Consider the following 56,382-nt stretch of genomic DNA (forward strand, 5'->3'; position numbering starts at 1 on the left):
ATATTTGTTGGGTGTTAAGTCCATATTAGTCCTCACCTGGGCAGTTCTCAAACGATTGCCGAACAAAATACCCTTTGCATCAGAATAGCGAACTGATGAATAATAAGTGGCTTTATCGGAACCACCTGATAATGCCAATGAATTATCAGAAGTAAAACCTGTATTGAATATTTCTTTCATCCAGTTAGTACGGTCAGGTTGTCCGTCACCATTAATATCGCTATTTACTGCTACAACAGGAACATCATTAGGACTAGCATACCCAAAACGTGCCGAAGCATTTCTAACCTTTTCGTTATTAATAGTGTTAAATTCATCGCCGGTTAACAGGTTAGGCACTTTACTCGGACTTGACCAGCTTTCTTTCGACTCGAAAGTTATTTTTGCTGAACCTTTTTTACCTTTTTTGGTAGTTATAATAACTACACCATTTGCTGCACGCGAACCATATATCGCACCTGCACCTGCATCTTTCAACACATCTATAGACTCAATATCATTGGGGTTGATTAATGCTAATGGATTAAAGCGAGTTCCGTTACCACCATTAAACTGGCTTAGATTGTCTGACGAGTTCATTGGAATACCATCAATAACAAATAAAGGCTGAGAACTTAATGAAATAGAGTTAACACCACGAATGCGGATGCTATTTCCATCAGCCAAAGTGCCACCAGCCTGAGATACTTGGACGCCCGCGGTTTTACCACTCAGTGCCCTATCTAAACTTTCAACAGGCTGACTTGCTATTGCATTCCCAGTAACGTGGCCAATCGCACCATTTTGCTCACGAACCTGCTTTGCTCCATAACCAACGACCACAACTTCGGTCAATTGGCTTTGAGCCGAGCTTAAAGAAACCTTAAGTGTTGTTGCTGTTCCAATAGTTATCTTTTTGGTTGTGTAACCAATGAAGGAAAAAGATAACGTATTAACGCCATTTGGAATGGAAATTGTAAATTTTCCTTGGGCGTCTGTTTGTGTGCCAGTTGTCGTTCCCGGTACCCCAACTGTAACTCCTGGAATCGGAAGTCCCTCTTCCTGTGAAGTTACCGTACCCCTAATAGTTCTATTTTGTGCAAATGCCATTGAGACTGTGCAAAAAAAACAAACTATAAACATTTTAAGTAATTTATGTTTCATACTTTTTATTAATTATTAGATTATACTTTTTTTAATTTCCCTACGTTTCAACTTAAATAAAAAGCCGATAAACCAGTACAAGTCATGTTCCCAGCGAAATTTGCCGTACTTTTGTAAGTATGAATTTAGTTTACAGGAACTTGTGTAAATGATAGGTTTGAATAAGGATTAGTTTTCTTCATAATACAACCTCAACTAATATTTAATTAAGGTTAATAAATAAAGTCCGGTCATGTATCCGGCGGGATTTGTCTTATTTTCATAAAATATGGATTTGATTTGTAGAAATTTGAGCAGATAATAAGGATTAGTTTTTTTATAATATTATAACCTCCAATTAAAATCTAATTAAGGTTAACAAACAGCATCTGGTTATGTATACTGTAGGGTTTGCTTTATTTTCATAAGTATGAGTTTTGCAGAAATTTGAGCAGATAATAAGGTTTAAATAAGGATTAGTTTTTTTATAATATTATAACCTCCAATTAAAATCTAATTAAGGTTAACAAACAGCATATGGTTATGTATACTGTAGGGTTTGCTTTGTTTTCATAAGTATGAATTTTGCAGAAGTTTGAATTAATGATAAAGTTTAAATAATCGATAAGGTTTTTGTATTAAGACCTTTAATTATTAGAGGTCGATTAAAAAATTATAACCGGAGCAAAATACGCATCCGATAATCTATTTTTCTATAAAAAATAAATATAAAAAAAATAGAAATATTAACAATTAATAAGTTAAAATAAAATCCCGGGAACTGTAAAAGCGCCCCGGGATTTTATTTAATAGCATATAATTATTTGGTAGCCCACCAAACCGGTGTGGTTGATGGAACCGTACCTGGAAAGTTAAGGTTAGAAACTAACTCTGTATTTGGATATAAGAACCTTACAGGTCGTAAACCAGGACCTAAAATTGATACTTTTGAAACAGTAAAGAATGTTGGGTAACCTGTTCTGCGAAATTCAGTCCAGGCTTCAAAACCCTGCGTACCATTCATGGCATAATACTTTTGGGTAATGATCCGTTTAACTATAGTATCCTGAGGTCCAGTTAATTTTGCATCCGGAGCTCCTGTAATATAGGTAGCAGCATCGCCTGAGGTAAGCCCTGTTGCAATAAAACTGGCGTTAATACCATTTGTAAATAAAGAATTTACGTCGCCAGCAGCGAAACCACGAGCCACTGCCTCAGCTTGTAAAAAGTAGCTTTCTGATATCGAAATAAACTTAACCGGCGCTAATGCTGATGCATTTAGTTGAGGATTACCCGCAACCAATGCCGTAGGAAGGGATACTTCTTTGTTAGGATTAGAAAGATAACCGCCCTGTGGAATAGTTGCGATAGTATCCTCTCCAGCAAGCGGATCGTAAAATTTAAATAACCGTGGGTCATTGTTACGCACCATGGCATTAACAGCCGTAGCACTCGCTACCAGATTCTGAGTTTTTCCAAGTATAGGCGACGCCATTTCGTTATAAAGCGGGTTTTCATTACCACCTATACTGTTATAGCTCATTTGGGCATCGTTAGTTAAAAATACAGGTTTTGATTGATACAGTGCCGCAATACCAGCGGTAGCTTTTGCTGCATCTTTACCTGATATACGTAAATAGGCTTTTAACTTTAGTGTATTGGCAAATGCGATCCATTTAGCAACATCACCTTGGAAAACCATATCCTGGGTACCAATAGGTGTAAGCGTGTTGGGTATCTTCAATAGCGCTACACCTTTGTCGATATAGTTAAAAACGCTATCATAAACCGCTTGTTGCGTATCATATTTAGGGCTGCCGTTGGTTACCCCTTTTAAAGCCTGGGTAAGCGGAATATCACCAAAAGCGTCGGTAGTAATCTGGAAACCGTATGCCTTTAACAGGTATGCAATACCCTTAACATCAGAACCAGCAGATTTATTATCAATGATCAACTGCGTATTTATCAATGCACTTTGATAAAGAATTCTCCATGGTGTATCAAAATCAGAATTCCTTAATGCGTATCGGTCTGTTGTTTTGTATTGGCTGGAAAAGGTGCTTTGTGTCCAATATTGGGCGTAAAAACTACCTGTTATTTGCAAACTGTTACCTATGGCCTGTCCCAAAGCTGCTTCAACTGTAGGTAATAACAAAGTTGGATCCGCGCTCGAAGGGTTGTTGGGATTTTGATTTACATCCAGAAACTTTTTACAACCCGTAAATCCAACCGCTCCAATAAGAAACAGATATAACCATTTCTTAGTGCTAAAAATATTATTTGTTCTCATTATTAATAGAGTTATTTTTTAAAATGAAACTTTTACTTCAAAACCGTAATTGCGTACAGACGGCTGAGCAGAAAAATCAAAACCTTGTGCGTTTCCAGCACCTGCCGAATTCACCTCGGGGTCAACAAATTTATTTTCTTTTGCTGTCCACAGGAACAAGTTGTTACCATATAAACCTAAAGAGAGCGCGCCAAAAGGAGTCCCTCTTAACTGACTTTTGTTAAATGTATAAGAAAGACTTGCTGAGCGTAATTTAACGTATGAAGCATCGATGATATTAACACCAGGATTTGTACCGCTGGTATATAAATCCTGCTTATTATAAGTTACATTGGTATTTGGAACATATGCACCATTTTGCAGGTAAGAAGAATTCGGGAATATAGCCCCCATCCTTATACCACCAGTTTCTGCAGATGTACCGTTAAAGCCGGTAATATCTTTTGTTCTGGAGAACAATTTACCACCTTGTTTGGTATCAAACAATACGTTTAAAGACAATTGCTTATAACGGAAGTTGGTACCCCATGATGCTTGGTAGTTAGGGTTATAGCTACCCAGGTACTGTGCTTTTGCCGAAGGTAACGGAAGGCCGCTCGATGCACTTACAACGGTTCTGCCTTGAGCATCTGTTTGGTTGGTAACACCATAAAATTCGCCGTAAGGCTTACCAACAGCCGCTACAATGGCCATGCCGCCAACACCACCCAGTGTAACCTGATCAATTCCTGGCAGTAAAGAAACTACTTTGTTGTTATTTTTGGTATATGTTCCGTACAGATCCCAGGTTATATCATCTGTTTTAACTACAGTTCCTTTTAAACTTATCTCAATACCTTTATTTTGAATTTCGCCGGCATTTATAACTGAAAAACTATAGCCGGTTGAATTAGGAATTGGAATGGCCAGGATCTGATTTTTAGAATTGTTTTTGTAATAGCTAAAGTCGGCTGATATTCTTCCATCCAGGAATCCAAGCTCAGTACCAACCTCAAAAGAAGAGGTTTTTTCGGGCTTAAGATTGGCATTTCCAATTGTATTGGTAGCCGCTAAACCACCCACATTAGGGAAAGGGAAAGTGGTGTTACCAAAACTATTCAAAATAACTGTTGTAGCATAGTAATTTAACAACTGGTAAGGGTTTGTATCATTACCAACCTGAGCCCAGCTCGACCTTAATTTACCATAGCTCAAAACATTACCTATTGAAGAGCCTTTTAATAATTCCGAGAAAACAAATGAACCAGCTACGCTTGGATAAAAGAATGAATTGTTTTGTGTTGGTAAGGTAGATGACCAGTCATTCCTTGCAGTTGCTTCCAAAAATAACAATGATTTGTAGGAAAGGTTTAAATCGGCATATAAACCTACTAATCTTCTTTTATTGATATTATCATTAAGTACAGTAAGCGGCCCGTTACTGTTAGTTAAATTGTAAAAACCGGGTACAACTAAACCGCCAGAAGTATTTGTTGAAATTTGAGTGGTATTTTCCTGACGCTGACGGATATTGTTACCCAACATAAATGATCCGGTAAAATCATCATTAAATTTATGGGTAGCAGTTGCCATTAAATCATGAACAAATTCCGTTACGTTAAACTGATCGATCTCATAGCTGCCATTGCTTGATTGCAAGTTACCGGTTGGGCTATAATTGCCGCTTTGGGTATCTGCAGGTGCATTAGTATATTTAGGCGCTATAAATTGGCGTCTTTCGGAATATGAATCTATACCAAACCGCTCCTGAATGTTAAGCCAGGTTAATGGTTTGTACCCTAAGTTGATATTGCCTGTAATACGGCTTACATCATCCAGGTTTTTATAGTTTTGCAATATCCAATAAGGGTTAACGGTATACGCACCGTAATAACCGTAGGTGTTTGGATGTGATACACCATTGGCATCAACATAACTGCCAAAGCTATTGTATTTATTGTTTAAATCTTTTAATGCTGTAACAGGTATATCTCTTGGTGTTTGTAAAAGGTTATTGTAAACAGAAGAGTTATTTTGACCACCTGCCACTTCGTTAGCATTAATTTTGTTATAGTTTACAGATATACCAGCAGAGAATTTATTGCTAAAATCTGTATGACCGTTAAATCTCACACCATATTTATTATAGGTGTCACTATTGCCCGGCAGTATACCATTACTGTTTAAGGCATTCAATCCTAAATAAAAGGTTGATTTCTCTGTACCGCCAGAAAAGGTTAAGTTGTTATCAGCAGCATAACCAGTGGTAAAAAAGTCGCGGATATTATTCGGAAGATTAGAGTAGGCTTTTGTTTGTTGAACGCCGTCAATTTTCTGCCCCCATGGCTGAACTTTTCCTGTAAAAGGAGCACCCCAGCTACCATTTTCTCTTGGGTCATTAAAGTAAGTTGTATTCGCGTCGTTAGTACCAGCCTCTGTATAGTAACCCTGTCCGTATTGATTTTGAAAATCAGGTAATTTAAGGATAGAAGATAAAGTATTTTTTGAGCTGAAGGTTATAGATGTCTTTTCAGCATTTTTATTTCCAGACTTGGTAGTGATGATCAAGGCACCATTGGATGCACGTGAACCATAAAGAGCCGCTGCTGCAGGGCCTTTCAATACCGTAACCGAAGCAATATCATCAGGATTGATGTCATTGCCCCTGTTACCAAAGTCAACCGCTGATCGTGAATCTCCGCCACCTATGATAGTAGAGTTATCAATAGGTAAACCGTCAACAACAATCAAGGCCTGGTTATTACCAGAAATGGATGATCCACCGCGTAAAACAACACGAGAGGAACTTCCTGGGGTTGAAGATGTTGAGGTAATATTTACACCTGCTACTTTACCAGACAAAGAGTTAATGGCGCTTGGGCTTCCGCCTTGCGTTAACTCATCAGCCTTAACTGTTGGTGCAGAGTAACCTAATGATCTTTTCTCTCTTGTAATAGCGTTAGCGGTTACCACCACCTCACTTAATGCTTTAGAATCTGATATTAAAACTACATCAATTGTTGTTTTGTTTCCTACTACAAATGATTGTGATGCGTAACCTATAAAGCTAAAGATAAGCGTTGATCCTTCCGGAGCGCTTATAGTATATTTACCATTTAAATTGGTTTGGCCACCAGTGCTGGTTCCTTTTATTTTTACCGACGCTCCAGGTATAGGCAAACCGTCTTCTTTTGAAGTAACCGTACCGGAAATCGTTTTATTTTGTGCAAAGGCCATAGAAGCCGTGCAAAAAAAGCAAACCATGAAAAGTTTGAGTAATTTGTGTTTCATGCTTTTTGAATTTATTAGTATTATTAAGATCTTAATAGGTACTGATTGAGAAAGGGAAACAGTCAATAGTACCAGGGGGCCGGATGCTGATATTTTGAGAATTTCCGGTAAATAAAAAAATAGAAAATATTTAAGTAGGCGCTATTATCATAGATGTGTGTTTAATAGTTAATTAATATTATATAAGTCTGGTTCACAGCTCATACGAGTAATACAAACACAATAATAACATATACGCAAATAGGGTAATGTGCGATAATCACCATTTTGATCATTCTCACACATTACCCTATTAAAGAGAAACTTATTATTATAAATATTATTAACCTAAGAGAAACATTATCAAGCTGTTTGCCGGTATTTTAAAGGAGTAATTTTATAATGGGTTTTAAACAATCTGATAAAGGAGCTCGGGCATTCAAAACCAATAAGGTTTACTACCTCATTGATGGGATAAGCTGTGCTTTTTAATAGCAATTGCGCTCTTTTTAAACGCAGCTGTATTAAAAACTGATGCGGTGTTAGGTTAAAGGCTTGTTTAAATGTGCGCAGCAGGTGATTAACAGAAAGACACGAATGCTCGGCCAGATCTTCCAGGCTTATATTTTGATTATAGTTGCTGTATAAATATTCTTTTGCCAGGTTAAGCCGGCGCAAGATCTCTATCTTGGTGCTCGGATTTAAAAAATGAAGCTTTTCTGCCTTTTTAAATATCTCTTCGTTATAGATACTAAAGTAATTAATAAGACAATGGTGTAAATACTCATTAATCAGTAATTCATCATGCATACCGTTATCCAGGTAATGCTTAAGATGATATACATTGTGCCTGATATCACCCGTAAACGGGTAAATAGTTTCGTCAAATTCCTGGAGCTGTTTTACTTTATAACCTCCCCTGCCTACCAGGCGACTATCGGCAGTTGTCCAACAATCCTTAAAATCTTTCAAAAATTGCTGGTCAAAACTAATACTGAAGGATTGTACTGGGATGTCTGAATCGGTATCGGTTGAATATTGTGTACCCCTGTTCAATATTAAAAAAGAATCGGGATATATGGATAAATGCCGTTTACCTATATCGTAACGTTCATTTCCTGCAAAAACAAACCTCAGGCTAAAATCTGAGCTGTACTGCTGATTTTGCTTCTGGCTGCTGCTACGGCTATAAATTTTATTATTATTCCGTAATGTTTTTGAATAATCCATCATATAAAAATTTATATTTCTGTATAATTTCTTTCTTCCAGTAAAATAAACCGGTTACCTGAGGGGTCCAGAAACTCAGCCGCAAGGCCGGTGGGCAGGTAACGTGGAACTGTGGAAAAAAACACGCCCGCGGTTTTATATAAATGATAATCTTTCAAACAATCATCAGTATTTAAAATAACACAGCTCTTAAAGGCGTTGCCGCCAACAACAAGCGCAACATCCAGATTATCGGCCTTTAAAACAGTATATTCCTCACCTTCCGCAAAAAACATATTACTGATCGGGTTAAAGCCTAACTTTTGCGTATAAAAACTTATCTGCGCATCGGCGTCCTCTGCAAAAACAGGGATATATTTCAATTTCATATTGCAATAGCTCTATAAAAGATTTTATGGAAATCAACCCGATATCAATAACATTAACTAGGGGTGATAATTCTTGGTGTGGGTTGCAGCCGATCAGTTAAAACTACTGCACATACCAAAGATAAGTTGGTTGCAAAGGCAACGTATCCCCCAAATAGGGGGATTTATTTATTATTAAACTTTAACAGACATATTAAGTAAAACGCGGGAAGTTGCTCTTTTACAGCGTAAAGGCCTTTTTGGGCTAAATAAGTTTGTTTTGTTTGGCCATCTTTATGGCATCGGCACGGGAGTTAACATCCAGTTTTACGTATATATTTTTGATGTGACTGCGTACGGTTTCGAGGTCGATAAATAGTTCTTTGGCTATTTGGCTCCGGCTTTTCCCATCCCCTATCAGTTCCAGTATCTGGGTTTCGCGTCTGGATAAAGGAGACTCCTGGTTTTTTTGAAACGAACGTATAACCAATTTAGCAATATTAATGCTCATGGGGCCACCGCCGTCCTTAACTTCTTTAATAGATTCAATTATTTTAGCCGATGGCGTATTTTTAGTAAGGTATCCTGATGCTCCGTTAGCTAACGCGTTAAATATTAATTTTTCCGATTCATAAACCGTTAATATGAGCACATAACATTGTGGTAATAACTTTTTTAATTTAGGGATAGCATCAACCCCATTGGTACCGGGTAATTCAATATCCAATAGTACAACATCCGGACGGTCGGTGGTTATTTTTTTAGCGGCTTCATCATAAGAGCAGTAGGTACTTACCACCTCATACCCTTCTGTAGCGCCAATGAGATAAGCATAACCATTCCTAATAGTTTCATCATCCTCAATAATGGTTATTTTTATACTCCGATCCATCTCTTTTAAAAATTAAGCTACAATATTTTTTTAAACTTTAACTCCACCGAAGTCCCTTTGCCTTCTTCCGAAATAATGATCAGCTCGGCATTAATACGTTTTGCCCTTGCTTTTATGTTATGCATACCATGCCCCTTTGACAGGGTACTATCGTTAAAACCCTTACCATTATCTGTAAGGCGCAAACTAATCTCATCTTTATCGGCATATGCCCAGTGCAACATCACCTGCCCGGCGTCGGCGTGTTTAAGCGTGTTATTGAGCAACTCTTTGTATATCATGGTAATATTGCGGCTATACTCCATGGGCAGCTTAACCTGTTTCAGGTTATCGTCTATCTTATTAAATTCAAAATCAACCGGAACATCCTGAAAAAGTTCTATACCGATTTCTTTTATATGCAACAAAGTTTCATATAAATTATCGCTTTTAGGGTCAAGGGCCCATAAAATATCTTTGGTGCCGTTATAAAGAGCGGCTGCATTTTGTTTGATCTGGTCAACAAGACCATGCTGATCGGCCTTAGTTTGATCAATTTTAGCATTTAAAATTTCTGTAAGTATAGAAATTCGGGTGAGTTTATTACCCAGGTCATCGTGAAAATCTTCGGCTGTTTGCTGCCTGATCTTTATTTTTTCTTCCTGCTTAATAGCTTCAATGGCCTGCTGTCGCTGTATTTTGCTATGATGCCAGATATTTTGCAAACCAAAACCTATTAACACAAAAAACAATACGGCCGATATTTGAAAAGTAAGCGTTTTATAAAATGGCGGAACAATTTCAAAACTAAAGTTAGCCGTATCTGGCGAAACCTTACCATCCGGACTGATGGCTTTTACCCTAAATGTATATTTACCCGGAGGCAGCATGGGGTATTCAACAACATTATTTTTTACGGGAGCACAAAAAGTACTGTCTAAACCAACCAGCTTATAACGATATGATACACTCGAAGGATTTTTCAAATAGATACCTAAGAAAGAAATAGCCAGGTGATTTTGATTGTATGTTAACGTAACCCCATCGGTTAAATAAGAAAAGGCGGTGTCCTGACTTTTGCTTATTTGCGGCATTAACTTCACATTTTCAATAATGATATGTGGTGGTGACGGTGATTTTGTTTGTACCCGGGTGTTATAAACCATCACAGATTTTGTAGTTGCTACCCAAACCTGATGGTCTTTATAAAGTATAGCGTTTTGATTGGTTTCAAAAACGGGCTCTTTTGAACCGGAATTATCAATAATCATGAATTTATCTGCGACACTATCAAACTTCATTTGATTAACTCCTTTACCCGTACCTATCCAAACATGATCTGCCTCATCAGTTACCAGGCTGTATATAGTATTTGCTTTGAGCCCATCCTTAACAGTATACCTTTTTAAATGATTATTTTCCAGGTTCCAGACAAATAAGCCGCGGTCATCCGTACCTATTAAAATCTGGTTACGATATTTGATCATGGTAAGGATAGCTGAATTTTTAAGAAAGCTCTGATTGTACGTCTGAACCACCTTTTTATTAACCAATAACACGATGCCATTTTGCGTGCCGATAAATACAGAATCTTTACCTGTTGATACTAATGATGATGAGTATTCGGGCACACCATCCAACTGTTTAAGTAAACCTTTTTCATAATAATAGCACCCTAATGATGTGGCCAACCAGATAACCCCATTACCATCGGCCGTAATAGCATGGTAAGCTATTTCATCACTTCCCTTTATCGACCTGAAGCCTTTTTGATCATATTGCCATAATCCGGCCTGGCTGGTGCCAATCCAAACAGTTTTATTTTTGTCAGTGTACAAACATTGTATGCCCGCCAGATATTTGGAATTGGGTGGGGTTGGTATATTGCTGAGCTTTTTCCCGTCATATCTTATTAACCCTCCCCCATCGGCACCTAACACAATATGGTCGTTCCAATCCTTAGTGATGGCCATAATTATTTTCGATTCCGGCAGGCCTTGCGTACCATCAAAAGTTACATACCTGCTGCCTTCGCAACGATATAAACCATTGCCCAGGCTCCCAAGCCATATATTATTATCCCCATCCACATATATATCCGCGATAGAAATATCCGTAAGGCCGTTGGATGAGTCGTAATGAATAACGTCATCATCCATTAAACAGTAGGCGCCATTATCGGTACCTATCCAGATATTTTTGTACTCATCCTGTTCAATACATAACAGTTGTCCTTTCACGTTTGCCATTTGTTTAGGCGCATAAGGCATTACCTGATTATTATTGGTGTAGAAAAGGCCTTTCCAGGTTAGCAGATAGGCTTTTTGAGCATCAAATTTGTCAAACAACATTTTTCTTACGGCCAGTTGTTCATATTTGCCGTTAAAGGGCGTAGAATATTCCCAGCGTCCATGGTTTAAGGAATAGATGCCTTTCCCGTAAACGGCAGCGTAAAGTTTTCCTGTTTTATCAACAGCTATGGTGGTTACCTTGCTACTGTCATCAAAGGTTACCGGTTCCATTTGGTTACCGGTAATTTTAAATAAGCCATAGCTCATCACTACCCAGATAGTGCCATTTGTGTCCTGGATTATATCGGTTACAATATTGTGTTTTTGAGAAGCTATGGGTTTGTAGCTAATAATCTTGCCGGCAGAAAGCATGGCCAGTCCGTCAAGTGTACCAAACCATACGTGCCCTGCACGATCAGAAAAAATGGTGCTTACATAGTTGTTGGGTAATCCGTTTTGCCTGGAATATCCCGAAAATTCTTTTCCGTCAAAGCGGCAGGCTCCGCCAAAGGTGGCTATCCATAAACGATGATCTTTATCCATCGTAAATTTATTCACCTGCGATTGGATCAGGCCATCGTCAATATCATAATGCGCAAACGTATATTTTTGCCCTAATGCCGGAAATACCTGCACCAAACAAATGAGTACAACACACCAAAACACCCTCACCTGATATAAAAAACACTTGTTCACTTACGCGCAAATTAATAGGTTGCAGTATCACCGCAATTAAATTTCAAAATAAAGCTAAATAAAATAAAAAAAATCACCCTTTTGGGGTGATTCATTTAATATAGGGTATATTGGTCAAAATCCCCTATAAAACTTTATTATAAGATCAGTTATTAAAACTCAATTCTTAGCGGTAACATCACCGGTGGTTCCTGTTGGGGTGGTGGTTTGCAGATCCTCAAACATTTTACAAACCTGGGTAATCTTCCAGTTATTATCATCATCTCTTTCAAGTGTAAGATAATTATGCTGTATACTATCGTGATAGCTAAAATCCACCCTGGCTATCACCAGCGCATCGCTTTTAGCCAGCACTTCGTAATTTGACTGGCAGTTTTGCTGGGTGCCTGCTTCTTTTTTCATGGCTTCAACCAAACTTGATTTATTTTGCAGGATCACTTTATTGCCGCGCGGAATTTTTAATGTATAATTTTCGTCCAGGATCTTGTTAAGCTCTTTATAATTGCCGTTCATATGGCTATCAATAAAATCGCGGATCACGGCTGCGTAGCCTGCACCTTCGGTTTTTGGACCTGTATAAGCGTAGATTGATGTGACTGATAATAAACTTACTAAACAAGCCACCAAAAATTTATTTTTCATTGTGATATTTTTTTATCAAATTTCACTACGGCTGCAAAATAAAAATGTGTGTATAGCACCTTAAAAATATGCGTATAACACCCTAAAAATATGCGTATAACACCACTGGCATTAATTTAAGAAGAAACCATATTGAATAATAAATTTTGAATGTCCCAACGTCAATTTCGTCCTTCATTATTCGATACCGGGTGCTCTGTATCGAATAATGTTATGGTACTATTCAATTATAATTGAATAGTACCATTTAAAATAAAAATAGTACCATTATAAATGGCAAGCTGGTGCGTAATTTTGTTTCATGTTACAAAACATACCACTATATGACATCTGCTCGTTATCTGATATCAATCAGGATGACATACTGATAAGCCGTTTTGCGCCATACCTGGATACCCATAAAAACCTGTTTACCACCCACCGTCATTCGTTTTATCACCTGGTATTATTTACAGAAGGGGCGGGTAGTCACACTATAGATTTTGAAAGCTTTGATGTTAAACCCGGGCAAATTTATTTCATGATACCGGGCCAGGTACATTCCTGGAGCTTTGAGGGTTTTACCGACGGCTACATCATCAATTTTTCGGCATCATTTATACAATCATTTTTGTTGCAGCACGGCTACCTGGATAATTTTTCATTTTTTAGCGGTAACCTTTCTGATGCGGTGATCAATTTACCTGCCGAAACCTATGCGGCCATAAAACCACTTTTTGAAACAATATTAACAGAAGCAGTCAGTCTGGGCACCTCGGCCGCCGATATGATCAGATTATTGATGCTTCAGATATTTATCAGGGTTAACCGGGTAACCTCGGTACCTGTGGTAAATAATAATTCATCCTACAATCAAACCCTGCTCAAAAACTTTAAAAATTTAATTGAACATCATTATATCGACATCAGGTTGCCGAAGGATTATGCCGCTATGTTATATATAACGCCTAACCATCTTAATGCGGTTTGTAAAGATATGATGGGGATACCTGCCGGTGAAATGATCCGTAACAGGATTATGCTGGAAGCTAAGCGTATGCTGACTAATCCTCAACTCAGTATCAGCGAAATATCACTAAAATTAAACTTCAGTGACAACTCCTACTTTACCAAATTTTTTAAAAAGCTGGAAGATGTTACACCCGAAGAATTCAGAAAAAAATTATTATACGATCATGGAAAATAACAACTATAAATTAGCGGCATGGCCAGCTTTTGTACATGCCAAATGCCCGCGCTGCAGGCGTGGTGATATGTTTGCCAATGGCATGTATGGCTTTCGCGGACAGGAAATGCATAAAACATGTTCGCACTGTGGCTTGGTTTATGAGCGGGAGCCGGGCTATTTTTATGTGGCTATGTTTGCCAGCTATGCGCTAAATGTTGCCGAAATGGTAACGATCGCGGTTGCCATCAGCGTTTTAACAGGAAGCCAAAATCCATGGTTGTATGTTTCTGTTATACTTACTGCAGCGGTAATACTTTCGCCATTTAACTTCAGGTACTCCAGGGTTATGCTATTGTATTGGCTTACCCCGGGTCTGCACTATCACCCCGAAATGAGCCGCGACAAAACAAACTGATTTTTTGATGACGATGATGATAAGCGTCGGTGGGTTTTACCTTCCGGCGCTTTTTTTATGATCTAATAATCTTGCCATGATTAAACTATGACGCACACTTGTGGTCATAACTATGTATAACATCTATATTTTTTGAACCATGAAAGCACGATTTAACATCATAAAGAAAGACCTCTATAATGTATTTGTAATGGGTAATGCTGATGAGCAGCAATTAGCAAGGGTTTATTTTTTACTAGCCATTCCTTGTTTTGCTTTACTCTTTACATTCGGTCAATTTCCTAAGTTTTAAGTACTATTTATTAATCCCGGTTTGCAGCAACATGATCTGCAAACCGGGTAAAAACAAGACAGCCATTATATTGCTATAATGACCGCTTGCCAACTGTTTCCCTAATTAAACTAACTAAACTAAAAACGACTATTAATATTTATTGTGCATACCGGCTTAAATGATTCATAACCATTTGCACATTTTTAATATAAAAAACACTATTAAAACCACATTGATTATCCGTCCACCTTTTTGTTTTTAAAAGACTTCGGTAGTCAAAATTGGTGATCGTAGGAAAATCTCCTTTAAGATCAACCTGTGCTACACTATCTGCCTGATGATCCTGTTGCTGCTTAATTTCAGATGGTTGGCTATTGAATGTTTTTATTTCACTATCTGAAGTAAATATTCTGGCACATGCCACGAGTATAAGAGAAACGAAAACTAAAATTAAAAAGTGGTAAAAAAGTTTCATAGTAAATAGCTTTGTAAATGTTAAAGGGGCCCTCTTAAACATGAATCCAAAATTAATCTTACTACAACTCAAATAACAGGGTGATAATACGGTATCGCCTACGTATTTCTACGCATTTTTACATTCCATGAAATAAACTATTGATTTATTGATAATAATTAATGATTAAAACCATTAATTTATCAAAATTAAAAAAGCCTACGAAGGTAAGTAACCACAGTGTTTTTCTTAGAGTGGTTTATTGATTACTAATAAACTTTTGGTCAAATTTTACCGGTAACCTGCAGCCTGCAGGTCAAATAATTCGGCATAACGGCCTCCTTTAAGCAATAGCTCCTGATGGCTGCCTATTTCTATCAGCTCTCCTTTTTCCAGCACCAGTATCCTGTCGGCCATGCGAACGGTGCTAAAACGGTGCGAGATCAGCACTGCTGATTTACCTTTGGTTAATTCGGCAAAGCGCTCAAAAACATTGTATTCGGCCCGGGCATCAAGGGCTGAGGTAGGCTCATCCAAAATCAGCAACTGGGCATCGCGCATGTAGGCCCGTGCCAGGGCAACCTTTTGCCACTCGCCCCCAGATAACTCAACCCCATCGGCAAAGCGTTTGCCTAATTGCTGATCATAGCCACCAGGAAGCTTTGCTGCCAATATATCTGCCAGGCTTTGACGGGCCGAGTTTTCGATAAGCGGGCGGTTTTCCTTTTCGCCTATTTTACCAACTGCGATATTCTGCGCAAAAGACATCTGGTAACGCAGGTAATCCTGGAAAATAACGCCCACATTAAGCCGCAGATCAGCCAGGTCATATTGTTTCAGGTCGATGCCATCCAGTAATATGCGCCCTTCTGTTGGATCGTACAAACGGGCCAGCAGTTTTACCAGCGTGGTTTTACCCGCCCCATTTTCGCCTACCAGCGCCAGCTTTTCGCCCGGGTATAACGTGAAATTCAAATGGCGGTTGGCCCACCTGTCGGAGTTAACATAACGGAAACCAACGTTTTCAAAAGTAAAACCCTGTTGTATAGTTTTAGGGAATGGCAACGCATTTTCTGCCAATTTGATCTTGGGTATGATTTCAAAAAATTCAAAAAAATCGCGCAGGTAAATAGCACCCTGCGATACTGCCGTAAAACGGGTTAAAATACCTTCGAGCAAAGCACGCAACTGCCTGAATGAACCTGCCAGGAATGCCAGTTCGCCTATAGTTACGCTACCATTAACCGTGCGTACAATAATCACCAGGTAAGCCGCATAATAACCCAGGCTGCCCAACATGGCAAAAAACGTACCCCATAAGGATCGTTTTATGGCAAGCCGTTTATTATCGCCATAAAATTTATCAGACAGGAGTCTGAACCTGTCGATAATAAAACCCGAAAGATCAAATATCTTTACTTCTTTGGCTGTTTCGTCGCTGGCCCCCAGGTAACGTACATAATCAAGTTCGCGCCGCTCAGGTGTTTGCCCACGGGTTAGCGCGTAGCTTTGATCGTTAAAATATGATTCACCCAAAAAAGCGGGGATAATAGCAATAAGCAGCAACACAATAAGCCAGGGATTAAAAGCCATTAATCCAGCAGCCAGGAAACCCATGGTAATGAGGTCCTGCACCTGGCTCATTACTTGCGAGAGCAATATGGTGCGGCCTATGGTTTGCTGCCGCGCCCGTTCCAGTTTATCATAAAATACCGAATCTTCAAACTGATCCAGATCCAACGTAGCGGCATGCCCCATGATTCTGACAGAAGTATAGTTGCTAAACAGATCGCCCAATAGGCTATCCATCAGGGTGATGGCCCTGCTAAGAGCATCAGTTAATATGGCCAGGGCAAACTCCAACCCTACCAATTGCCACAGATAGGTCATGTCCTTAACGTGCTCATGGCTCACCATAACCACCTGATCGATGATCAGCTTGCCCACATACAACAGCCCCAAAGGCATGGCCGAACGGATGATACGCAGTAAGGCATTTACCACTGTCATCCAGCGACTGGTTTGCCATACCAGTTTAAAAAAGGCGGGCAGGTTACGTAAGGCCTCAAAACGTTCTTTTAAGGTAACTTTAGTATTAATGGTATTTTTTGGTGGACGGTCGGTCTTCAATATTATCTTCTTTCTTATTGGTAATAAGCGAATTTAACCAATTAGTGCCCTCCCCACCAAAGAGGGAATTTATTTTACACTGAGTTGTTTTTTCATAAACCACCAGTCAAAACCATAACCCAGTTTTTATTACTTTTGCCGGCATTATGACAACTACACTACACAATCAATTCGACAGTATAATTTTTGATCTTGATGGCACCCTTTGGGACAGTACAGCCAACGTGGCCCTGGCCTGGCAGGCAGCTATTTCAAAAGTGGATTATATTGATGAACTGATGACCGTAGAACGTGTTAAATCCATCACCGGCATGACCTACGATGCCATTTTTGATAAACTATTCCCCAATCTTGATACCGAGCAACGCAAAGAAGTACAAGCCCTTTGCGCTGTTAGCGAATTGGAGATATTGCATACCAAAGGCGGTGAGCTTTATCCGCAGCTGGAAGAAACTTTGAAATACCTGGGCACCAAATACAAACTGTATATAGTAAGCAATTGCCAAAGCGGCTATATCGAGCTGTTCCTGGACCTGAATAATATGCACGCGCATTTTTTAGGGCACCAATGCTTTGGCACCAAAGGCAATCCTAAGGCTGATAATATTAGGGATATTGTAAATGTTCATCAGCTTAAAGCACCAGTGTACGTAGGCGATACCATGGGCGACTATACCGCAGCAAACCAGGCCGATGTGCCTTTTATTTTTGCCAGCTATGGTTTTGGTAAAGTACCCGATGGAATGGTAGCTACTATAGACAGTTTTAGCGAACTAACGGAATTACTATAATATCCCTATATTAAAAAACGGGTGTTTTTTTCCTTACTTATTTTCTGTTGCTTTGATCAGGGTTTCCATCTGTATGATTTGCGATGACAGCGATAGCAAACATATCTTTTAAGCGGCAGCCAAAACAAAAATAATTTTACTAAAGGGCCACGTGGTATGCGACTAACGCTGGTATTATTACAACGCTTACAATAAACATTATGTGTATGGCTTGTTCGCCGTGAAGCGATGGAAAGAATGGGTTTTTCTTCAATTTCAACAGTCATGGTCAGCTAATTAAGGGGGTTTTTTACTGCCCGACTGAAATAAAACTATCAAAAGTGCATAGTTATCCAATAAGTTCACATTTCAATCGAGGGGCGACTAAAGTTAACTTAAAAATAATAAATTCTATAGCTTTTTTTGCCTAAAAAATAAAATCAATATTATCCATCAAGCAATAATTGCATAAAAAGCAGGTCGAGCCACCGATTAAACTTAAATCCAACCTCTTTAAAGTGCGCAACTTGTCTAAAACCCAACGACTGGTGTAGATGATAACTAACCTGATTTTCGCTATCGATACCTGCTATCACCGCATGAATACCATTCTTTCGTGCTATATCAATAAGCGGCCTGAGCAAAAGTTTGCTGATACCTTGTCCCTGAAAAACCGGATCAACATAAACGGAATGTTCAACAGTATAACGATAACATGGCCAGGCGCGAAAATGCCCGTAAGTACAAAAACCGGCTATTTTGCCGCCCGTTTCTGCCACTAGCACCGGAAAACCGTTATTCACTCTTTCCTGGTACCATGCCTGACGCATTTCAAGCGTATGGGGTTCTTCGCTGTAAACCGCGGTTGTATTTAATATGGCATCGTTATAGATGTGCAGAATGGACAGCAGATCACCCTCATTCGCGTTTCTGACATTTATTATACTGTTCATCATTTACTTATAAATCAAAACACCCCAAACTTTAGGTAAGGGGCGCTTTCGATATTGTTTTCGGATTAACCTTTTTTTTCTGGAGCCGGGCTGCCCGCGCCTGGCTGACCTCCCGGAGGCATACCGCCAGGGGCTCCACCTGCGGGAATAACTACTTCGGGGTGTGCGGTACCGCGGTGACAGGTATTACAGTTAACACCAGATTGCAAGATCATGCCTAATGAATCTTTTTTGGCGTGAAAATATTTCTGGTTTATTTTATTCATCATCTTAAACATATCACGGGCCATTTCCTTTTCAGGTTTAGCATCGCTTGCCCAATCCATTTTTTTGGTTTCCTCGTTACGCACATGACAAAAGTTGCAATGTACCCCTAAGGAGTGCTCCCACTCTTCCATTACTTTATGAAGATTATCGCCAGAAATATTTTTCGGCAACACTTTCAAGTTTTTAAAACCCTCATCCTGCGGCTTTTTAGGGGTCATGGATGTCATGGCACCTAATACCACAATGGATAATAACCCAACGGTAGCAACTATTTTTCTATTAAAAGGCATTATTGTCATATTTAAGTCACCGAAAATAACTATTAACTTTTAATGCCACAACACCGAATTCCGTAAAAAAGGTAATTTTTAAGATACATTTTATGGAATCGGGATTCGGGGGGAGTTAAGAATCGAGAGCCAAGAATCAAGATGAACCTTGTTTTTCGTTTATTTAAAATGTTTTTTTTTATCTTGATTCTTGACTCTTGGTTCCTGATTCTTATTCGGCATTAATAACCGGCCAGATCAAATAGCGGGAAAGCAATTTTTCGCTGATGGCCCATAGCCTATTCCGCGACTCACTGTCCGTCGCGATAACTGAAGTTTTGGCTGCCTTCTTTTTTATAAAATAGGCTCCATTATGTTTTTCGAGTTTTGAAGCGGTAGCAAGGTATATGATGGTTTGGGCTCCTTGCTCAGCAGTTATCATAAACGGGCGGGCAAGTAACATCATTATTTTATTGAAACCTTTGAGCATGGCCCCAAAACCCGTTTTTACCAAACCCGGATGCGCGGAGAATGGCAGGATACCTTTATCTGCATATTTTTCGGCCAGCGACTGGGTGAAATAAATATTGAACAGCTTACTCATACCATAAGCCTTCATTGCGTTATATGATTGTGTCCACTGTAAGTCATCAAACTGGGGCTTGCTCCATTTATGCGCTTCTGAACTTACGTTTATAATGCGTGCCTGTCCTTTTTGCAGCAAGGGCATAAGGCAGTGGGTTAGTAAAAAATGGCCCAGGTGATTAGTGGCCAATGTCATCTCAAATCCGTTCTTGCTTATCTGGCGTTCTTCAAAAACGCCCCCGGCATTGTTGATGAGTATATTAATGGCAAATAGTTTTTCTGTTAGCTCGTCTGCAGCTTCGCGCACACTTTGCAAATCGGCCAGATCGCACCGTACCACATATATTTCTTTATTGCCGGTTTTACCTATTATTTGATTTTTGAGCCTTTCGCCTTTAGGCGTATTACGCACCAGTAAATAAAGCGCGTGCCCTTGTGCTGCCAACGCCAAAGCGGTTTCCTCGCCTATGCCCGATGTTGCACCCGTAATGATGGTTGTTTTTAAAGCCATACCCCCTACCCTCTGAAAAAGATAACTTTCAGATTTGCAAGATACTTGTTTTTTTAGCCCATAACTTGCTAAAGAGGGATTTTTTTGATTGGCATCAATACTTTTACAATTCTATTGAAATACTCAAATTTTATTATGCAGGTTTTCCTTTATTATTCGCTTCTTAAACTCTTCACTGGGTTTGCCAATGCCGCTTTAACGGATTGAAAACTAATCGTGATAAAAGCTATTATTATTGCCGTTAAGCCTGCCAATACAAACACATACCAGCCAATATTGATGCGGTAAGCAAAATCTTCGAGCCATTTATTCATGCTGAACCATGCGGCCGGAATAGCTATAGCTATAGCTATAAGCACCAGTTTGATAAAGTCTTTTGCCAGCAGGCCAATAATTTCGCTAACGGTGGCGCCCAATACCTTTCGAACACCTATTTCGCGGGTGCGCACTTGCGCCGTAAAGGCGGCTAAACCTAACAAACCCAAACACGAGATCATGATAGCAATACCCGCAAAATAATTAAACAGGGTTCCTTCCCGTTGTTCGCCTTTATAAAGATTGTTAAAAATATCATCCAAAAAGGTATAGTCAAAAGGGTATTGTCCATTGTATTGTTTAAACTGATCCTGGGCAGCGTTAATAGCTTTTTGCGCGTTACGACCATCTGTTTTGATATACATGGAATTTAAATCCTTTGTATAGTAAAAAATAGAAGGTGAGATCTTCTCCCTCATGGAAGCGAAGTGAAAATCTTTTACCACACCTATTATGGTGCCATTAGTTTTCCACATCCTGAATCTTTTCCCTATCGGATTTTTTAAGCCAATTTCTTTAACCGCTGCCTCATTTAAAATAAAATGGGTTGAGTCGGCCACAGCTCCAGTAAAAACAGCTCCCTGTGATAGTTTCATTTTAAAAAAGGACATAAAATCCTTATCAATGGCCATAGGGTGTACAATAAATGTTTGATTAGCCGCTTTACCATCCCAATCATTATCGCCCGAGACGCCGCCAAGTCTTACAATGTTGGAGTTGGACCGGGTAACACCCAATACGCCTGGCTGTTTTAAGAGTTCGGCTTTTACGGCATCATAATGTTTGGCCATATCGCGCATCCAGAAAGCAAATACATGACTTTTATCATAGCCCAACTGTTTTGACCGGATAAAATTAAGCTGGCTGGTGATCACCATTGTGCCAATGATAAGTATAACCGAAAATGTAAACTGGGTAACCACCAATATTTTCCGGAAAGTAACATCACCAATCCCGGCAGAAACTTTACCCTTTAATGCTTTAAGCGGCTCAAATGACGACAGCAACAAGGCAGGGTAAATACTTGATACAATAAGCGTACCCGATATGGTTGCCAATATAACCATCCATACATGATAATCATTCAGGTTAAATACCAGTTGTTTACCCGATAGTTCATTAAACGCCGGCATCAGGGCATAAATAAGCATGATGGCCAAACCTGCGGCAATTAAAAACAGCAAAGCGGTTTCTACAATAAATTGCAAAAACAAGTGTGCTTTTGCTGCCCCGATAATTTTACGCATGCTGATCTCTTTTGACCGCAGCATTGATCGCGCGGTTGAAAGGTTTACATAATTGATACAGGCAATTACCAATATTAATAAGGCTATAACAATAAATATCCTTACAGTGCTTATGCCGCCATCGCTACCATCAAGATGATATAAGTGCATTTTGGTTAAGGGTAACAATAAATATTCCACATCAGTATCTTCTTTTTTATGGCTGATGTGAATGTCAAACAACTTGGTCTTTAAGCTTTGCGGAGCAATATCGGGGTTAAGTAAAAGATAAGTTTCATAATTAAAATTGCTAAAATTGCTATTTACGTCTTCCTTGTTATCCGTGAGTTTTTTGTTGATATGGTAACTCATCGGCATGATCAGATCCATATTAAAGCTTGAATTATCCGGAAAATCGTTAATAACACCGCCTACCGTAAAACTGGCTTTATCATCAGCTATAATTACTTTCCCCATCGGGTTTTCGTCCCCAAAATATTTCTTAGCCGTTTTTTTGGTAATTACCACGGTATTATCGTTTGCAAAAGGCTTTGCTGTATTGCCCTGCACTAATGGAAAGTCAAAAACCGAGAAAAATGACGGATCGGCAAAAACAACGTTCTCATTACCAAAAACTTTATCCCGGTATCTGAACATCGAAAAAAATTCGTTGCCTGTGATACGTACCTGATCCTTTACGCCCGATAATTGTTGCTTGGCCAGCGGCCCCATCGGGGCAACATCCTGCGTCCAGATCTGCCTGCTGGCCCCGGTACCGCCAAAAATTGCCATTCTGTAAATATTAGGCGCTTTTTTGTGAAAGCTGTCAAAGCTTAACTCGTTCTGCACCCATAATAATATCAGTATCCCGATAGCCAGGCCAACAGTTAAACCAACGATATTGATAGCAGAGTAAAATTTATTTTTTAACAAATTACGCCAGGCGGTTTTGAGATAATTTTTCAGCATTGTACAAATTTATATCAGCGTGCCTGCTAAGATTATGCCATTCGCATAAACAATTAATTATCAACCAATTAATACAAAACGCATTATAAAGCTCCGTACGGATATATTATAGTAATTGTTCGGATGCGGACGGTTTATCATATGTTAGGTAAACGTAAGGTAATTGGAGCATGCTTGAAAATAACCTCGGTGCCTCTATTTCGAAAAAAGTAAAATAAATTTGGACATCTACGAAATATTCGTAGATTTACGAAACAATCGTAAAAACAATGGAAAAATTATCGCAGCAAGAGGAAGAGGCCATGCAGGCGGTGTGGCAGTGCGGCCCCGGTTTTATAAAAGATTTTCTGGATCAGCTGGCAGAACCCAAGCCTCCTTATACCACCCTGGCATCAACGATCAAGAACCTGGAACGCAAAGGCTTTTTAACAAGTGAAAAGATGGGTAATTCACTCCGCTATATTCCTGCTATTAAGGAAGAGGAATATAAAAAACGCTTCATGAGTGGTTTTGTGAGCGATTACTTTCAAAATTCATACAAAGACCTGGTTACCTTTTTCGCCAACGAAAAAAAGATAAGCGCCAGCGATTTGCAGGAGATCATTAAACTAATTGAAAAACAATAAAACCTAATACCATGCCAGCATTGTTTGTTTTTTTACTCAAAGTAAATACTGCTCTCTTGCTATTTTGCGCCGGCTATTACCTGGTGCTCAGGCCACTTACTTTTTATACGCTTAACCGTATTTATCTGCTTGCAGCCATCGTTTTTGCCAGTGTTTACCCATGGCTAAACTTTTCGGCATTTATACAACGGCACGAGGAACTGGTAAAACCGGTACAAAAGGTGGTTATCAACTGGCAGGCACCTGTACAAAATATGGTAAAGCCCTTAAGCCAACCCGATTACTGGCGCTGGGCCGAGGTTATTTTCTGGTTAGGCGCTTATATACTGGCCCTTAAACTGGTAGTGCAATTATTTTCGCTATACAGATTATATAAAAGCTCCAAACCGGCCACTATTAACAACCACCAGGTGCGAATTATGGATAGAGACGCAGCACCTTTTTCTTTCTGGCAAAGCATTTTTGTAAATCCTTCAAAACATGAACCCTCAGATCTGAAAGCCATATTGTTACATGAACAGATACACGTGAACCAGTGGCATACCGCTGATATATTACTGGCCGAAATAAGCAGTATTTTCTATTGGTTTAACCCAGGCATATGGCTCATGAAAAAGGCCATCCGAGAAAACATAGAATTTATAACCGACCGCAAGATATTGAATCAGGGTATCGACAGTAAAACTTACCAGTATAGCCTGGTTTCGGTAAGTTTTAATAACCGGCAACCCGGTATAGTGAACCATTTTAATATATCAACCATCAAAAAACGCATTATCATGATGAACGCTAAAAGATCTTCAAAAATAAACCTCACCCGGTATGCCTTCCTGGTACCCGCGGTGATTACTTTGCTGCTGGTATTCAGTATATCAAAAGCCGATTTTGCCAAACCAATCAGGATAAAACTGGTTAACGTGGTTAAACCGCTTCAAAATATGGTTACTATTGCAGCCTTACCCAGCCCTGTGGGTAAGATTTTGTTCCCTAAACCAAAAAAGGTTAGCCGCCAGGCAGCTAAAACTATGCTGGTTGTAAAACCGGATACCATCAAAAAAGTACTCGTTATCAGAGATAAAAACACCAGGGACTCTGTAGTTTATTATATCAATGGTGTAAAAGGCAGCCTAAAAAATGTAGACCCGGATAATATATCAAACGTTACTGTTTTAAAAGGCGACCGTGTAAGTGACTTGCCTCCATTTGTTAACCCGGATGATGTAAAAAATGCAGGTGTAGTGGTGGTTGTTACCAAAGATTCGCCCGAAGGAAAGGTATACTTGAAAAAATCAGATAATACATCTAATTCTGGTACGGTTTTATTAAGAGGCTCCTTAAATTATAAGCCACTTCATAAAAATTCATCTGCATCTACTGTAAAGGCCTATCCTCCAGCCTCAGCTACTACAAGCACTAGTGTAAGTGTTGCCCAGTTTGCAACTACTGTTGATACTGCTATAAAGGCAAACGTAAAAAACAATACAAAGGCCCACATTATAAGGGTTTCATCCTCTTCGAGCGTATCAGTAGATGGTAAAAACATCTCTTCTCAAAACATTTCCGTAGATAATGACAAAGGCATGCATATCGCTTTTGATAAGGATAAAACACCGCTGGTTATTATAGATGGAAAAGAAGTGCCAGCCGCTGATATAAATAAAATAACCCCTAATGCAATTGAAAGCATGACTGTTAGTAACGACGAAAGCACCCTAAAAAAATACGGTAACAAGGCAAAAAATGGGGTTGTACAGATTGCAACTAAAAAGAATACTGAATAAAGATTGTCTGAAAGGCTATTATACCTAAGGACTTTCACAGAGGAATCCAGAGGCAAAAAGTGGGTTTACATAAAAACCTATTAAACGGTAAAAAATAAAACACAAACACCTAATTATCAACAATATAATACAGTGTAAACCATAAAAAAGTGTAAACCATGTAAACCCACTTTTGGGGTAAAATAATGGTTTGCATGTCAAAATTTATTATACCAACTAACTGGCTTCGGCCAGTTTTTCTGTTTCCAGGAGGGTAAGCAAGGCCTTTTCGGCCTGGTTAAGTTCGGTGGCTTTTTCATCCTTAGCTTCATCAAGGCCGCTGATGTATTTAAACAGGGTACCATCCTCATAGCTTTTGATCACCGAGGGATGCACGTAATACTTTTTACAAACCGAACGGGTATTACCCAAAGTAACAGCCACTTCGTCAATTACGCTGATTATTTTTTTACGGCACTCGGTTACATTAGCAAATTCACCGGCGGCTTTAAACGCGTATAAGGCGCTTACACTGCCTGCCCAGGTACGGAAGTCCTTGGCTGTAAAATCTTCGCCGGTAATTTCTTTGAGGTAATTATTAATATCGCCAGAGTCGATACTGTGCCGTTCGCCTGCTTCATCATAGTACTGAAAAAGCTCTTTTCCCGGAATATCGCGGCACTGCTTGATCAGTCGGGCCAATTTTCGACTTTGTAGGCTTATTTTGTGCTGAATACCCTTTTTGCCTTTAAACTCAAACCGGATAGTTGCCCCTTCAATTTTAATATGCCGGTTTTGCAGCGTGGTTAATCCAAAAGAGCCGTATAGTTTTTGATAGGATTCATTTCCTACCCTGATGCTGGTCAGTTCCATCAGGCGTACGACAAGCGCCAGTACTTTCTCATGACCAAGGTTATGCCGGGCCAGGTCCTTATCCACTTGCTCACGTATCACAGGCAAATAAGAAGCGAAAGCCTGTAGCCGATGATATTTGGATTGATTGCGTATCTGGTTCCAGCCCGGGTGGTAACGGTATTGTTTCCGCCCGGCAGCGTCGATCCCGGTAAACTGCAAATGACCATTTTCATAGGGCGATATCCAAACGTTGGTATAAGCCGGAGGGATCACCAGATGGGTAAACCTGTTTATCAGTTCCTTATCTTTTACCAGTTTGCCCTCGGCATCGTAGAAACTCCAGCCTTTTCCCGATCGTTTACGGGTATAACCCGGTGATGAATCTGATACATACCTTAAACCAACAGCCCTCGCGCTGACCTTAGGGTCGCGACCAATTTTTTCCAGTTTTCGCAGCAATCGGTTCATAATGATCAACAACAAAGGCTTTATAATTAAGTTTTGCAATGGTTAGTAACGACTTAGGTACACAAGCCAACTTTTACTTAATAATGATGTTTACATTTTATAAACTTTGGTATTGTAACTAATTTCACATCAAACAAAAAACCACCAACTTATGAAATACAATTTTTTAGGCAACACCGGTTTGCTGGTTTCTGAGCTTTGCTTTGGCACTATGACCTTTGGCGGTACGGGTTTGTACGAAGCCATTGGTAAGGCTCAGCAAAAAGAGGTTAATGAGATCATGAAAACGGTTGTTGACTCGGGTATCAACTTTATTGATACCGCCAATGTATATTCCTTTGGCGAGTCCGAATCGCTGCTCGGCCAATCTATCAAAGACGTGGGGCTCGATCGCAACCAGTTGGTTATTGCCACCAAAGTACGCGCTTTTTTAAACCAGGGACAAAACAGCGGGGGCCTATCCCGGTACCATATATTTCAATCGGTTGATGCCAGCCTAAAACGGCTTCAGCTTGATCATATCGACATATTGTATGTGCACGGTGTGGATTATCATACCCCGGTTGAAGAGATCATGCGCTCATTAAACGATATTGTTTTAAGTGGTAAGGTACGTTATGTAGCCGTATGCAACTGGCCCGGCTGGATGGTGATGAAAGCCATGGGTATTGCCGAAAAAAACAGCTGGAACAAATTTGTGGGTATGCAGTGCTTTTACTCATTGGCAGGCAGGGATATTGAAAGGGAGATATTACCGGTTGCCATTGATCAAAACATGGGTATGATGCCCTGGAGCCCGCTGGCCGGCGGCTTTTTATCGGGCAAGTTTACCCGGGATAATCAAAATGCCGAAGGATCACGCAGGGCAACCTTTGACTTTCCACCGATAGATAAAGAAAAAGCCTATAATATAATCGATGTCATTATAGAGATAGGCAAACAGCATAATGTATCGGCAGCGCAGATAGCCCTGGCCTGGGTACGCCTGCAAAAAGGTATCACCAGTACTATCATTGGTGCAAAAAATAATGATCAATTGCTGGATAATATCAAATCGACCGAAATTACATTATCTAACGATGACCTGAAAAAAATTGATGAGGTAAGCGCACTCCCGGTTGAATACCCTGGCTGGATCATTGATTATCAGCACCGCTTCAGATAGGCAGGTGAGTTAATGAGTTGTGAGTAGCGAGTTTTGAGGGCCATTACACAGCTTAACAAAAAAGGGAAGCCATGATGTAGCTTCCCTTTTTGTGTTAGATAGTAAAATTATAAGCCAAATCCATAAGCTATGCGTAAGGCAAATATGCCCAGGTGATCTTCTTTATGAGTTAAGTAATCATAATGAATACCAAAATCCCAATGTTTAGTGGCATAACCTAAGTTAGGCGACAGATCTAAACGATGAGGGCCCCAGTCCGGACCTTCCAATTTCTCAAAGGCAACACCAATTTCGCCGCCTACATATATATTGGGCAGAAAAAACTCTTTAACACCCGCTTTTATAGGTATCTCACCATAGCTTTGATATCTTTTGTCCTGTCCGGGTATTTTTTTCGGAAAGAAGTGATAGCCCCCGGTAGTAAAGGTGATAGCCAGATCGTTAGTAACACCGTACTGCAGGCGTGCGGTTCCGCCAAGACTAAAGTTTGTACCCAGTTTGGCAACTCCAGTCGGCAGACCCGATTCAATACCTAAGCTTAAAACAAAGTCTTTGGCTGGGGTAGTTTGTGCTTTTACGTTGGTTGCAAAAAACAAAATAGTTGCCATAAAAGCTACACCTATTAGTTTTGATAGTTTTTTCATTTGTAATGATTTTTAGTAAACAATATTTATATACATTACTATCTCATTTACAAATAGGTTGCCTCATTCCTAATTTATTTTTTCAAATAAGGCAAAAAGAACCTCACAAAGGAAATTTTCGCCACAGGCAACCTATTACCAAAACCCTTCGTATTTTTTGTAACGATCATCATTTAACAGAGGTTATATATCAAACCAAAAAAGTACTGACATGAAAAAAACTATCTATCCCGCGCTAATTATATTATTCATTAGCGTTTCGGCTTTTATCGCGGCAACAACCTGGAAAGTAAAGGATCCTTATGAAATAAAATTTTCTAACGGTAAGATACACGGAGAGTTTCAAGGCTTAAAAGCCAATATTCAGTTTGATAAAGCGCATCCTGAAGACGCGAAGATTTCGGCAACTATCGATGCCACTACTTTAAGCACTGGCTTTTTTATTAAAACCAGTCACTCTAAAGACGCTATCGATGTTGACCATTATCCTACTATCAGCTTTACATCAACTGCCGTGAGCAAAACCAGTGCAGGTTATGATGCCAATGGCAAGCTTACCCTAAAAGGTGTTACCAAACCTATTACCATTCATTTTACGTTTGACGACAAAGGGAATGAAGGTATTTTTAAAGGCGATTTTAAAGTGATCACCAAAGATTTCGGCATTACCAAAAACGGCTCGCCCGATTACCTGGATATTGCCTTGAGCGTTCCGGTAACCAAATAAGATATTCATGAACTTTGAGTTATGAGGGGGAAAGTGTGTTAATAACTCAAAAAGAAGGCCCGGAGCTTAAAACTCCGGGCTTTTGATTTTACATAGTTCTTATAAACTCTTTAACACTTTAATAACGTGTTCTACCTGCTCTGGGTGAACATCCAGGTGAGTTACAAAGCGGATACGGTGTTTATCCGTGTCGATGGCTTTGATACCATGTATAGCCAGTTTGGCCAATACGGAAGTTGCAGGCTCAACGGTATCAAAAAGCACAATATTGGTTTCCACAGGCAATACATTGCTTACCCAGGATAATTTGCTTAGTTCTTCGCCTAAAATAGCGGCATGGGCATGATCAATTTTCAATCGCTCTACATGATGATCCAACGCGTAGATACCTGCGGCTGCTAAAAAACCTGCCTGGCGCCATCCGCCACCCAAAACTTTACGGATACGACGTGCGTATTTAATGGTTGCCGCATCGGCCAGTAAAACCGAGCCTACAGGCGCACCCAGTCCTTTTGACAAACAAACAGATATCCCGTTAAAGTATTTGCCGTAATCAACTGCTTTATCGCCGGTATGTGTCAAAGCATTAAATATACGTGCGCCATCGAGGTGCAATTTTAAGTCTTTTGTTTGACATAGTTCGGCGATAGGCGCAATATCGGCCAGTGTATAACAGCTGCCACCACCCTTATTTACTGTATTTTCCAATACCACTAAGCTAGTATGCGGGTAATGGATATTTTCGGCATTGATCTCAGGTGCTATCATCTCGGCGGTGATAATACCCCGGTAACCATTTAACAAACGAGTAGATACACCCGAATTGAAAGCGATACCCCCGCCCTCATAACGGTAAACATGCGCGGTTTGGTCGGCTATCAGCTCATCCAGGGGCTGTGTAAAGCATTTAATAGCTATTTGGTTGGTCATAGTGCCCGAGGGGCAAAACAAGCCTGCTTCCATCCCAAAAATAGCTGCGGCTTTATTTTCCAGTTCGTCAACGGTTTCGTCTTCGCCAAAAACATCATCGCCTACTTTGGCGCTCCACATGGCTTCGAGCATTCCGGGTGTCGGTTTGGTAACCGTATCGCTGCGTAAATCAACAGTTAATTGCATGGTAATTTTTAATTCCTATTTTAGATATTCAAATCTAAATCATATAGGTACAATTTTACTATAATTGTGTATTTTATGTGTTACAGGTACACAGCAATCATATTAAATTTCACAAAATCACGTTCTTCGTTTTTAAACTCATTATGCGCACAACTATACTTCTTTCATTGATCGTATTGAGCTTCACATCGGCACAGGCTCAAAAATGGCAGCCCGGTACTTTTACTGATGTAAAAGGCAACCGCGAAACCGGCTTTATCAGGCTTAACCCTCCCGGGAAAGGACCTATAAAAGATGAAGGCTTTATTGAATTTAAAGAAACCGAAAAGAACAATCCCTATAAATTAAGCGCCAGTGATTTGCGGTCATTCATCGTAGCTAAAGATAGCTTTGTAGTGGCCCATGCCCCTCAAAATAGCGCCTGGGGTAAAGAGGAGACCGATTTTGTAAAAGTAGTGATAGACGAACCTACCAAACTCTATGTAGCAGAGGGTGGCAAAGGCAGCGGCGGTGGAAGCGGCTTTGGCATTTCGCCTGGTGTTGGTCTGGGTTACGGCACCGGTGGCTATGGTGGTGGCGTAGGCGGTGGTATTGGGATATCACTTGGTGGCGGGCGTGGCCGTAAAGGTGGTAAAACAGTTTATTATTATGGCACCAATACTGCCGAAATGAAACAATTGACCGACGAGAATTTTGAGGACATCATGACCGACATTATGGGCGATGACCCCGATGTGGTTGAAAAAATACATGCTCACCAATATGGCTTAAAAAATATAGATAAGCTGCTGAAGTATTATAACGAAACAAGGCTTAAAAGTGCCGCGCCCTAAATAAGAAGCGTCAGGCCGAATTTATTTCGGCATCCCACACGCTAAGCTGCGTCATATATGATTTAATATCCTAATGAGATGCTGAAACGAGTTCAGCATGACAGTGCTTTTTCCTAATCTATCTTGATGCCCTTATAATATTCTGCATTCTTATAATCTTTCCGGAGCGGGAAACCCTCCCAGTCATCGGGCAGCAATATCCGGCGCAGATCGGGGTGGCCTTCAAAAAATATACCCAACAGATCATAGGCCTCGCGCTCATGCCAGTCGGCGGTACGGTATACGGTGGTTATGCTTTTAAATTCGGGCAATTCGGCGCTTTCCCTGTTGTGTGGTTTGCTCACTTTAAGTGTGAGCTGTGTTTTATAGGGTATTGATGCCAAATGGTAAACCACACCGTAACGATTATCCTCATCATTGTAATGCACACCACTCAGGCTCGACAAAAAATCGAAATAAGTTTTATCGTTATTGCGCAGCTCCAGGCATACAGCCGTAATATCATCAGGTTTGATCAACAAGGCAGGCTGCAGCCCGCCTGTTTCTTCGCCTGTAATTACAGTTTCGCCAAATTTTTGAATAAGCAATTGCTTAATATCGTTAAACATCATGGTGCCAAACGTACTTTTTTCCAGCTTTTTTTATCAACTTTTTTATACAGGATCCGATCGTGTAAACGGCTTGAACGTCCCTGCCAAAACTCAACCAGTTGCGGGTTCAGGATATAGCCACCCCAAAATGATGGTTTGGGCACTTCCTTACCTTCATATTCTGCTTCCAGCTCGCTCCATTTTTTTTCCAGACCTTCACGACCTTCGATCTCCTGGCTTTGCGGCGAAGCTACAGCCCCTATCTGGCTGCCTTTTGGGCGCGAATGGAAATATCTTTCGGAATCTTCCTTGCTCAATTTTTCTATCGTACCCTCAATACGTACCTGGCGTTCCAGTTCGCCCCAAAAAAAAGTAATAGCTCCCTGTGGGTTCTTGGTGATCTCTTTGCCTTTACGACTTAAGTAATTGGTATAGAATATAAAACCATGCTGGTTAAACCCTTTTAATAATAAAATACGAGCTGATGGCTTTCCGTTGGTGGTAGCTGTTGCCAGCGTCATGGCATTGGGTTCATGCAATTTTGCGGCTAAAGCTTCGTTAAACCATTGTTCGAACTGATTTATTGGGTCGCCCTTGGTATCATTTTCGGATAATGTAGCGGCAGTATAATCCTGCCTTAAATTTTGTATTTCCTGCTGATTCATTGTATGCAAACTTACAAATTAGTATCAAGTAGTTAGTATCAAGTATCAAGTATCAAGACAGTTTTTAAAAGTAACATTTACAATATAAATGCATCTTAATACTAACACCTTGATACCGAAAGCGGGTACAGAAATTTTAATTTAATAATTGAACATATTTTTATTATGCTTGTTGTACTTTTTAAAAACTGAACCTTATGTTAAGTCCTATACCTGCCGCCGCGGGGCGTCTGCTTATTTCGGAGCCTTTTATGATGGATCCGAATTTTAAAAGATCGGTTATTTTACTGACGGAATACTCTGCTGAAGGTGCTATGGGGTTTATTTTAAACCATCACAGTGAATATATGCTGGGCGATGTATTACCTGATGTTTCTTACTCAGAAATGCCGGTTTATGACGGCGGACCGGTAGCCAAAAACACTTTACATTTTATGCATTGCTGCCCCGAAAAAATAGAAGGTGGTATTGAAATAGCCGAAGGGATGTTTTGGGGCGGAGATTTTGAACAGGCAAAGGAATTAATATCCAACTACCAACTGACAGAAAACGAGATCAAATTTTTTGCAGGATACTCCGGCTGGACCTCACAACAATTGGAAGAAGAAATACTACAGGACAGCTGGATAGTAGCCGAAAAGTTCAAATCAGAAACATTATTTTCCAATGACGAGCAAAACCTATGGAAAGAGGTTGTTATAGGCCTGGGCCAACGTTATGCCCACATAGCCAATTTCCCGGAGAACCCGGCTTTGAATTGAGCTTTTAGATGAGGTTTTACGTTGGACGTGTTACGTTATATGTATAAAAAACGTATAACGTAACACGTAAAACATATAACGTTCACTATCCTTCCATTTCCTTAGCAGAATCTTCTACTTTTTTCTTAAGATCTTCTTTAAAGTTGATGAGGTTTTTAACCAGGTATTCATCAGCCGTAGATAATATCTGCGCGGCAAGGATACCGGCGTTTTTTGCCGCGTTAAGGGCCACAGTAGCCACAGGGATACCATTTGGCATTTGCAATATAGATAGTATCGAGTCCCAGCCATCAATAGAGTTGCTTGATTTTACGGGCACGCCGATTACCGGCAGATGCGTTAACGATGCAACCATACCTGGCAAATGCGCGGCACCACCGGCGCCGGCAATAATCACCTTAATACCCCTATCAGCTGCAGCACGGGCATAACTGAACATCCTGTCGGGCGTACGGTGTGCCGATACTACGGTGATCTCATAATCAACACCTAATTCTTTTAAAACATCAGCGGCATCCTGCATTACGTTTAAATCCGATTTGCTGCCCATAATGATGGCTACTTTTGGTTCTTTCTCTAAGTTCATAGTTGATGGTTCATGGTTCATGGCAAAAAATCGTCAGATTGAATTTCGGAGTGCTGTGATCATTTTTACCAATACCTCATATTCATTATATAGTACGTTAAAATCCTCTTCTTTCAGATAGGCTCTTCTTCTTGCGATAAATAAACAACTAACAACTTCTATCGCAGATCTTAGTGAGTAGCCTAAAAATACTTTAAAAACAGCTTTGCTTTGCCCTGTTGAGCCTTCGGCAATATTTAGCACTACCGAATCAGCGGCCCTTTTTATCTGGGATATTAGGATATATATTTCTTCTTTGGGAAAGGTTTTAGTCAACTGGTTGATTTGTTCATCTAAGTCCATGGCCTTCTGCCACACCTGGAGATCTTCAAACCTAAATGCCATTTATCTTTTATTTATTGAATATCTAAATAACCTGTTCTACTATGAACTATGATCCATGAACTATGAACCAAAACCTAACTAATCACCTTCAACGTCTGCTGCACTAATCTTGCTTTTTCGATGGCTTTTTTCCGATCGGCATCAACAATGGTTACGTGACCCATTTTGCGGAATGGCTTGGTTAAGGCTTTTCCGTATAAGTGTACATATACACCCGGAATTTTCAATATTTTTTCGATGCCCTGGTATATGGCCGGACCTTCATAACCTACTTCACCTAAAATATTCACCATAATGGCATTGTTGAGGCAGGCTGTATCGCCCAGTGGCTGGTTAAATATGGCCCTTAAATGCTGTTCAAACTGCGAAACCACATTGCCTTCAATAGTTTGGTGGCCGCTGTTGTGTGGTCGTGGAGCCAGCTCATTCACCAGTATTTTACCATGCTTATCTAAAAACATTTCTACCGCCAGTATACCTACAATTTTAAGACTCTCAGCAATCTTTTTGGCTACCTGTTCAGCTCGTTCCAGTATTTCGAATGGTAAGGTTGATGGCGATATCAGGAACTCAACCAGGTTGGCCTGTGGGTTAAACTCCATCTCCACTAAGGGGAATGTGCTTATGTCGCCATTCTCATTCCGGGCTACAATTACGGCTATTTCCTTTTCAAAATCGATCCATTTCTCGATCAGGCTGGGTTCTTTAAACGCGCCTGATAAGTAGCTTTCGTCGGCTACTTTATAAACACCTTTACCATCGTAACCGTCTTTACGCAGCTTTTGAATGTACGGGAATGGTATAAAGCTTTGCTGTAATTGCTGTGGCGATGATATGATCTGGAAATCGGCCGTAGGGATACCGTTTTCTTTAAAGAATTGCTTTTGCAAACCCTTATCCTGTATCAGCCGGATAATCCGCGACTGCGGATAAACCATCACGCCCTCTTTTTCTAATTGTTCCAAAGCGTCAACATTCACCTTTTCTATTTCGATGGTGATCATGTCTACATTTTTACCAAAATTGTAAACAGTTTCATAATCGCTCAGAGAGCCTATAGTAAACTCATCACAGAGTTTACGACAAGGCGCTTCCCGGTCGGGATCAAGAACTTTTATGGTAACATTATAATTTATGGCCTGTTGTATCAGCATACGACCAAGCTGGCCGCCGCCCAGGATACCTAATTTTAAATCTCCGTAGAATGCTTTCATGTTGAAGATGCAAGTTTACCTGAAATCTTTCAAAAAGCCATAAAATGCTTAAAACATCTATAGCAAACTACCGCTTTTTAACCAGCAAATAATAAAACACAGCGTGTACAACCAGGAATATGCCACCTGTTATGAGGTAAACCATTCTGCCGGCAGGAGTCATTTTCATGCTCAGGGCGGTAATAATAAACACTACCGATCCGCCAAAATACAGCAGAAAACGTACAATGCGGTTATTCCAGTATTGTGGGTTAACCAGGAACATGGCAGGCAGGGTCATTACAAAAATGATGATATTTAAAAAGGTGACATTCTCCATGATCTTAGGTAATGTCTTGGTATAGTCATCGCTCTTTTGCTCTATATTGTAATAAACGCATACGGCAGCTATAGACAGGATAACTGAGAATAAGAAGACCCTGAAAAGTTGTTTAGGAATTGTTTTCATCTTGATATCAAATATAATAAATAAGCCCGGTTATGCGCCGGTATTATGGCTGCAAAGAAACGCATATGCGCCCGAAAAGCTTTAATCCTATTGTCACAAATTGGGATACAGTAAGCCTTATGTCCCCCGAATACCCCAAAAACAGCTACCTTAGCGCCGTTTTTACATATAAATACACGTTCTATGAAAACCAAAATAGCAGTAGCCAACGGCGATGGGATAGGTCCCGAGATAATGCAGGCCGTACTTAAAGTTTTTGAGGCCAATGATGTACCATTGGAGTATGAATTTGTGGAGATGGGCAAGTCGTATTTTGATGCCGGGCACTCCACCGGTATGACGGCTAAAGCAAAGGAAACTATTGAAACCCTGGGCATATTGTTCAAAGGCCCCATGGAAACACCAAAAGGTAAAGGCGTAAAAAGCATCAACGTAACCGCCCGTAAAGTTTGGAATACCTATGCCAACCAGCGCGATTTCCGGACGCTGAATGGTGTTGATACCGTTTTCTCCAAAGCCGGTATCCCCATCAACCTCACCATTATCCGCGAAAACATTGAGGATACCTATGGCGGCATTGAGCATTTGCTGACTTACGACGTTGCTGTTGGTCGCCGTATTATTACCCGCCCGGGCTCGGCGCAGGTGATCCGCTATGCTTTTGAAATGGCCAAACGCAAAGGCTTAAAAAAACTAGCCTGCGGCCATAAAGCCAATATCATGAAGCTTACTGATGGTCTTTTCCTGGAAACTTTTCAGCAGATAGCCAAGGAATATCCTGAGATTGAGGCATCAGACATTATCGTGGACGACCTGTGCATGAAGTTGGTAACCCGCCCGGAGACGTTCGAGGCCATTGTTTTAACCAATTTACAAGGCGATATCGTATCAGACCTTTGCGCTGGTTTAGTAGGTGGATTGGGCTTCGCGCCATCAGCCAACATTGGCGATAATATATCCATATTTGAGGCCGTACACGGTACCGCTCCCGATATCGCGGGCAAAGGCATAGCTAATCCTACCGCTCTATTGCTGTCGGGTATTTCGATGTTACGCTTTTTAGGTTTCTCCAAAAACGCGGCGGCCATAGAAAATGCGCTGCTGTACACCCTGGAGCAAGGCGTACATACAGGTGATTTTGGCAACAGGTCCATCCCCGCGTCCAATACCAATGCCTTTACCGATGCTATTATTGCCAATATAGGCCAGGTACCGGCCAACGGCGGTGTTTTTTCAAATCCCGATTTTGAGGCCCGCGTGAGCTATCTGCAACCCATAAAAAACAAGCTTACCGTTACCAAAAACATCAAAGAAGAGATGATTGGTGTAGATGTGTTTGTGGAAGCACGGGTACAACCCAATGAGCTTGCCGAAATGGCCAAAAAGGTACTGACCGACAATTTTGAACTGGTGATGATATCCAATCGTGGCACCCAGGTTTGGCCTACAGGCTCCATTTATACCGAGCTGGTGAACGAGTACCGCGTACGTTTTGAAAAGAAGGCCGGTAAAGAGATCACCCAGAAAGAACTGCTGCACATAGCGGCCAATTTTTCGGAATTGGCCAAAGTTTGCTCTGTGGAGTTTCTGATGAATTTTGATGGTAAAATTGGCTATACGCTGGCACAAGGCCAATAAGCGTCTGCCTGCACTCATATAAAAATAGCCTGTGATTGATCACGGGCTATTTTATGCCATTTAACTACTAAGGTATATCAACCAAAAATTGATAAAAAGTGGGTTTACATGGGTTTACACTTTTTAAGGTTAACATTAATTTAATTAATTGATAATCAGATAATTAAATTCTATTTTGCCAGATTTTCTCAAAAAAGTGTAAACCGTGTTTTTGGGGTAAAAAGGCTGTCATGCTGAGCGTCGTCGAAGCATGGTGGCCAGGCTTCTGCGCCCTACCCTTCGACGGAGCTCGGGGTGACAGCCCACCTTTTGAACATTTTCATCCATTCTCTTACATCATAGGGCATTTCATCATGGGAAGGGGTTTCTTTGCGCGATGATAATCCTGTTTCATAAACCCCTTCCCCCCCCTTCCCGCACTATTATTTAAGTTAAGGGATTTTTCAAACCCCATCGGGGTTAAAGCTTTGTAGAAAAAGTCGATTCCCTTTCAGTGCCATAGGTACTGTACTCAGGTTGCATACCTACGGCATGCTAAAAGATTGTTGTTTATTTTCTACAAAGCTTTTACTCCTATGGAGCATCTTTAATTAATGGCATTATTCCTTCCCCACGGAAGGAAGCGCACGGGGCTTTGGTTTTTTGATCGGCTGCCGTGCTGAGCTCCGTCGCAGCATGGTGGGCAGATCCTAATAAACCGTGTAATTCGCCCCCATTTGTGTAATTCGTACAATTTTTACTTCCCTCTTTCTTAGCGGTTTATACATGAATTTTAATTATTTAAAAACCATTCATTGTAATTATAAGTTATAAATCTACATAAATCGAAATGAACTATTAATTTAAACGATAATTTATAAGAGAAACTGCTACTCATTTACATGCTAATTACTAACAAAAACAAAAGAAAGATGAACATGAAAAAGTCAGTTTTAATTGCTATTGCATCACTTACTATCGGTTTTTTATCAACCAATGCAATTGCCCAAACACAGCAACAAGACACAACTAAACGCGATACAACTAACAAAACCGCTCCTGCCTCAACTGCTGCTCCATCCGCAGCATCGGGCGATGTGGTTGGCGTACTTTCCAGCTCTACCACCTTTGCTCCTATGGCTCTGGCTATCAAAAACGCCGATCTGGAAGCTACCTTAAAAGGCGCCGGACCATTTACCGTTTTTGCGCCAAATGATGTGGCCTTTAGCAAAGTACCCAAACCAGCTATGGACGATTTGATGAAGGATCATGCCAAGCTGGCCAAGGTTTTAAAATATCACGTAATAGCCGGCAAATACACCAAAGCCGACATCATCAAGGCACTGGGTGCCGGTAAAGGTAAAGCCATTTTAAAAACCATCGATGGTGATACGCTAACCCTGTCGGTTAATGATAAGAGCAACCTGCAAATCAGCGATGCTAAAGGTAACTCGGCCCTGGTTATATCATTTGATACTATGGCCAGCAACGGCGTTATACATGGTCTTAACGGGGTGCTGTTACCTCAATAAAAGTTCGTTTTGTTTAATTCTAAATCCAAAAGAGCCATGGTATGCAGGTACCGGGCTCTTTTTTTATTGCAGTTGATGGAGCTTCCATGTCTGGCGGCTGAGTTTATAAAACAAAAGACCTTCAATAATTTCGCCATACTCAAAATTGTTTCTCTCTAATAATTTAACCGACTGCTTATGAACCTCTAAAGTGAAAGCAGTAATCATCTCCAGCCGCATATCATTAAAACCCCAGGCAATTACCCGCGCAATAGCTTCCTGCATAATACCCTGTCCCTGCATTTCAGGAAACAGTTCATACCCTATCTCGACGCTGTTATCGTCATTATTTAAATTCCAGTAACAGATAGTACCTATTAATTTACGGGTAGTTTTTGATTCTATAGCCCAGTACACGGCCTTATTTTCAATCACATCCTGTATCCTATCCTTAATAAACCGAACAGCATCGGCAGGCGTTTGAGCTGCTTTACGGCCAACAAAGCGGTTAACCTCCTCATTGCTGCGCAGGGCAAATATGGCATCCTTGTCGGCAACCGATAATGCGCGTAACAACAACCGTGATGTTCGTAATTCCGGAAAATGCTCAGGGAATTGCATGCTCATTATTTTTTTGATAGGGCAGCAAACTTACCCTGCTTCAGGTGCCTGTCGGCTATAAGGGCGATGGGCAGTCCAAGACAAATGATCAGGATGGCTATACCGGTTACCAAAACAGGTAATTTAACCACAGGAAATGCTTTCTGTGTTATGGGGATAACGCCCAGGTTCATGATGATCCAGGCGGTAAAACCATACAAACATGCAATGAGGTAAGCATTCCGGAGCCCTTTTTTAAAGAAAGGGTACAACAGGTAAAACGCGCTGGTAAACAAAATGGCTATCAGATAATGAAATACTACACCGGCCACCACCATTTCGGCCCCGCCTTTAAAAGCAGCCTTACCAAAGGCGGCGCTGGCTATAAATTTAAAGATAATGGCAGGCTGTATTTTGTAGTTCAATAACAGGGCGGCTAAACCATCAAGCGTGCCGGTTATTAGCCCAATACCCAAAATATTGAGCACAATGTTATTTATACGAGGTATAGTAGCTTTTTCTTTTTGCATCAGGAAATTTGATTTGGCTAATTTATGTTTTTTATAAAGTTACGATATGAACATTATTAATTTATTTTTTGCGTTTAAGTAAATTTTTGTAACAGATGCTTATTTTTATGGCAATGAATAATAGCACCTGCCTTATTGAGGTTCCGGCTTTGCTGAGTAAAAAAACGAGCAGGATACTGACGTTTAAAACAGAAAGCCTGATCATCGAAAAACCCACAGGTATAAAACCGCCCGATTTTATACCCGCAGCTACCATTGCAGGTTTCCGGTATGGTGTTAGTTGGGTGCGCGGCTATGCATTTACCATTGGCAGACAGTACTTTATTGAAATTCAAACCGATCAGCAAAAAGTCATCAGCATCAAATTGGGCAGTTATTACAGCATCCGTAAAAAGCTGTATGACCAGCTCTGGTCAGAGATCATTCATCAGTTGTGGCGCTATTACTTTGTAAACCAGTACAATTACTATTATGATCTGTACAAGATAAACCAGGCTTTTGAACTTTGCGGCATTTATTTTCATCCCAATGGTATTGGCTGGGATGCGCTCAACATTTTGCAATGGAACGAGGTAGGTATTAGCAGCTACTACAATTATTTCATGATCTACAATCGTAAAAACAAAAAACAATACAAAAGCCGCAGTTTTGCCAAAGACTGGAACGCCGTGGTGCTGCAAGCTGTTTTGAAAGAGATAGTCGACGAGAAAAAAGTAGTGTTCTAATTGTTAATTTCTTACCTTCTCAACACTTTTTAAACCTCGGGTTTTAACAAATTTCTATTCAAAATTGAGTCAAAAACAGCTTAAAGTCCTTCCAATAATTTTCATTTTACCGCTTTTAACAAATTTCAATACGGTTTCGGCAGGTTTTAAAAAGTTTAAAAAGTATTATTTATCGGCTATCAAACACCTACATACCAAACGGTCGGTTTTTTTTTCGTTTAATAAAACAGCCCGGGGCGCTGTTAAAAGGTGCCCGGGCTGCTGATATAACTATACGAAATTTCTGGTGGAGTGTTGATGACTCCGATAAAATCTGTTTGTGCATTATATATGCTAACTGAAGAAGGTCCTTCGTTACTCAGGATAACAAAAATGGTGCTAAAAGCTCCCAACTAACTTACCCTTCCAAAATCATAACTTCATCGGGGATGATCGATTTGCCGCCTTCGGCTTTCTTTTTGGTAAGATTATCAACCCTGCGCATTAAAAGGATAGCGATGATGGAGATCGCGACAATGACATAGCCTACTATGTTATAATGTTGCAGCGGGGCGCCTTTGCCCGGCTGCGTTACAATCATGCCCGCAACCGCGGCGGCAACACCACCCGCAATTTGCTGTAACGAGGAGTTGATGCTCATGAAGGCGCCACGATCGGCCATATCGGGTATGGCGCTGGTTAAGGCCGATGATGGTATCATCCTGCTCATTACGCCCATCATCATTAATATATTGTAAAAAATAACCAACGGAAACGCGGTAACTCCCAAATTGGTATACAATACACACATCAGCATCATCCACACGGTAGCCATTGTAAATATTTTAAACTTGCTTATCTTATCGCTTAGCTTACCCACCACTGGCATGATCACCAATGCGCTCAGGCCCGATATCATAAACAGGATAGGCAATTGTCCGTTGGTTAGTCCCAGGTTATTGATAGCGAAAGCGCTGCCGAAAGGCATCATCATAAAGCCACCTATAGACAGCAAGGCTGTAGCCGCAAAGCCTACGCGATAATTGCTTTTGGTAACCGTGTGTAACAAATGTTTAAAAGCCGTTTTTTCGGTTTTTATGAGTAAATGCGCTACCACGGGTTTCATTTTAATGGCTATTAAGGCTGCAATGCTGATGCTTAACAGGGCTACCATCCAAAATGGAGCTTCCCAACCCCAGGCGTTGGCTAAATAAAGACCGATAGGCACGCCAAGAACCTGGCTTGCACCAAAGCCCATCTGTACAAAACCCATCACCCGTCCGCGTTGTTGCAGGGCAAACAGATCGGTAATAATAGCCATGGATATAGAGCCTATAACCCCGCCAAACAGGCCGGTAATGATACGCGCGGCAACCAGCACGGCATAAGATTGCGCCAAACCGCAAAAAACAGTACCGGTAATAAAGCCCAGGTAAAAGAACAGCAGCAGCTTTTTACGATCAAACTTATCGGCAAAGCCAGCGGTTAGCAAGCCTGATATACCCGCGCTAAAGGCATAAGCAGATACTGCGATACCAAAGGCCGAGGGTTTCAGGTTAAGCGATTTCATCAATATATCGCCCAGCGGCGACATTACCATAAAATCAAGTATCACGGTAAACTGGGTGATAGCCAGCAGAAATATAATGAGTTTTTGGTAACCTGTAAAAGCTACCGGTTGTTGGTTATCCATAATGTACTTTAAGTTAGTTCACAGCATTGATAGCCGTGATGATTTATAATTTCAATAATTTGTGTATGCGACAATGTTTCTGATATGATGCGCAATACATAGTCGCTATCCTCCATGTCGATATTCCAGCATTGTACCGCGGGATGCTTATCCAGTAGTGTATGCAGCAGCTGCTTACCTTTATGGCTGCTGATGTTGGTTTTAAACAGCAGGATATGATTAAAATTTAAAGCTGTTTCCATCAGTTTTATTTTTTTAAGGATTTCACAACCAGGTCAAACGCCCGCCAGAGTACCTCGTCGGTCATTTTAAAGGGCTTGCCACCAAGGCTTTTCCCCTCAATATCAAAGCGGATAAGGTTATATAAAGTACCGAACGCTATTGACCAATACACCTCAAAAGGCATGGTTTCTATTTCGCCACGCTCTGTAATATTGTGCATAAACCTGGTCATGGCGCTGATGAAGCCGGGCATAAAGCCCGAAAGAAACTCTTCCTGGTAACTTGAACTGCGCAGCTGATCAAAAAACTGGTTCATCTTAGGCTTTTCCCTGGCGTAACGGTAACGGTTTTCCCATTGTTTACGCAAGCCCTGTTCAAAAGGCTCTTCCGGATCAAAGTCTCTGATAAAAAATTCTTCCATCACCCTCAGCTCCTCCATAGCCACTTTCATGATCAAATCGTCGCGGTCTTTATAATATATATAGGGCGTACCTACCGAAATTTTACAAGCCCTGGCCAGTTTATTCATACTAAAGCCTTCTAAACCATCCTTGATGATGAGCTCGATAGCTTTTTGCTTTACCAATTCTTCCTTGTCTGTATTCCTTGATCGCATAACGATACAAAGATAAATAAATATTCATTCATTTATAATGATGTTTTATTTATGTGACTATTTTGACAATTAGAAAGCATACGTTTTTGCTCCTGACGGGAGATTCCGGGAGTGGTAGCTCATGATTAGACTCAGGAGAAGTTCTACGCGGGATGATCATCCTATTCCATAAACCTCTTCCTCCCCTTCCCAAGGGAAGGAATCGCACAAGGCCTTGCTCTTTGAATCCTCAAGTGTGGGAGTTCTTAACCTTTGTCGAAAAACACTATGGTCAATTTACCATAAGGTAACATTACCGCTTTACTTTTAAGTGTAAGTATGGACCACCATTTAAAACAAAAACCATGAAAAATTTAAAATTGAAAGCATTAGACCTGGGTGCCAGCGAAGTGCTGAACAGAGCTCAATTGAAAAAACTGACAGGCGGTGCCAGCGGCCCAACCTGCAGCATTAACCAGGGTGGCTGCAATACCAGCATTACCTGTGCCGGCGGCGAAATATGCCGTTGTACCGAAAACCCATGCTGGTGCGGCTGCAGGGGTTAAGCTAAGGTTCCCAGACTATTTTTCCCCTCCTCTCTGGCTCTCGCTGAGAGGAGGGAGCTTAGACAGAAGCAGAAACCCCTTCCTACCCTTCCCCAAGGAAGGAATCGCACGAGCCAGAGCTTTTTTAGATCGTGTTTTCCAGTTCCCTCCCTTGGGAGGGGTGCGGTTGGTTTGCGCGATGGCAGGGAGGGGTTTATACGTGCGGCAGATTAACCAATTTATTAAACTCCGCAGTCGCTCGGCTCCAGCCGAGTGACGACTATTTGCAGGCCTTTGACCTGCTAAACAAATATAATCTTGCTTTTTACAGCGGCCGGAGGCCGGGTAATAATCGTCGCTCGGCTGGAGCCAAGCGACTGCGGGAATTTTTAATTAAATTTCTTCATAAAATGCAAATACAGTAAAATCGTGCTTTTCATTTTCACTGTACTCATTCACTAATTTAATTTTTAAATAAATCAGCAGATCCGGGATGTGTGTCTGGCTATTAGTTTCTATATCATCTAATAACTCCAGCTCCAATTCTGAAGGAGGAGAGGTGTAATAAGCCGTTAAATGGATCTGGTGCATATCCAAATCGACATCAAGATATATACGCCTTAAATTTTCAGTTATCTTATGTGATAGAAACCTGAGAACTGTCCGGTACAATTCAAATTTTTTCTCTTCTTGTGTCATATTGTATTTTGTCCCCTGCTGGATTTTACCCATCAATATAACAACCGTCATCATCATATCTATCCCAATTAACCGATGGCTTTATACTTTTGATGATATCATACTCGAATATAATATCAAAGTCCTCGGGATTTTCGTAATTACAATGCGGGCAAATATTATTTTCCAGGGCTCCATTACATATAACCCGGGGTAAGTTGGGCTTGCCCCTATCGTAATATGGTTCTGCTCTTTTAATTTTGTCACCAAGTTTATACTCATATTGCCAAACCTCACCAAATTTAAACTGTACGCGGTACATCATTACACCACCGCAATTGTTACAATTTGCCTGAATAGTCAATATGTTAAATGCGCCCATAGCCTGTTAAAAAACATTTAAAGCTTTATTAACTCTTTTATATATGAATAGCTTTCTGCGGTCCGTTTTAACTTATCTCCAATATCGCAAATCAGCAGATAAGTTGCCTCAGTTATCTCGATATCATATTCGTGCATTTGTATGAGGATATGATCAAAACACAAGCCTGTTTCATTGTATTCAAGAAACTCTTTCGCGATTATGATAGCTTGATTATTTAGTCCGGATTGTTCGGCTACATCCAGTAATGCTTGTAATTTTTTTTTAAGCTTGTTCACAAACCACTTCATTCTGCTTACCCTCTCACCCAATGTTCCTGCTCAATTTTCTTTTGCAGTTCAAGGATGGAGCCGATGAGGGCCTCGGGGCGGGGTGGGCAGCCTTGCACGTATACATCCACAGGGATCACTCTGTCCACGCCTTTTACAACATGGTAGCCATGCTGCCAGTATGGACCACCGCAATTGGAGCAGGAGCCCATCGAGATCACATATTTAGGGTCGGGCATTTGTTCGTACAGGCGTTTAATGCGCTCGGCCATTTTAAAGGTAACGGTACCGGCTATGATGATCACATCGGCCTGACGGGCTGATGGGCGCGGAAATACGCCAAAACGATCAAGGTCATACGTAGATGCCATCGACCCCATCATTTCAATAGCACAGCAGGCAATGCCAAAGCTCAGGGGCCACAGGGATGACAGGCGCGCCCAATTAAGCAGATCGTCCAGTTTGGTTACTACAACACCGCCGCTTTCACTTGTTATATCACTGCTCATTTCCTGGCTTTTTAAAGGTGGGTTTAAACATGGGTTTGCGGATAGGCGCGGCTTCGGCAGGTGCTTCGGCAACGGCTGCTTCGGCAGCTACAGGCTCATTACCCATGCTAAAGGGTTTCACCACAAATTTCCCTTGCTCCATATTTAATTGTTCGTATAAAGATGCGGGAATGGTGACATCGGTTACAGGTACTGCGGGTTTGGCTTTTATCCATTCCAGGTCGCCTTTGCGCCAAACGTACACCAGGCCCAATATCAGGATGCCTAAAAACACAAACATTTCGGCCAGCGAAAACCATCCCCAGCGGGCATCCTGCGCGATGATTTCATGACTGCCAAATACCGTTGCCCAGGGAAAAATGAATACCATTTCTACATCAAACAGCAGGAATATGAGGGCAATCACATAAAACCGCGGATTGAAGGGCAGCCAGGCATTACCGGTGGGTTCTTCGCCGCATTCGTACGAGGTTAATTTTTCGTAATTCGGATTTTTTGGAGCAAGCAGGCGGTTAATAAAAAATATAACACATACCATAATTATTCCGGTAATCAGGAAGATGAGTATCTTGCCAAATTCTGATATTTGCGAAACATCGGTCATGACTACAAATTTAACAAAACAAACCCATTTTGATGCAATAATTATTGGCGGCGGCGCCTGCGGACTCATGTGCGCCGTACAGGCGGGCTTTTTGGGCAAGCGCACGCTGATACTGGAAAAGGCCGATCGTGTGGGTGCCAAGATACTGATCAGCGGGGGCGGCCGCTGTAACTATACCAATTTGTATGCTACCGATCAGCAGTTTATATCGCAAAACCCGCATTTCTGCAAATCGGCATTTTCGCAGTGGACGGTGGAGGATACCATCAGCTTTTTTGAAGCTTATGGTATTGAAGGCAAGGAGAAAACACTGGGCCAGCTTTTCCCGGTGAGTGATAAGGCTAAAGATGTGGTACAGGTTTTTATTGATCTTTGTGCCGATATGGATCAGGAGATCTGGTGTGATGCCGAAGTAAAAATGGTGGAGAAAACTGCCGATGGCTTTACCGTTCGGGCCGAGGTTGATGGCCGGCAGGAATACATCAGTGCGCCCAGTGTGGTGATTGCGGCGGGTGGTTTGCCTATCCCCAAAATGGGCGCTACCGATTTTGGCTTGCGTACGGCCCGCAATTTCGACCTTAAAATTGTAGATACCGCCCCTGCCCTGGTTCCGCTCACTATTACCGGGAAAGATCAGCCCTGGTATGAACAGCTAAGCGGCAACAGTATTTTTTGCCGGGTTTGGAACGACAGGATCAGCTTTGAAGAAAATATACTGTTTACGCATTGGGGACTGAGCGGACCAGCCATCCTACAGATCTCCTCCTACTGGAAACCCGGCGAATACATCAATATCGACCTGCTCCCTAACCAAAACATTGCTGATCTGCTGCTGCAGGAAAAAGAAGCCAACGGCAAAAAAATGCTGCTGGCCTACCTGGCAGGCCTTTATACCCGCAAATTTGCCGAGGCCCTGAGCGATAAGCTGCCCGTGGAGAAAAACCTGGCCTCGCTCACCAAAACCGATATCGAAAACATCAGCGAGCTGATACACGAATTCAAAGTAAAACCTGCCGGTGACAAAGGGTACGACAAAGCCGAAGTAATGCGCGGTGGCGTATCCACCGACGAATTATCCTCCAAAACGCTGGAAGCGAAGAAAGTGCCCGGTCTGTTTTTCGGCGGCGAATGCGTGGATGTTACCGGCTGGCTGGGCGGCTACAATTTTCAATGGGCCTGGGCCAGCGGTTTTGTGATAGCGCAGAATCTGTAGGGTTGTCTGAATCAGAATTTCCAGAATTTTAGAATTAACAGAATTTTTCAGTTCCCTCCCCACGGGAGGGGTGCGATGGGTACGTGCAATGGCAGGGAGGGGTTTATGCGCGATGCAAATTTATATGGTGTAGAAACCCCTTCCTCCCCCTTTCCGAGGGAAGGAATCGCACCAGGCCCGGGCTTTTATTTTCAAGCCAAAAATACAAGCCATCCTCAACTTATTTCAGGATTCCACAGGACAGGTTGACCTTCAGGCTGTACACCTTGCATATGGGGTTCCGAAACAAGTTCGGCATGACTTGGGGAGGTAATCAGAAAATCTTTTAATCTCGAAAATCACGGTTCTGACAAATAACGTATAAGATCTCTCCTCGTACCTCGTTCGAGATGACACTTATTGCTATTCTATCAGCCCAAACTGTTTCATATGATGGGTAAAGTGCTTACCGTGCCATATAAGCCATTCATGGTGATTCATGGGACCGAAGCCACCATGGATAGCCACGATGCCGGGCTGCTCAAAATAACGGTCAAAGGCTTCCAGTTCTTGCATCAGTTGGTTAACGGCGTTTGCTATATTGGGGTACTGGTAATACTCAGGGGGCTCTTGAAAAACTACATTTCGCCCGATCTCCTTGTCGGAGTATACCATTAGCTGTTTCATTTGGGAAGCCTTGTCGGCCGGCTGCTCACAAAAAGGTGTTTTTTTGCCGTTTGTCCATTCCACCTGGTCAACCAGGTGCTCTACCATTTGCTGTGCCTTCATTTTACCCCAGATAGGCGTGGTATCCGGATCAAGTGACAATAATAATCGGCGTAGTTCTGCCCGGTTGTTGATATCAAAAAACTGAGCCATAATTACTTTATCGTTCAACAATTTCATAATTCCGGTATTCGCCTATGCGCCAGCCGGTCAGCTGTTCAACCCTTTGCAGGAATTTACGGCGAAAGGTCATGTTTTTACGAAGCGCCTTGGTGCTGAAATCGATCTTCCAGTTGGTGGCGGCTATACGTTTTTGCATGGGCGCTGGGTGTGTACCCGTAAAGTGCACCAGCTTATCGGCATTGCCATAGTCAAACTCATAGGTTTCGGGCAGGTTTTGCTCCATCCAGGCATCGTCGTGATAAAACTTATTGAAATTTCGGATCTTATTATTCAAGCCTTGTGGTGGTTTGGCCCAGCCGTAATGATAGATGTATGCATCGATGAGTTTTACCTTAATCTTACGATCATTAAGCCGGAAACCTTGCGCATCGCGATAAGCGCGGATACCTTTAATATTCTTCACCAAACGGATTTCGCGGCGATACCAGCGGCGCGAATCGCCATAATAATCATAGGAACCATAAAAGTGCAGGTATTTAAACAGCAGGCCCTCGATGTTTGGTTTATTCAGTGCCTCCTCCATTTCTTTTTTAATGAGGGGATGATATTTTTCGTGCACGGCCTCATCGCCCTGAATGTAGAAAGCCCAGTCGGCATCGGGCGATATGGCATCAAAGGCCTTGTCGGTTTCTACGGCAAAAACCCGTCCGCCATCTTTCAGGGTATCGTCCCAAACCGAATCAATGATCCTGATCTTGGGCGAGCCAATAGCTTCGATCAACTGGCGCGTGCCATCATCAGAATTTCCGGACATCACGATAAACTCATCGCACAGCGGCAAAATGGAGGTGATGGCTTCAACAATGGGGTAATCATTTTTAACCGCGTTTCTGATAAAGGTAAATCCGGATACTTTCATTAAGCCAAAGGTATTTAAACAAGGGGTAATTTTGATAAAAAGTAAGATGATATTTGTTGAAGCTAAATTTACCTTGTGCATTTTGTTCACTCAATCTTCATGTTATTTTACAACCTTCAGTTGTTATTTACGTAATACAGTTAAATATCCATCTGCCTCATAATTTTAAAGAAATCAATTAATTATTAAGCTAAAGGTTTAATCTTTTACTAAACCCGTATCGTCCCTGCAACCAATTTACATATGGATATCATCAGAAGAGATAACATTACTTATGAGGAATTTATGGAAGAGCATTATAAACCCGGCATACCGTTGGTGTTTACCAATGCCGCCAAAGTGTGGAAGGCTAACGGATTGTTTAGTCCCGATTGGTTCCGGGCCAATTACCCCGACCGTAAAACCGATTGCCGGGGCACCACCTATACTATGCAGCAGGTGATGGATATGGTAGAGGCCGCTACCGAAGATAAACCCGCTCCCTACCCCATTATTTTTGATATTCCAGCAACCCTGCCCGAGATATTGCCCCTGTTGGATCCGCTGGATCTGAACTATGCATCGCCCAACTGGCTCAAAAATAAAATGTTCAGCGTTGGCAAATGGGGCGGCGCTACCGAAATGTTTGTGGGTGGCCCGGGCGGCAGGTTCCCCTACATGCATATTGATTATTACCACCTGAATGCCTGGATAACGCAATTGTATGGCGAAAAGCGCTTCACCGTTTTTCCGCGCGGACAGGAACATATGCTTTACCCCCGCCCGGATGATCCATGGCGCTCGGAGCTCAATGTATTTGAACCCGATTATGAAAAATACCCGCTGTTTAAAGATGCCACGCCCATAAATTTTGTGGTTGGCCCCGGCGAAACTTTATTTATACCCTTTGGTACCTGGCATACGGCTTATTCGCTTACGCCAACCATTTCGGTCGCTTTTGATACCCTCAACAGCAAAAATCACAAGGAATTCATGAAGGATGTATGGACCTTTAAAAAACGCGACAGCAAGCTGAAAGCTGTAGCCATGTACGCTTATGCGGCGCTGGCTACGCAAAGCTGTAAAATTGGGGAGGTGTTGAAAGGGAGGTAGCAGAGTCGACTCACCCCGACATCGCTGCGCTCGCCACCCCTCTCTCCGCTTCGCGCATAGAGGGGGCTTTACTTCTTTTTTGTCATCCTGAGCGAAGCGAAGGATCTGTTGTTCATTATGCAATCGCAGAATAGATCCTTCGTTCCTCAGGATGACAAATTTCTTTTATAACTTTTCAATTCCCTCTATGCGCCAAAGGCGGAGAGAGGGGTGGCGAGCGCAGCGATGTCGGGGTGAGTCGACTATATACCCTCTAAAGACTACAATTTTTATAGATTTTTATCCCGATAAAACCAAAAAAATGTTGATTTTTGAAACCTACAAAACAGCATACAACATTGGTGATCACAAACCCGAAATACGAAGAAGCTTTAAATAACTACCATAAAAAAATAGCGGAAGCCAGCGTGGAGGATATGGTGCTCAATATGGGCCCGCAGCATCCGTCTACACATGGCGTTTTGCGTTTGGAGCTGATCACCGATGGCGAAATTGTAAAAGAGGTTATCCCGCATATCGGTTACCTGCACCGCTGTTTCGAGAAACATGCCGAATCATTAACCTACCAGCAAACTATTCCATTTACCGACAGGCTGGATTACCTGGCATCCATGAACAATAGCCATGCTTTTGTGATGGGTGTGGAACGGATGATGGGCATTGATAAAGATATCCCCAAACGGGTGGAGTACATCCGCGTGCTGGTATGCGAACTCAACCGCATTGCATCGCACCTGATAGCCATTGGCACTTATGGTATTGATATAGGCGCTTTTACCCCTTTCCTGTGGTGTTTTAGGGACCGCGAACATATTATGGGTATGCTGGAGTGGGCCTCGGGCTCGCGCATGCTATATAACTATATATGGGTGGGCGGTTTATTTTACGATCTGCCGGTAGGCTTTGAGGAACGCTGCCGCGAGTTTGTAGAATATTTTAAACCTAAAATGGCGGAGCTTAACCAGCTGCTTACCGATAACCAGGTGTTTATATCGCGCACGGCCAATGTGGGTGTGCTGCCATTGGATGTGGCTATTAATTATGGCTGCTCGGGCCCCATGCTGCGGGCATCGGGTTTAAAATGGGATCTGCGGCGCATTGATAATTATTCTGCTTATCCCGAACTTGATTTCGAGATCCCAGTTGGCACAGGCTTAATGGGTACCGTAGGCGACTGCTGGGACCGCTACAAAGTGCGTGTGGATGAGATTGAACAATCCCTGCGCATAGTGGAGCAATGCCTTGACCGCCTGCAAAACGAGCTAAAACGCACCCCCGATTTTGACCCGCGGGCTAAAATGCCGCGTAAAATAACCCCCAAAGCGCAGGATTACTATGTGCGCTGCGAAGGCGCCAAAGGCGAACTGGGTTTTTATTTTATGGCCGATGGACGATCGGAGATCCCTACCCGTGTAAAAGCACGCGGACCAAGTTTTAACAATCTTTCCGTATTACCCGAAATTTCCAAAGGCGTACTCATCGCCGACCTGATAGCCATTGTAGGCTCCATTGACTTTGTACTGGGCGAAGTGGACAGGTAACATCAGTGTCACACTTTGTCATCCCGAGCGCAGCGAAGGATCTATTATTGAACATGCACCTCGCATAATAGATGCTTCACTTCGTTCAACATGACAATTTATTTTATATAGAAATCCATCAAACAAAAAAAGAGGTCCCTTACGGCACCTCCTTTTCAATTATTAATTTTTATTGGTTGGGCAAATTATTGATTGTAAACTTTAACCATGAAAACATAGTCTTTAAGTTTTTTCAGCTGTTGCTTACGGCTTAAACCAGCCAGCGTGTTTTTGGTGCTTAAGGTTAATGATTTACTTAATGAATCTGAAGGTATATTCTGGATAGCTTTTAACAGGTATGCTGATTTTACAGCAAATGCTGCTCCTGCTATCTGTGTTTGTTTAGCGTTGATGATACCGATCACATTACCTTTCTCATCCAATAACGGACCGCCGCTGTTACCCGGATTAACAGGAATAGAAACCTGATACTCGGTAGTATCACCTTGATAACCGGTGGCTGATGTTAACGCCCCCTGTCCAAAAACAACCTTACCATCCGGATAACCAAAAGTAATTACGTTTTCGCCAAGGTCTGTAGATGAGCGCTTAAAGTAATAAGGTATCGCACCCAAACCTGTAAATGCATTATCATTGATCTGTAATACAGCGATATCATTTACAGGTTCGGTATAAATTACTTTACTGTGAAAAGATTCACCGGCAGCGTTTTGAACATATACAGAATCGGCGTCTTTAATGACATGATAATTGGTAACAATATATCCGTTTGACGAAAGCGCGAAACCGGTACCTCTGAAATTACCGGGGTTAGATGGCCTGGCTTTGGGTTTAACAGGTAAATTATTAATAAAAGTATTTGCCTGACCTTCCAACTTATCTGTTTTATACTTAAGCCTGCCTACTTCCTGGCTCAACTGCTCAAAATTCGATTCATGATTATTCAGTTTACCGGTAAAAAACAGCGTACCCAAAATAGCAAAAATAGCTATAGATGCCGCTACAGATATTTTGGAGTGGTGGTTGCGCCACATACGTACTACCCAGGTTGGATGGATGGTTACTTCCTCTTTCAGGGCGTGCACATCTATCTCATCGTGAATAGCGTTCAGGCGTTTTTCCAGCTCCAGGCGTTCGCCGTATTGTTTTAGTAAACCAATAAACTGCATGTGCTCGGTAACCCGGCTTTCTACAGTCGCGTCGTTTTTGCGGAGCAATTCAAACTGGGTACGTTCGTCGGCGGTCATGCTGCCGTCAAAGTACCTTTCAATTAATTCCGTAAGTTGGTGATCACTCATCTCTTTGCTTTCCTTCCTTATTTTTGCTGAAAAAACAGCTTTTTGAGCCTTTGCAAGCATTTATATTTTTGTGTTTTGGCATTATCGGCATTGGTATAGCCAAAACGTTCGCAGATATCCTGCATAGATCTGTTATGTATATAAAAGTCTTCCATAATGGTTTTGCAGGGTTCACCCAGCAATTGCAGGGCACTTTCCATTTTTCCAAACTGCACATCCCGCTCATTATGGTCGTCAACCTCTTCGTCAACAGGCAGGTACTCTTCAAAATCACGAATATCGCCTCCGTACCTGTTCATGTGGCTCAGTCTTTTAAGCCAGAGCCTGCGGCAAACCGAATAGATATACGTTTTAAGCTTACTGCTCAGTTCAAATTTGCCCGACTTTATCTTATTATAAAGAACGATGATCGCTTCCTGATATACATCTTTGGCATCATCCTCATCCCCGTTGTTATTGATAATTAACTGCAGTATCATCGGAAAATAGGTAGTGTATAACTTTTTTAACACTATCTCCGAGTTGTTGAGTATACCAAGAACTATCTCGCTATCTGTTGGTGCCGAAGCTTTTAACTCTTTATTCACTCTTAATACTATTTATATAAAATTGTAACCCATCATCATAAAAAATAATTTACCTAAAATAAATCATTAGCATCAACATGGATATTTAGTGTTGTAACAATTATACGCCCGAATGTTCAATTCGTTTTTTAATACCCTAATTTCAACAAGGTAACCCATCGCCTCCGCCCCTCCATTTTTTTTATAAGATGGCAAATCTGCAATAAAAAAAACCGGCCTCAAAACATTTCGTCAATCGCCGGTATTCGCAGGTCATCTCCTTTAATGTAAGGCTAAGGTTACCTTTTTATTTCCACTGTATTAATACCAAAAAAACAATTAAAACTTAAAACGTACTAAAATGAAAAATTCAATCAAAACCGGTTTAGCCGCGTTAGCTATCGCTATTTCTTTTACCGCTTGTGGTGGCGATGCATCAAAAACACCTGTCGATTCTGCTAAAACCAACGCAACAAAAATTGATTCAGCTAAATTAGACTCGGCCAAAACTCTTGCTGCCGATTCTGCTACCGCTGTTCTTTCTGATTCGACTAAAAAATAACCGAAGAATACAGTAAAAAAAAAGCCTGTTTACTTTTCCCTTGTTTATCAATCATTTATAAACAAGGGAAAAATATTTTTATTTTTTTTAAAAACTTGGGTTACCTTTTTTACATACCGGTATTAATACCTGAAAACGATCACAAAATATTTAAATTTTAAAACTCACAAAATGAAAAATTCTTTCAAATTAGGTTTCTTAGCTTTAGCTATCGCTGTTTCTTTCGCTGCTTGTAAAGGTTCTGGTTCAGCTTCAAACGCTGATTCTGCTAAAGCTGATTCAGCTAAAGTTGACTCTGCAAAAACTGATTCAGCTACTAAAGTTGATTCTACTGCTAAAGCTGGTGCTGCTGCTGTTGATTCAACTAAAAAAGATACTGCTGCTAAAAAATAATTATACCATGATATAAAAGTGCTTGAAACATAAATTTCAATCGCTTTTTATTGGTATTTTAGTTATTCTTTAACTTAAAAGGTAACCCGTGATTTTTAATTAAAAATTATGGGTTACCTTTTTTTGTTTTAGGTATTAACAAGAAAACTATATAATCACTTATTAAAAATTAAACATGAAAAATTCATTCAAACTTGGCTTTTTAGCCCTGGCTATCGCTGTTTCATTTGCTGCTTGTAAAGGTTCTGGTTCAGCTTCAAACGCCGATTCAGCTAAAATGGACTCAGCTAAAATGGACTCAGCTAAAACTACTGCTGTTGATTCGGCTAAAGCTGACACTGCAAAAGCTGACACAGCTAAAAAAATGTAATTTCTCATTTTTTAGAAACAAAAAAACGCCCTGGCTTACCGGGGCGTTTTTTTGTTTCCTTAATTTTGTTGCGTAAAACAATTTGGATAGATATTACTTCATATGATAAGTTTAAATTATATGAAATATTCCGAATGGCAATCACTCAGTACAGACGAACGCAAAAGCATAGGCTGGCACCGGCATCCGCATATTAAAACTGCTACACTTTTCAGCATCGCTTTTATTATCGCTTTTATAGCTGTGGTTTTCGGCATCAGTAAAAATAGCATGGTACACCTTAACCGTAAGCCCACTGCACAGGAAGCCTTCAATATGGCCAGGGGTATTGTAAAAGATCATCTGAAACAACCTTCAACAGCGCAATTCCCAGGTCATGATTTTAAGCCGGTGATTGATACAGCCAACAACAATTACCAGATCCGGTCGACCGTAAAAGCTTTAAATATTCAGGGCAAAACCATAAACGCGGAGTGGGTTGTGGACATGCATTACACCGGCGGCGATTGGTCTGAAAAAACAAGCTGGCAGGTTAAATCAGTAAGCATATCGCCCGACATCAATTAGCAAACTTATTTCCTAAAAAAAAGACCAGCTGTTTGGCTGGTCTTTTTTTTAGGAAAGGCAATAATTATATTTCTATCGAACCTGGTCGCGCAGCGCTTTTATTTCATCATGAGCATCGAGCAGTTTATCCAGTTGTGCACTCACTATCTGGAGTAAGTGGGCGGGCAGGGATTCTTCTTCCAATGCTTCACGATAAGCTTTTACAATAGCATCTTCTCCAAATTCACATTCCTCCAGTATATCGTGTGTATCATGAGCGGTGAAGGCAGCTTTAACATCAAACCACGTTCTGTGAATTTTACCACTGGTGCTTGTGCTGGTATCTATGTCTTGTCCTAACACCTGAATCTCGGTACCCAGTTCAATTTTAAACCGGTGGCTATCGCCGATGAGCGTAGTGAAAAGATCCTTAAGCCCACCCTCATTATCTTTCAAGTCTTTCAAAGCGCGTTGATACCCCTCAATGCGATCATTATTAATTTGTACCAGGTCATTTAATATCCCGGCTGTTGCTTGTGCATTTTCCATAGTTATAAGTTTTATACAAAATCAACAGCACAAAGGTTAAATTGTTTAATTTTAAATAAAAATATTATCCTATTTATAAATAAAATTCTATGATTTCCCTCTGAATAAAGAGATGATCCAAACTAATATCAAGATAACTACGATTACAGCTACGATACCC

General features: G+C 41.1%; 59 protein-coding genes (2 of these 59 only partly in view). 20 read left to right on the forward strand and 39 right to left on the reverse strand.

Annotated features, from left to right (window positions below):
• From ACTJKG_RS23355 to ACTJKG_RS23390, 8 genes are all read right to left on the reverse strand, one after another.
• Positions 1-1,143, reverse strand: partial view of a SusC/RagA family TonB-linked outer membrane protein gene (locus tag ACTJKG_RS23355; protein ID WP_440740543.1) — the 5' portion only. The gene continues 2,076 nt to the left of window position 1, outside the view; the window shows 1,143 of its 3,219 coding nt (coding positions 1-1,143); the start codon lies at positions 1,141-1,143; the stop codon falls past the left edge of the window.
• Between the two features lie 799 nt (positions 1,144-1,942).
• Entirely contained in the window at positions 1,943-3,412 is a 1,470-nt protein-coding gene (locus tag ACTJKG_RS23360; protein ID WP_440740544.1) for a SusD/RagB family nutrient-binding outer membrane lipoprotein, read from the reverse strand.
• A gap of 18 nt (positions 3,413-3,430) precedes the next feature.
• A complete protein-coding gene (locus tag ACTJKG_RS23365) occupies positions 3,431-6,682 on the reverse strand; it encodes a SusC/RagA family TonB-linked outer membrane protein (protein ID WP_440740545.1) in 3,252 nt (1,083 codons plus the stop codon).
• A gap of 342 nt (positions 6,683-7,024) precedes the next feature.
• Positions 7,025-7,894 carry an AraC family transcriptional regulator gene (locus tag ACTJKG_RS23370; protein WP_172336750.1) on the reverse strand — a complete coding sequence of 290 codons (870 nt, stop codon included), beginning with the start codon at positions 7,892-7,894 and terminating at the stop codon, positions 7,025-7,027.
• An 8-nt stretch (positions 7,895-7,902) separates the two neighbouring features.
• On the reverse strand, positions 7,903-8,259 hold the full coding sequence (locus ACTJKG_RS23375; protein ID WP_440740546.1) for a VOC family protein: 357 nt from the start codon (positions 8,257-8,259) through the stop codon (positions 7,903-7,905).
• A gap of 244 nt (positions 8,260-8,503) precedes the next feature.
• On the reverse strand, positions 8,504-9,130 hold the full coding sequence (locus ACTJKG_RS23380; protein ID WP_172336748.1) for a response regulator transcription factor: 627 nt from the start codon (positions 9,128-9,130) through the stop codon (positions 8,504-8,506).
• A gap of 17 nt (positions 9,131-9,147) precedes the next feature.
• Positions 9,148-12,096: a sensor histidine kinase gene (locus ACTJKG_RS23385; protein ID WP_172336747.1), complete on the reverse strand. Its 2,949-nt coding sequence runs from the start codon at positions 12,094-12,096 to the stop codon at positions 9,148-9,150.
• Between the two features lie 159 nt (positions 12,097-12,255).
• A complete protein-coding gene (locus ACTJKG_RS23390) occupies positions 12,256-12,738 on the reverse strand; it encodes a nuclear transport factor 2 family protein (RefSeq protein WP_172336746.1) in 483 nt (160 codons plus the stop codon).
• A 301-nt stretch (positions 12,739-13,039) separates the two neighbouring features.
• Between ACTJKG_RS23390 and ACTJKG_RS23395 the strand changes: the two genes are divergently transcribed.
• Entirely contained in the window at positions 13,040-13,924 is an 885-nt protein-coding gene (locus ACTJKG_RS23395; RefSeq protein ID WP_440740547.1) for an AraC family transcriptional regulator, read from the forward strand.
• On the forward strand, positions 13,914-14,321 hold the full coding sequence (locus tag ACTJKG_RS23400) for a DUF983 domain-containing protein (protein WP_172336744.1): 408 nt from the start codon (positions 13,914-13,916) through the stop codon (positions 14,319-14,321). The genes ACTJKG_RS23395 and ACTJKG_RS23400 overlap by 11 nt, the downstream gene beginning before the upstream one ends.
• A gap of 431 nt (positions 14,322-14,752) precedes the next feature.
• On the opposite strand, the gene ACTJKG_RS23405 is transcribed toward ACTJKG_RS23400, so the two are convergent.
• Positions 14,753-15,070 carry a hypothetical protein gene (locus tag ACTJKG_RS23405; RefSeq protein ID WP_172336742.1) on the reverse strand — a complete coding sequence of 106 codons (318 nt, stop codon included), beginning with the start codon at positions 15,068-15,070 and terminating at the stop codon, positions 14,753-14,755.
• A gap of 270 nt (positions 15,071-15,340) precedes the next feature.
• The gene (locus ACTJKG_RS23410) at positions 15,341-17,179 is read right to left on the reverse strand and encodes an ABC transporter ATP-binding protein (protein ID WP_440740548.1); all 1,839 of its coding nucleotides are present in this window, start codon (positions 17,177-17,179) and stop codon (positions 15,341-15,343) included.
• A 146-nt stretch (positions 17,180-17,325) separates the two neighbouring features.
• On the opposite strand from ACTJKG_RS23410, the gene ACTJKG_RS23415 reads away from it, so the two are divergent.
• Complete coding sequence (locus ACTJKG_RS23415; RefSeq protein ID WP_172336741.1) at positions 17,326-17,970, forward strand: HAD family hydrolase; 645 nt, start codon at positions 17,326-17,328, stop codon at positions 17,968-17,970.
• Between the two features lie 425 nt (positions 17,971-18,395).
• Here the strand turns inward: ACTJKG_RS23415 and ACTJKG_RS23420 are convergent, their stop codons facing one another.
• The 4 genes from ACTJKG_RS23420 to ACTJKG_RS23435 form a co-directional block, all read right to left on the reverse strand.
• Entirely contained in the window at positions 18,396-18,905 is a 510-nt protein-coding gene (locus ACTJKG_RS23420) for a GNAT family N-acetyltransferase (protein ID WP_216650631.1), read from the reverse strand.
• 62 nt (positions 18,906-18,967) lie between these two features.
• A complete protein-coding gene (locus ACTJKG_RS23425; RefSeq protein ID WP_172336740.1) occupies positions 18,968-19,459 on the reverse strand; it encodes a c-type cytochrome in 492 nt (163 codons plus the stop codon).
• Positions 19,460-19,670: 211 nt separating this feature from the next.
• Positions 19,671-20,534, reverse strand: a complete 864-nt coding sequence (locus ACTJKG_RS23430; RefSeq protein WP_440740549.1) for an SDR family oxidoreductase — start codon at positions 20,532-20,534, stop codon at positions 19,671-19,673.
• Positions 20,535-20,686: 152 nt separating this feature from the next.
• Positions 20,687-23,044 carry an ABC transporter permease gene (locus ACTJKG_RS23435; protein WP_172336738.1) on the reverse strand — a complete coding sequence of 786 codons (2,358 nt, stop codon included), beginning with the start codon at positions 23,042-23,044 and terminating at the stop codon, positions 20,687-20,689.
• Positions 23,045-23,313: 269 nt separating this feature from the next.
• Between ACTJKG_RS23435 and ACTJKG_RS23440 the strand changes: the two genes are divergently transcribed.
• On the forward strand, positions 23,314-23,670 hold the full coding sequence (locus tag ACTJKG_RS23440; protein ID WP_172336737.1) for a BlaI/MecI/CopY family transcriptional regulator: 357 nt from the start codon (positions 23,314-23,316) through the stop codon (positions 23,668-23,670).
• Positions 23,671-23,681: 11 nt separating this feature from the next.
• Positions 23,682-25,451, forward strand: coding sequence for a M56 family metallopeptidase (locus tag ACTJKG_RS23445; RefSeq protein ID WP_440740550.1), 1,770 nt, complete (start codon positions 23,682-23,684; stop codon positions 25,449-25,451).
• Positions 25,452-25,667: 216 nt separating this feature from the next.
• Here ACTJKG_RS23445 and ACTJKG_RS23450 read toward each other — a convergent pair whose 3' ends face one another.
• Complete coding sequence (locus ACTJKG_RS23450) at positions 25,668-26,753, reverse strand: DNA topoisomerase IB (protein ID WP_172336735.1); 1,086 nt, start codon at positions 26,751-26,753, stop codon at positions 25,668-25,670.
• Between the two features lie 151 nt (positions 26,754-26,904).
• On the opposite strand from ACTJKG_RS23450, the gene ACTJKG_RS23455 reads away from it, so the two are divergent.
• Positions 26,905-27,918 (forward strand): aldo/keto reductase, encoded by a 1,014-nt coding sequence (locus tag ACTJKG_RS23455; protein WP_440740551.1) that lies wholly within the window; start codon positions 26,905-26,907, stop codon positions 27,916-27,918.
• Between the two features lie 107 nt (positions 27,919-28,025).
• Here the strand turns inward: ACTJKG_RS23455 and ACTJKG_RS23460 are convergent, their stop codons facing one another.
• Complete coding sequence (locus tag ACTJKG_RS23460; RefSeq protein WP_172336733.1) at positions 28,026-28,562, reverse strand: hypothetical protein; 537 nt, start codon at positions 28,560-28,562, stop codon at positions 28,026-28,028.
• A 211-nt stretch (positions 28,563-28,773) separates the two neighbouring features.
• Between ACTJKG_RS23460 and ACTJKG_RS23465 the strand changes: the two genes are divergently transcribed.
• The gene (locus ACTJKG_RS23465) at positions 28,774-29,289 is read left to right on the forward strand and encodes a YceI family protein (RefSeq protein WP_172336732.1); all 516 of its coding nucleotides are present in this window, start codon (positions 28,774-28,776) and stop codon (positions 29,287-29,289) included.
• A gap of 99 nt (positions 29,290-29,388) precedes the next feature.
• On the opposite strand, the gene ACTJKG_RS23470 is transcribed toward ACTJKG_RS23465, so the two are convergent.
• Positions 29,389-30,405: a threonine aldolase family protein gene (locus tag ACTJKG_RS23470; protein ID WP_440740552.1), complete on the reverse strand. Its 1,017-nt coding sequence runs from the start codon at positions 30,403-30,405 to the stop codon at positions 29,389-29,391.
• 143 nt (positions 30,406-30,548) lie between these two features.
• On the opposite strand from ACTJKG_RS23470, the gene ACTJKG_RS23475 reads away from it, so the two are divergent.
• Complete coding sequence (locus ACTJKG_RS23475) at positions 30,549-31,238, forward strand: hypothetical protein (RefSeq protein ID WP_440740553.1); 690 nt, start codon at positions 30,549-30,551, stop codon at positions 31,236-31,238.
• A 113-nt stretch (positions 31,239-31,351) separates the two neighbouring features.
• Here ACTJKG_RS23475 and ACTJKG_RS23480 read toward each other — a convergent pair whose 3' ends face one another.
• Both ACTJKG_RS23480 and pdxH read right to left on the reverse strand, forming a co-directional pair.
• On the reverse strand, positions 31,352-31,849 hold the full coding sequence (locus ACTJKG_RS23480) for an NADH-quinone oxidoreductase subunit C (protein WP_172336729.1): 498 nt from the start codon (positions 31,847-31,849) through the stop codon (positions 31,352-31,354).
• Entirely contained in the window at positions 31,846-32,493 is a 648-nt protein-coding gene (pdxH, locus tag ACTJKG_RS23485; RefSeq protein WP_172336728.1) for a pyridoxamine 5'-phosphate oxidase, read from the reverse strand. Before pdxH ends, ACTJKG_RS23480 begins: the two co-directional genes overlap by 4 nt.
• A gap of 197 nt (positions 32,494-32,690) precedes the next feature.
• Between pdxH and ACTJKG_RS23490 the strand changes: the two genes are divergently transcribed.
• The gene (locus ACTJKG_RS23490) at positions 32,691-33,254 is read left to right on the forward strand and encodes a YqgE/AlgH family protein (protein WP_440740554.1); all 564 of its coding nucleotides are present in this window, start codon (positions 32,691-32,693) and stop codon (positions 33,252-33,254) included.
• 85 nt (positions 33,255-33,339) lie between these two features.
• Here ACTJKG_RS23490 and purE read toward each other — a convergent pair whose 3' ends face one another.
• From purE to ACTJKG_RS23510, 4 genes are all read right to left on the reverse strand, one after another.
• The gene (gene purE / locus ACTJKG_RS23495) at positions 33,340-33,861 is read right to left on the reverse strand and encodes a 5-(carboxyamino)imidazole ribonucleotide mutase (protein WP_440740555.1); all 522 of its coding nucleotides are present in this window, start codon (positions 33,859-33,861) and stop codon (positions 33,340-33,342) included.
• A gap of 12 nt (positions 33,862-33,873) precedes the next feature.
• Positions 33,874-34,224 carry a four helix bundle protein gene (locus tag ACTJKG_RS23500; protein WP_172336725.1) on the reverse strand — a complete coding sequence of 117 codons (351 nt, stop codon included), beginning with the start codon at positions 34,222-34,224 and terminating at the stop codon, positions 33,874-33,876.
• Positions 34,225-34,298: 74 nt separating this feature from the next.
• Complete coding sequence (locus ACTJKG_RS23505) at positions 34,299-35,438, reverse strand: 5-(carboxyamino)imidazole ribonucleotide synthase (protein WP_172336724.1); 1,140 nt, start codon at positions 35,436-35,438, stop codon at positions 34,299-34,301.
• Between the two features lie 67 nt (positions 35,439-35,505).
• Positions 35,506-35,886, reverse strand: coding sequence for a hypothetical protein (locus tag ACTJKG_RS23510; RefSeq protein WP_172336723.1), 381 nt, complete (start codon positions 35,884-35,886; stop codon positions 35,506-35,508).
• Between the two features lie 183 nt (positions 35,887-36,069).
• On the opposite strand from ACTJKG_RS23510, the gene ACTJKG_RS23515 reads away from it, so the two are divergent.
• On the forward strand, positions 36,070-37,524 hold the full coding sequence (locus tag ACTJKG_RS23515) for an NADP-dependent isocitrate dehydrogenase (protein WP_440740556.1): 1,455 nt from the start codon (positions 36,070-36,072) through the stop codon (positions 37,522-37,524).
• 917 nt (positions 37,525-38,441) lie between these two features.
• Positions 38,442-39,035 carry a fasciclin domain-containing protein gene (locus tag ACTJKG_RS23520; protein ID WP_440740557.1) on the forward strand — a complete coding sequence of 198 codons (594 nt, stop codon included), beginning with the start codon at positions 38,442-38,444 and terminating at the stop codon, positions 39,033-39,035.
• A 63-nt stretch (positions 39,036-39,098) separates the two neighbouring features.
• Here ACTJKG_RS23520 and ACTJKG_RS23525 read toward each other — a convergent pair whose 3' ends face one another.
• Positions 39,099-39,641, reverse strand: coding sequence for a GNAT family N-acetyltransferase (locus ACTJKG_RS23525; RefSeq protein ID WP_440740558.1), 543 nt, complete (start codon positions 39,639-39,641; stop codon positions 39,099-39,101).
• The gene (locus tag ACTJKG_RS23530; RefSeq protein WP_440740559.1) at positions 39,641-40,144 is read right to left on the reverse strand and encodes a hypothetical protein; all 504 of its coding nucleotides are present in this window, start codon (positions 40,142-40,144) and stop codon (positions 39,641-39,643) included. Before ACTJKG_RS23530 ends, ACTJKG_RS23525 begins: the two co-directional genes overlap by 1 nt.
• Before the next feature lie 113 nt (positions 40,145-40,257).
• Between ACTJKG_RS23530 and ACTJKG_RS23535 the strand changes: the two genes are divergently transcribed.
• Positions 40,258-40,869 (forward strand): hypothetical protein, encoded by a 612-nt coding sequence (locus ACTJKG_RS23535; RefSeq protein WP_440740560.1) that lies wholly within the window; start codon positions 40,258-40,260, stop codon positions 40,867-40,869.
• A 397-nt stretch (positions 40,870-41,266) separates the two neighbouring features.
• Here ACTJKG_RS23535 and ACTJKG_RS23540 read toward each other — a convergent pair whose 3' ends face one another.
• Genes ACTJKG_RS23540 through ACTJKG_RS23550 form a run of 3 tightly spaced genes read right to left on the reverse strand, consistent with a single transcriptional unit; the run spans position 41,267 to position 43,379 of the window.
• Positions 41,267-42,541, reverse strand: coding sequence for an MFS transporter (locus ACTJKG_RS23540; protein ID WP_440740561.1), 1,275 nt, complete (start codon positions 42,539-42,541; stop codon positions 41,267-41,269).
• Positions 42,542-42,549: 8 nt separating this feature from the next.
• Positions 42,550-42,783 carry a hypothetical protein gene (locus tag ACTJKG_RS23545; RefSeq protein ID WP_172336717.1) on the reverse strand — a complete coding sequence of 78 codons (234 nt, stop codon included), beginning with the start codon at positions 42,781-42,783 and terminating at the stop codon, positions 42,550-42,552.
• A gap of 5 nt (positions 42,784-42,788) precedes the next feature.
• Positions 42,789-43,379: a TetR/AcrR family transcriptional regulator gene (locus tag ACTJKG_RS23550; RefSeq protein ID WP_440740562.1), complete on the reverse strand. Its 591-nt coding sequence runs from the start codon at positions 43,377-43,379 to the stop codon at positions 42,789-42,791.
• A 344-nt stretch (positions 43,380-43,723) separates the two neighbouring features.
• Here ACTJKG_RS23550 and ACTJKG_RS23555 point away from each other — a divergent pair, with 344 nt between their 5' ends.
• Positions 43,724-43,924 (forward strand): hypothetical protein, encoded by a 201-nt coding sequence (locus ACTJKG_RS23555; RefSeq protein ID WP_172336715.1) that lies wholly within the window; start codon positions 43,724-43,726, stop codon positions 43,922-43,924.
• Between the two features lie 372 nt (positions 43,925-44,296).
• Here ACTJKG_RS23555 and ACTJKG_RS23560 read toward each other — a convergent pair whose 3' ends face one another.
• The 5 genes from ACTJKG_RS23560 to ACTJKG_RS23580 are packed head-to-tail and all read right to left on the reverse strand — an operon-like array spanning position 44,297 to position 46,345.
• A complete protein-coding gene (locus tag ACTJKG_RS23560) occupies positions 44,297-44,659 on the reverse strand; it encodes a hypothetical protein (protein WP_440740563.1) in 363 nt (120 codons plus the stop codon).
• Positions 44,628-44,963, reverse strand: a complete 336-nt coding sequence (locus ACTJKG_RS23565; protein WP_172336713.1) for a hypothetical protein — start codon at positions 44,961-44,963, stop codon at positions 44,628-44,630. Before ACTJKG_RS23565 ends, ACTJKG_RS23560 begins: the two co-directional genes overlap by 32 nt.
• 17 nt (positions 44,964-44,980) lie before the next feature.
• Positions 44,981-45,253, reverse strand: coding sequence for a MafI family immunity protein (locus ACTJKG_RS23570; protein WP_440740564.1), 273 nt, complete (start codon positions 45,251-45,253; stop codon positions 44,981-44,983).
• Between the two features lie 5 nt (positions 45,254-45,258).
• Positions 45,259-45,741, reverse strand: coding sequence for an NADH-quinone oxidoreductase subunit B (locus ACTJKG_RS23575; RefSeq protein WP_172336711.1), 483 nt, complete (start codon positions 45,739-45,741; stop codon positions 45,259-45,261).
• On the reverse strand, positions 45,731-46,345 hold the full coding sequence (locus ACTJKG_RS23580; RefSeq protein ID WP_440740565.1) for an NADH-quinone oxidoreductase subunit A: 615 nt from the start codon (positions 46,343-46,345) through the stop codon (positions 45,731-45,733). Before ACTJKG_RS23580 ends, ACTJKG_RS23575 begins: the two co-directional genes overlap by 11 nt.
• On the opposite strand from ACTJKG_RS23580, the gene ACTJKG_RS23585 reads away from it, so the two are divergent.
• Positions 46,344-47,558, forward strand: a complete 1,215-nt coding sequence (locus ACTJKG_RS23585; protein WP_172336709.1) for an NAD(P)/FAD-dependent oxidoreductase — start codon at positions 46,344-46,346, stop codon at positions 47,556-47,558. The genes ACTJKG_RS23580 and ACTJKG_RS23585 overlap by 2 nt on opposite strands.
• A 402-nt stretch (positions 47,559-47,960) precedes the next feature.
• On the opposite strand, the gene ACTJKG_RS23590 is transcribed toward ACTJKG_RS23585, so the two are convergent.
• Complete coding sequence (locus ACTJKG_RS23590) at positions 47,961-48,443, reverse strand: hypothetical protein (protein ID WP_440740566.1); 483 nt, start codon at positions 48,441-48,443, stop codon at positions 47,961-47,963.
• A complete protein-coding gene (locus tag ACTJKG_RS23595) occupies positions 48,424-49,305 on the reverse strand; it encodes a glycosyltransferase family 2 protein (protein WP_172336707.1) in 882 nt (293 codons plus the stop codon). The genes ACTJKG_RS23590 and ACTJKG_RS23595 overlap by 20 nt, the downstream gene beginning before the upstream one ends.
• Positions 49,306-49,548: 243 nt before the next feature.
• Between ACTJKG_RS23595 and ACTJKG_RS23600 the strand changes: the two genes are divergently transcribed.
• Positions 49,549-50,397, forward strand: coding sequence for a cupin-like domain-containing protein (locus ACTJKG_RS23600; protein ID WP_172336706.1), 849 nt, complete (start codon positions 49,549-49,551; stop codon positions 50,395-50,397).
• A gap of 344 nt (positions 50,398-50,741) precedes the next feature.
• On the forward strand, positions 50,742-51,938 hold the full coding sequence (locus tag ACTJKG_RS23605; RefSeq protein ID WP_440740585.1) for an NADH-quinone oxidoreductase subunit D: 1,197 nt from the start codon (positions 50,742-50,744) through the stop codon (positions 51,936-51,938).
• A 185-nt stretch (positions 51,939-52,123) separates the two neighbouring features.
• Here ACTJKG_RS23605 and ACTJKG_RS23610 read toward each other — a convergent pair whose 3' ends face one another.
• Positions 52,124-53,236: a S1C family serine protease gene (locus ACTJKG_RS23610; RefSeq protein WP_440740567.1), complete on the reverse strand. Its 1,113-nt coding sequence runs from the start codon at positions 53,234-53,236 to the stop codon at positions 52,124-52,126.
• 17 nt (positions 53,237-53,253) lie between these two features.
• A complete protein-coding gene (locus tag ACTJKG_RS23615) occupies positions 53,254-53,823 on the reverse strand; it encodes an RNA polymerase sigma factor (RefSeq protein ID WP_172336704.1) in 570 nt (189 codons plus the stop codon).
• A gap of 340 nt (positions 53,824-54,163) precedes the next feature.
• Between ACTJKG_RS23615 and ACTJKG_RS23620 the strand changes: the two genes are divergently transcribed.
• The 4 genes from ACTJKG_RS23620 to ACTJKG_RS23635 all read left to right on the forward strand — a co-directional run bounded on the left by ACTJKG_RS23620 (position 54,164) and on the right by ACTJKG_RS23635 (position 55,694).
• A complete protein-coding gene (locus tag ACTJKG_RS23620) occupies positions 54,164-54,364 on the forward strand; it encodes a hypothetical protein (protein WP_172336703.1) in 201 nt (66 codons plus the stop codon).
• 171 nt (positions 54,365-54,535) lie between these two features.
• Positions 54,536-54,757 carry a hypothetical protein gene (locus ACTJKG_RS23625; protein WP_172336702.1) on the forward strand — a complete coding sequence of 74 codons (222 nt, stop codon included), beginning with the start codon at positions 54,536-54,538 and terminating at the stop codon, positions 54,755-54,757.
• Positions 54,758-54,932: 175 nt separating this feature from the next.
• Positions 54,933-55,127, forward strand: a complete 195-nt coding sequence (locus ACTJKG_RS23630; protein WP_440740568.1) for a hypothetical protein — start codon at positions 54,933-54,935, stop codon at positions 55,125-55,127.
• Positions 55,128-55,247: 120 nt separating this feature from the next.
• Positions 55,248-55,694: a hypothetical protein gene (locus ACTJKG_RS23635; RefSeq protein ID WP_172336700.1), complete on the forward strand. Its 447-nt coding sequence runs from the start codon at positions 55,248-55,250 to the stop codon at positions 55,692-55,694.
• A 72-nt stretch (positions 55,695-55,766) separates the two neighbouring features.
• Here the strand turns inward: ACTJKG_RS23635 and ACTJKG_RS23640 are convergent, their stop codons facing one another.
• On the reverse strand, positions 55,767-56,222 hold the full coding sequence (locus tag ACTJKG_RS23640; protein ID WP_440740569.1) for a ferritin-like domain-containing protein: 456 nt from the start codon (positions 56,220-56,222) through the stop codon (positions 55,767-55,769).
• An 87-nt stretch (positions 56,223-56,309) separates the two neighbouring features.
• Positions 56,310-56,382, reverse strand: the 3' portion of a protein-coding gene (locus tag ACTJKG_RS23645) for a phosphatidate cytidylyltransferase (RefSeq protein WP_172336698.1). It continues 95 nt past the right edge of the window; the window shows 73 of its 168 coding nt (coding positions 96-168); its start codon lies beyond the right edge, outside the window — the gene reads right to left on this strand; the stop codon is at positions 56,310-56,312.

It is taken from the genome of Mucilaginibacter sp. 22184, from assembly GCF_052045695.1.
In the GTDB taxonomy this organism is placed as follows: Bacteria; Bacteroidota; Bacteroidia; order Sphingobacteriales; family Sphingobacteriaceae; genus Mucilaginibacter.

Excerpts from the sequence above, each read along its gene's own strand:
- ACTJKG_RS23360 (WP_440740544.1), bottom strand. The coding sequence starts at position 3,412 with ATGAGAACAAATAATATTTTTAGCACTAAGAAATGGTTATATCTGTTT.
- ACTJKG_RS23365 (WP_440740545.1), bottom strand. The coding sequence starts at position 6,682 with ATGAAACACAAATTACTCAAACTTTTCATGGTTTGCTTTTTTTGCACG.
- ACTJKG_RS23370 (WP_172336750.1), bottom strand. The coding sequence starts at position 7,894 with ATGATGGATTATTCAAAAACATTACGGAATAATAATAAAATTTATAGC.
- ACTJKG_RS23375 (WP_440740546.1), bottom strand. The coding sequence starts at position 8,259 with ATGAAATTGAAATATATCCCTGTTTTTGCAGAGGACGCCGATGCGCAG.
- ACTJKG_RS23380 (WP_172336748.1), bottom strand. The coding sequence starts at position 9,130 with ATGGATCGGAGTATAAAAATAACCATTATTGAGGATGATGAAACTATT.
- ACTJKG_RS23390 (WP_172336746.1), bottom strand. The coding sequence starts at position 12,738 with ATGAAAAATAAATTTTTGGTGGCTTGTTTAGTAAGTTTATTATCAGTC.
- ACTJKG_RS23395 (WP_440740547.1), top strand. The coding sequence starts at position 13,040 with ATGTTACAAAACATACCACTATATGACATCTGCTCGTTATCTGATATC.
- ACTJKG_RS23400 (WP_172336744.1), top strand. The coding sequence starts at position 13,914 with ATGGAAAATAACAACTATAAATTAGCGGCATGGCCAGCTTTTGTACAT.
- ACTJKG_RS23405 (WP_172336742.1), bottom strand. The coding sequence starts at position 15,070 with ATGAAACTTTTTTACCACTTTTTAATTTTAGTTTTCGTTTCTCTTATA.
- ACTJKG_RS23415 (WP_172336741.1), top strand. The coding sequence starts at position 17,326 with ATGACAACTACACTACACAATCAATTCGACAGTATAATTTTTGATCTT.
- ACTJKG_RS23420 (WP_216650631.1), bottom strand. The coding sequence starts at position 18,905 with ATGATGAACAGTATAATAAATGTCAGAAACGCGAATGAGGGTGATCTG.
- ACTJKG_RS23425 (WP_172336740.1), bottom strand. The coding sequence starts at position 19,459 with ATGCCTTTTAATAGAAAAATAGTTGCTACCGTTGGGTTATTATCCATT.
- ACTJKG_RS23430 (WP_440740549.1), bottom strand. The coding sequence starts at position 20,534 with ATGGCTTTAAAAACAACCATCATTACGGGTGCAACATCGGGCATAGGC.
- ACTJKG_RS23435 (WP_172336738.1), bottom strand. The coding sequence starts at position 23,044 with ATGCTGAAAAATTATCTCAAAACCGCCTGGCGTAATTTGTTAAAAAAT.
- ACTJKG_RS23440 (WP_172336737.1), top strand. The coding sequence starts at position 23,314 with ATGGAAAAATTATCGCAGCAAGAGGAAGAGGCCATGCAGGCGGTGTGG.
- ACTJKG_RS23445 (WP_440740550.1), top strand. The coding sequence starts at position 23,682 with ATGCCAGCATTGTTTGTTTTTTTACTCAAAGTAAATACTGCTCTCTTG.
- ACTJKG_RS23450 (WP_172336735.1), bottom strand. The coding sequence starts at position 26,753 with ATGAACCGATTGCTGCGAAAACTGGAAAAAATTGGTCGCGACCCTAAG.
- ACTJKG_RS23455 (WP_440740551.1), top strand. The coding sequence starts at position 26,905 with ATGAAATACAATTTTTTAGGCAACACCGGTTTGCTGGTTTCTGAGCTT.
- ACTJKG_RS23460 (WP_172336733.1), bottom strand. The coding sequence starts at position 28,562 with ATGAAAAAACTATCAAAACTAATAGGTGTAGCTTTTATGGCAACTATT.
- ACTJKG_RS23465 (WP_172336732.1), top strand. The coding sequence starts at position 28,774 with ATGAAAAAAACTATCTATCCCGCGCTAATTATATTATTCATTAGCGTT.
- ACTJKG_RS23470 (WP_440740552.1), bottom strand. The coding sequence starts at position 30,405 with ATGCAATTAACTGTTGATTTACGCAGCGATACGGTTACCAAACCGACA.
- ACTJKG_RS23475 (WP_440740553.1), top strand. The coding sequence starts at position 30,549 with ATGCGCACAACTATACTTCTTTCATTGATCGTATTGAGCTTCACATCG.
- ACTJKG_RS23480 (WP_172336729.1), bottom strand. The coding sequence starts at position 31,849 with ATGATGTTTAACGATATTAAGCAATTGCTTATTCAAAAATTTGGCGAA.
- pdxH (WP_172336728.1), bottom strand. The coding sequence starts at position 32,493 with ATGAATCAGCAGGAAATACAAAATTTAAGGCAGGATTATACTGCCGCT.
- ACTJKG_RS23490 (WP_440740554.1), top strand. The coding sequence starts at position 32,691 with ATGTTAAGTCCTATACCTGCCGCCGCGGGGCGTCTGCTTATTTCGGAG.
- purE (WP_440740555.1), bottom strand. The coding sequence starts at position 33,861 with ATGAACCATGAACCATCAACTATGAACTTAGAGAAAGAACCAAAAGTA.
- ACTJKG_RS23500 (WP_172336725.1), bottom strand. The coding sequence starts at position 34,224 with ATGGCATTTAGGTTTGAAGATCTCCAGGTGTGGCAGAAGGCCATGGAC.
- ACTJKG_RS23505 (WP_172336724.1), bottom strand. The coding sequence starts at position 35,438 with ATGAAAGCATTCTACGGAGATTTAAAATTAGGTATCCTGGGCGGCGGC.
- ACTJKG_RS23510 (WP_172336723.1), bottom strand. The coding sequence starts at position 35,886 with ATGAAAACAATTCCTAAACAACTTTTCAGGGTCTTCTTATTCTCAGTT.
- ACTJKG_RS23515 (WP_440740556.1), top strand. The coding sequence starts at position 36,070 with ATGAAAACCAAAATAGCAGTAGCCAACGGCGATGGGATAGGTCCCGAG.
- ACTJKG_RS23520 (WP_440740557.1), top strand. The coding sequence starts at position 38,442 with ATGAAAAAGTCAGTTTTAATTGCTATTGCATCACTTACTATCGGTTTT.
- ACTJKG_RS23525 (WP_440740558.1), bottom strand. The coding sequence starts at position 39,641 with ATGAGCATGCAATTCCCTGAGCATTTTCCGGAATTACGAACATCACGG.
- ACTJKG_RS23530 (WP_440740559.1), bottom strand. The coding sequence starts at position 40,144 with ATGCAAAAAGAAAAAGCTACTATACCTCGTATAAATAACATTGTGCTC.
- ACTJKG_RS23535 (WP_440740560.1), top strand. The coding sequence starts at position 40,258 with ATGAATAATAGCACCTGCCTTATTGAGGTTCCGGCTTTGCTGAGTAAA.
- ACTJKG_RS23540 (WP_440740561.1), bottom strand. The coding sequence starts at position 42,541 with ATGGATAACCAACAACCGGTAGCTTTTACAGGTTACCAAAAACTCATT.
- ACTJKG_RS23545 (WP_172336717.1), bottom strand. The coding sequence starts at position 42,783 with ATGGAAACAGCTTTAAATTTTAATCATATCCTGCTGTTTAAAACCAAC.
- ACTJKG_RS23550 (WP_440740562.1), bottom strand. The coding sequence starts at position 43,379 with ATGCGATCAAGGAATACAGACAAGGAAGAATTGGTAAAGCAAAAAGCT.
- ACTJKG_RS23555 (WP_172336715.1), top strand. The coding sequence starts at position 43,724 with ATGAAAAATTTAAAATTGAAAGCATTAGACCTGGGTGCCAGCGAAGTG.
- ACTJKG_RS23560 (WP_440740563.1), bottom strand. The coding sequence starts at position 44,659 with ATGATGATGACGGTTGTTATATTGATGGGTAAAATCCAGCAGGGGACA.
- ACTJKG_RS23565 (WP_172336713.1), bottom strand. The coding sequence starts at position 44,963 with ATGGGCGCATTTAACATATTGACTATTCAGGCAAATTGTAACAATTGC.
- ACTJKG_RS23570 (WP_440740564.1), bottom strand. The coding sequence starts at position 45,253 with ATGAAGTGGTTTGTGAACAAGCTTAAAAAAAAATTACAAGCATTACTG.
- ACTJKG_RS23575 (WP_172336711.1), bottom strand. The coding sequence starts at position 45,741 with ATGAGCAGTGATATAACAAGTGAAAGCGGCGGTGTTGTAGTAACCAAA.
- ACTJKG_RS23585 (WP_172336709.1), top strand. The coding sequence starts at position 46,344 with ATGACTACAAATTTAACAAAACAAACCCATTTTGATGCAATAATTATT.
- ACTJKG_RS23580 (WP_440740565.1), bottom strand. The coding sequence starts at position 46,345 with ATGACCGATGTTTCGCAAATATCAGAATTTGGCAAGATACTCATCTTC.
- ACTJKG_RS23590 (WP_440740566.1), bottom strand. The coding sequence starts at position 48,443 with ATGAAATTGTTGAACGATAAAGTAATTATGGCTCAGTTTTTTGATATC.
- ACTJKG_RS23595 (WP_172336707.1), bottom strand. The coding sequence starts at position 49,305 with ATGAAAGTATCCGGATTTACCTTTATCAGAAACGCGGTTAAAAATGAT.
- ACTJKG_RS23600 (WP_172336706.1), top strand. The coding sequence starts at position 49,549 with ATGGATATCATCAGAAGAGATAACATTACTTATGAGGAATTTATGGAA.
- ACTJKG_RS23610 (WP_440740567.1), bottom strand. The coding sequence starts at position 53,236 with ATGAGTGATCACCAACTTACGGAATTAATTGAAAGGTACTTTGACGGC.
- ACTJKG_RS23620 (WP_172336703.1), top strand. The coding sequence starts at position 54,164 with ATGAAAAATTCAATCAAAACCGGTTTAGCCGCGTTAGCTATCGCTATT.
- ACTJKG_RS23625 (WP_172336702.1), top strand. The coding sequence starts at position 54,536 with ATGAAAAATTCTTTCAAATTAGGTTTCTTAGCTTTAGCTATCGCTGTT.
- ACTJKG_RS23630 (WP_440740568.1), top strand. The coding sequence starts at position 54,933 with ATGAAAAATTCATTCAAACTTGGCTTTTTAGCCCTGGCTATCGCTGTT.
- ACTJKG_RS23635 (WP_172336700.1), top strand. The coding sequence starts at position 55,248 with ATGAAATATTCCGAATGGCAATCACTCAGTACAGACGAACGCAAAAGC.
- ACTJKG_RS23640 (WP_440740569.1), bottom strand. The coding sequence starts at position 56,222 with ATGGAAAATGCACAAGCAACAGCCGGGATATTAAATGACCTGGTACAA.